This window comes from Streptomyces sp. NPDC091289 (genome assembly GCF_044757365.1).
In the GTDB taxonomy this organism is placed as follows: Bacteria; Actinomycetota; Actinomycetes; order Streptomycetales; family Streptomycetaceae; genus Streptomyces.
Genome location: NZ_JBIVUT010000007.1, coordinates 277728 through 325439, shown reverse-complemented (window position 1 = coordinate 325439; position 47712 = coordinate 277728). Strand labels below are relative to the sequence as shown.

At 70.9% G+C, this 47712-nt stretch carries 46 protein-coding genes and 1 riboswitch (1 of these 47 cut by a window edge); of the genes, 15 read left to right on the top strand and 31 right to left on the bottom strand.

The genetic code is table 11. The annotated features are described in order from the left end of the window. Positions 1-96: 96 nt before the first annotated feature. On the bottom strand, positions 97-729 hold the full coding sequence (locus tag ACIQPT_RS12110) for a sulfite oxidase-like oxidoreductase (RefSeq protein WP_401155147.1): 633 nt from the start codon (positions 727-729) through the stop codon (positions 97-99). Positions 730-888: 159 nt separating this feature from the next. Here ACIQPT_RS12110 and bfr point away from each other — a divergent pair, with 159 nt between their 5' ends. Then, complete coding sequence (gene bfr / locus ACIQPT_RS12105) at positions 889-1368, top strand: bacterioferritin (RefSeq protein WP_007451289.1); 480 nt, start codon at positions 889-891, stop codon at positions 1366-1368. A gap of 4 nt (positions 1369-1372) precedes the next feature. Here the strand turns inward: bfr and ACIQPT_RS12100 are convergent, their stop codons facing one another. Together ACIQPT_RS12100 and ACIQPT_RS12095 are read right to left on the bottom strand one after the other, a co-directional pair. Further along, positions 1373-1615: a bacterioferritin-associated ferredoxin gene (locus tag ACIQPT_RS12100; RefSeq protein ID WP_401155145.1), complete on the bottom strand. Its 243-nt coding sequence runs from the start codon at positions 1613-1615 to the stop codon at positions 1373-1375. Between the two features lie 174 nt (positions 1616-1789). Continuing rightward, entirely contained in the window at positions 1790-3136 is a 1347-nt protein-coding gene (locus ACIQPT_RS12095) for a class II 3-deoxy-7-phosphoheptulonate synthase (RefSeq protein ID WP_401155172.1), read from the bottom strand. Positions 3137-3238: 102 nt separating this feature from the next. Here ACIQPT_RS12095 and ACIQPT_RS12090 point away from each other — a divergent pair, with 102 nt between their 5' ends. Next, a complete protein-coding gene (locus tag ACIQPT_RS12090; protein ID WP_355606540.1) occupies positions 3239-3307 on the top strand; it encodes a trp operon leader peptide in 69 nt (22 codons plus the stop codon). A 137-nt stretch (positions 3308-3444) separates the two neighbouring features. Next, a complete protein-coding gene (locus ACIQPT_RS12085; protein ID WP_401155143.1) occupies positions 3445-5343 on the top strand; it encodes an anthranilate synthase family protein in 1899 nt (632 codons plus the stop codon). 12 nt (positions 5344-5355) lie between these two features. On the opposite strand, the gene ACIQPT_RS12080 is transcribed toward ACIQPT_RS12085, so the two are convergent. From ACIQPT_RS12080 to ACIQPT_RS12065, 4 genes are read right to left on the bottom strand one after another with little or no spacing between them, the layout of a single operon-like run. Next, positions 5356-6354, bottom strand: coding sequence for a 2-hydroxyacid dehydrogenase (locus ACIQPT_RS12080; protein ID WP_401155142.1), 999 nt, complete (start codon positions 6352-6354; stop codon positions 5356-5358). Positions 6355-6390: 36 nt separating this feature from the next. Beyond that, positions 6391-7092, bottom strand: a complete 702-nt coding sequence (locus tag ACIQPT_RS12075) for a response regulator (RefSeq protein WP_401155140.1) — start codon at positions 7090-7092, stop codon at positions 6391-6393. Next, positions 7089-8339 carry a MacS family sensor histidine kinase gene (gene macS, locus ACIQPT_RS12070; RefSeq protein ID WP_401155138.1) on the bottom strand — a complete coding sequence of 417 codons (1251 nt, stop codon included), beginning with the start codon at positions 8337-8339 and terminating at the stop codon, positions 7089-7091. Before macS ends, ACIQPT_RS12075 begins: the two co-directional genes overlap by 4 nt. A gap of 31 nt (positions 8340-8370) precedes the next feature. Then, on the bottom strand, positions 8371-9162 hold the full coding sequence (locus ACIQPT_RS12065) for a lysophospholipid acyltransferase family protein (protein WP_401155137.1): 792 nt from the start codon (positions 9160-9162) through the stop codon (positions 8371-8373). A 174-nt stretch (positions 9163-9336) separates the two neighbouring features. On the opposite strand from ACIQPT_RS12065, the gene ACIQPT_RS12060 reads away from it, so the two are divergent. Next, the gene (locus ACIQPT_RS12060) at positions 9337-10116 is read left to right on the top strand and encodes an alpha/beta hydrolase (protein ID WP_401155135.1); all 780 of its coding nucleotides are present in this window, start codon (positions 9337-9339) and stop codon (positions 10114-10116) included. Next, positions 10109-10819, top strand: coding sequence for a hypothetical protein (locus ACIQPT_RS12055; RefSeq protein WP_401155133.1), 711 nt, complete (start codon positions 10109-10111; stop codon positions 10817-10819). Before ACIQPT_RS12060 ends, ACIQPT_RS12055 begins: the two co-directional genes overlap by 8 nt. A 1-nt stretch (position 10820) precedes the next feature. Here the strand turns inward: ACIQPT_RS12055 and ACIQPT_RS12050 are convergent, their stop codons facing one another. The 6 genes from ACIQPT_RS12050 to ACIQPT_RS12025 form a co-directional block, all read right to left on the bottom strand. Then, a complete protein-coding gene (locus ACIQPT_RS12050) occupies positions 10821-11576 on the bottom strand; it encodes an endonuclease/exonuclease/phosphatase family protein (RefSeq protein ID WP_401155131.1) in 756 nt (251 codons plus the stop codon). An 81-nt stretch (positions 11577-11657) separates the two neighbouring features. Next, a complete protein-coding gene (locus ACIQPT_RS12045; RefSeq protein ID WP_103531839.1) occupies positions 11658-12599 on the bottom strand; it encodes an ROK family glucokinase in 942 nt (313 codons plus the stop codon). A 75-nt stretch (positions 12600-12674) separates the two neighbouring features. Then, the gene (locus ACIQPT_RS12040) at positions 12675-13154 is read right to left on the bottom strand and encodes a DUF5304 domain-containing protein (RefSeq protein ID WP_401155129.1); all 480 of its coding nucleotides are present in this window, start codon (positions 13152-13154) and stop codon (positions 12675-12677) included. An 83-nt stretch (positions 13155-13237) separates the two neighbouring features. Beyond that, complete coding sequence (locus ACIQPT_RS12035) at positions 13238-14425, bottom strand: ArsA-related P-loop ATPase (protein WP_401155127.1); 1188 nt, start codon at positions 14423-14425, stop codon at positions 13238-13240. Between the two features lie 5 nt (positions 14426-14430). Continuing rightward, positions 14431-14880, bottom strand: coding sequence for an SRPBCC family protein (locus tag ACIQPT_RS12030; protein WP_401155126.1), 450 nt, complete (start codon positions 14878-14880; stop codon positions 14431-14433). A gap of 109 nt (positions 14881-14989) precedes the next feature. Next, positions 14990-15796 (bottom strand): metallophosphoesterase, encoded by an 807-nt coding sequence (locus tag ACIQPT_RS12025; RefSeq protein ID WP_401155125.1) that lies wholly within the window; start codon positions 15794-15796, stop codon positions 14990-14992. 279 nt (positions 15797-16075) lie between these two features. On the opposite strand from ACIQPT_RS12025, the gene ACIQPT_RS12020 reads away from it, so the two are divergent. After that, positions 16076-17872: an AMP-dependent synthetase/ligase gene (locus ACIQPT_RS12020; protein ID WP_401155123.1), complete on the top strand. Its 1797-nt coding sequence runs from the start codon at positions 16076-16078 to the stop codon at positions 17870-17872. Between the two features lie 62 nt (positions 17873-17934). On the opposite strand, the gene ACIQPT_RS12015 is transcribed toward ACIQPT_RS12020, so the two are convergent. Further along, on the bottom strand, positions 17935-19077 hold the full coding sequence (locus tag ACIQPT_RS12015; protein ID WP_401155121.1) for a glycosyltransferase family 4 protein: 1143 nt from the start codon (positions 19075-19077) through the stop codon (positions 17935-17937). Positions 19078-19185: 108 nt separating this feature from the next. Here ACIQPT_RS12015 and ACIQPT_RS12010 point away from each other — a divergent pair, with 108 nt between their 5' ends. Continuing rightward, a complete protein-coding gene (locus ACIQPT_RS12010; RefSeq protein ID WP_401155119.1) occupies positions 19186-20433 on the top strand; it encodes a glycosyltransferase 87 family protein in 1248 nt (415 codons plus the stop codon). On the opposite strand, the gene ACIQPT_RS12005 is transcribed toward ACIQPT_RS12010, so the two are convergent. The 5 genes from ACIQPT_RS12005 to ACIQPT_RS11985 all read right to left on the bottom strand — a co-directional run bounded on the left by ACIQPT_RS12005 (position 20409) and on the right by ACIQPT_RS11985 (position 25947). Continuing rightward, positions 20409-21665, bottom strand: a complete 1257-nt coding sequence (locus ACIQPT_RS12005; protein ID WP_401155118.1) for a hypothetical protein — start codon at positions 21663-21665, stop codon at positions 20409-20411. The two genes, ACIQPT_RS12010 and ACIQPT_RS12005, sit on opposite strands and share 25 nt — an antisense overlap. Positions 21666-21681: 16 nt before the next feature. After that, a complete protein-coding gene (locus ACIQPT_RS12000) occupies positions 21682-22710 on the bottom strand; it encodes an NlpC/P60 family protein (protein ID WP_401155117.1) in 1029 nt (342 codons plus the stop codon). Positions 22711-22986: 276 nt separating this feature from the next. Then, positions 22987-24012 (bottom strand): NlpC/P60 family protein, encoded by a 1026-nt coding sequence (locus ACIQPT_RS11995; protein WP_401155116.1) that lies wholly within the window; start codon positions 24010-24012, stop codon positions 22987-22989. Positions 24013-24304: 292 nt separating this feature from the next. Then, positions 24305-25666 (bottom strand): NYN domain-containing protein, encoded by a 1362-nt coding sequence (locus ACIQPT_RS11990; protein WP_401155114.1) that lies wholly within the window; start codon positions 25664-25666, stop codon positions 24305-24307. A gap of 38 nt (positions 25667-25704) precedes the next feature. After that, a complete protein-coding gene (locus ACIQPT_RS11985) occupies positions 25705-25947 on the bottom strand; it encodes a hypothetical protein (protein WP_015608051.1) in 243 nt (80 codons plus the stop codon). 193 nt (positions 25948-26140) lie between these two features. On the opposite strand from ACIQPT_RS11985, the gene ACIQPT_RS11980 reads away from it, so the two are divergent. Then, a complete protein-coding gene (locus tag ACIQPT_RS11980; protein ID WP_401155112.1) occupies positions 26141-26896 on the top strand; it encodes a rhomboid family intramembrane serine protease in 756 nt (251 codons plus the stop codon). Next, positions 26893-27174 (top strand): Lrp/AsnC family transcriptional regulator, encoded by a 282-nt coding sequence (locus ACIQPT_RS11975; RefSeq protein ID WP_007451244.1) that lies wholly within the window; start codon positions 26893-26895, stop codon positions 27172-27174. The genes ACIQPT_RS11980 and ACIQPT_RS11975 overlap by 4 nt, the downstream gene beginning before the upstream one ends. 83 nt (positions 27175-27257) lie before the next feature. On the opposite strand, the gene ACIQPT_RS11970 is transcribed toward ACIQPT_RS11975, so the two are convergent. The 6 genes from ACIQPT_RS11970 to ACIQPT_RS11945 all read right to left on the bottom strand — a co-directional run bounded on the left by ACIQPT_RS11970 (position 27258) and on the right by ACIQPT_RS11945 (position 34407). Then, positions 27258-28637: an aminotransferase class V-fold PLP-dependent enzyme gene (locus ACIQPT_RS11970; protein ID WP_401155109.1), complete on the bottom strand. Its 1380-nt coding sequence runs from the start codon at positions 28635-28637 to the stop codon at positions 27258-27260. A 176-nt stretch (positions 28638-28813) separates the two neighbouring features. Beyond that, positions 28814-28931: riboswitch (SAM riboswitch) on the bottom strand. A gap of 106 nt (positions 28932-29037) precedes the next feature. Next, the gene (gene trpD, locus ACIQPT_RS11965; RefSeq protein ID WP_401155107.1) at positions 29038-30102 is read right to left on the bottom strand and encodes an anthranilate phosphoribosyltransferase; all 1065 of its coding nucleotides are present in this window, start codon (positions 30100-30102) and stop codon (positions 29038-29040) included. A 123-nt stretch (positions 30103-30225) separates the two neighbouring features. After that, a complete protein-coding gene (locus ACIQPT_RS11960; RefSeq protein WP_401155105.1) occupies positions 30226-31875 on the bottom strand; it encodes a cytochrome bc complex cytochrome b subunit in 1650 nt (549 codons plus the stop codon). Next, entirely contained in the window at positions 31872-32924 is a 1053-nt protein-coding gene (locus ACIQPT_RS11955; protein WP_401155103.1) for a Rieske 2Fe-2S domain-containing protein, read from the bottom strand. Before ACIQPT_RS11955 ends, ACIQPT_RS11960 begins: the two co-directional genes overlap by 4 nt. Beyond that, positions 32921-33730 (bottom strand): c-type cytochrome, encoded by an 810-nt coding sequence (locus ACIQPT_RS11950; protein ID WP_401155102.1) that lies wholly within the window; start codon positions 33728-33730, stop codon positions 32921-32923. Before ACIQPT_RS11950 ends, ACIQPT_RS11955 begins: the two co-directional genes overlap by 4 nt. A 56-nt stretch (positions 33731-33786) precedes the next feature. Beyond that, on the bottom strand, positions 33787-34407 hold the full coding sequence (locus ACIQPT_RS11945) for a heme-copper oxidase subunit III (protein ID WP_015608058.1): 621 nt from the start codon (positions 34405-34407) through the stop codon (positions 33787-33789). A 199-nt stretch (positions 34408-34606) separates the two neighbouring features. Here ACIQPT_RS11945 and ACIQPT_RS11940 point away from each other — a divergent pair, with 199 nt between their 5' ends. After that, entirely contained in the window at positions 34607-35008 is a 402-nt protein-coding gene (locus tag ACIQPT_RS11940; RefSeq protein WP_401155100.1) for a hypothetical protein, read from the top strand. Between the two features lie 60 nt (positions 35009-35068). Here the strand turns inward: ACIQPT_RS11940 and ACIQPT_RS11935 are convergent, their stop codons facing one another. The 4 genes from ACIQPT_RS11935 to coxB all read right to left on the bottom strand — a co-directional run bounded on the left by ACIQPT_RS11935 (position 35069) and on the right by coxB (position 39560). Beyond that, entirely contained in the window at positions 35069-36322 is a 1254-nt protein-coding gene (locus ACIQPT_RS11935; RefSeq protein ID WP_401155098.1) for an Ig-like domain-containing protein, read from the bottom strand. Between the two features lie 141 nt (positions 36323-36463). Beyond that, positions 36464-36862: a cytochrome c oxidase subunit 4 gene (locus ACIQPT_RS11930; protein WP_030086552.1), complete on the bottom strand. Its 399-nt coding sequence runs from the start codon at positions 36860-36862 to the stop codon at positions 36464-36466. Then, positions 36859-38595 carry a cytochrome c oxidase subunit I gene (gene ctaD, locus ACIQPT_RS11925; RefSeq protein ID WP_401155096.1) on the bottom strand — a complete coding sequence of 579 codons (1737 nt, stop codon included), beginning with the start codon at positions 38593-38595 and terminating at the stop codon, positions 36859-36861. Before ctaD ends, ACIQPT_RS11930 begins: the two co-directional genes overlap by 4 nt. Next, on the bottom strand, positions 38592-39560 hold the full coding sequence (gene coxB, locus ACIQPT_RS11920; RefSeq protein WP_401155094.1) for a cytochrome c oxidase subunit II: 969 nt from the start codon (positions 39558-39560) through the stop codon (positions 38592-38594). The genes ctaD and coxB overlap by 4 nt, the downstream gene beginning before the upstream one ends. A gap of 273 nt (positions 39561-39833) precedes the next feature. On the opposite strand from coxB, the gene ACIQPT_RS11915 reads away from it, so the two are divergent. Beyond that, the gene (locus tag ACIQPT_RS11915; protein ID WP_401155092.1) at positions 39834-41216 is read left to right on the top strand and encodes a cysteine desulfurase/sulfurtransferase TusA family protein; all 1383 of its coding nucleotides are present in this window, start codon (positions 39834-39836) and stop codon (positions 41214-41216) included. On the opposite strand, the gene ACIQPT_RS11910 is transcribed toward ACIQPT_RS11915, so the two are convergent. Further along, a complete protein-coding gene (locus ACIQPT_RS11910; RefSeq protein ID WP_401155090.1) occupies positions 41217-42191 on the bottom strand; it encodes a carbohydrate kinase family protein in 975 nt (324 codons plus the stop codon). A gap of 156 nt (positions 42192-42347) precedes the next feature. On the opposite strand from ACIQPT_RS11910, the gene ACIQPT_RS11905 reads away from it, so the two are divergent. Together ACIQPT_RS11905 and ACIQPT_RS11900 are read left to right on the top strand one after the other, a co-directional pair. Then, positions 42348-42545 carry a hypothetical protein gene (locus ACIQPT_RS11905; protein WP_401155088.1) on the top strand — a complete coding sequence of 66 codons (198 nt, stop codon included), beginning with the start codon at positions 42348-42350 and terminating at the stop codon, positions 42543-42545. A gap of 197 nt (positions 42546-42742) precedes the next feature. Beyond that, positions 42743-44197 carry a hypothetical protein gene (locus tag ACIQPT_RS11900; RefSeq protein ID WP_401155087.1) on the top strand — a complete coding sequence of 485 codons (1455 nt, stop codon included), beginning with the start codon at positions 42743-42745 and terminating at the stop codon, positions 44195-44197. A gap of 68 nt (positions 44198-44265) precedes the next feature. Here ACIQPT_RS11900 and ACIQPT_RS11895 read toward each other — a convergent pair whose 3' ends face one another. Beyond that, complete coding sequence (locus ACIQPT_RS11895; RefSeq protein ID WP_371623013.1) at positions 44266-44622, bottom strand: HesB/IscA family protein; 357 nt, start codon at positions 44620-44622, stop codon at positions 44266-44268. A 251-nt stretch (positions 44623-44873) separates the two neighbouring features. Here ACIQPT_RS11895 and nadA point away from each other — a divergent pair, with 251 nt between their 5' ends. Both nadA and ACIQPT_RS11885 read left to right on the top strand, forming a co-directional pair. Beyond that, entirely contained in the window at positions 44874-46052 is a 1179-nt protein-coding gene (gene nadA / locus ACIQPT_RS11890) for a quinolinate synthase NadA (protein WP_401155085.1), read from the top strand. A gap of 191 nt (positions 46053-46243) precedes the next feature. Further along, positions 46244-47712 carry the 5' portion of a tetratricopeptide repeat protein gene (locus ACIQPT_RS11885; RefSeq protein WP_401155084.1) on the top strand. The gene runs 721 nt beyond the window's last position, so only the first 1469 of its 2190 coding nucleotides appear in the window; its start codon is at positions 46244-46246; its stop codon lies beyond the right edge, outside the window.

Below are 47712 nucleotides of genomic sequence, written 5' to 3'. Positions count from 1 at the left end.
ACCCGCTATGACAAAACCCGCGAGTCCTACCAGGCAGCCATCACCATCGCCTCAATCCTGCTCTGGATCTGACTTTTGAAGACGATCTCTAGGGCTTCAGAGCTCGGGGCCGTCCCCGGGCTCTTCCTGGTAGGAGTAGCGCTGCTCGCTCCAGGGGTCGCCGATATTGTGGTAACCCCGCTCCTCCCAGAATCCGCGCCGGTCCGCCGTCATGTATTCGATGCCCCGGACCCACTTCGGGCCCTTCCAGGCGTACAGATGCGGGACGACGAGACGCAGCGGGAAGCCGTGCTCGGCGGTGAGGAGTTCGCCGTCCTTGTGGGTGGCGAAGAGGGTGCGCTCGGAGGCGAAGTCGTCGAGGCGCAGGTTCGAGGAGAAGCCGTACTCGGCCCAGACCATCACATGGGTGACATCAGGCGCGGGCGGTGCCAGTTCGAGGACCGTACGGGCGGGGATCCCGCCCCATTCGGCGCCGATCATGCTGAACTTCGTCACGCAGTGCAGATCGGCGACGACCGAGGAGAACGGCAGCGCCGAGAATTCCTGGTGGTTCCAGCAGTGCTTGTCGCCGTCGGCGGTGGCCCCGAAGACCCGGAACTCCCAGCGGTCGGGCTTGAACTTGGGAACGGGCCCGTAGTGGGTGACCGGCCATCCGCGCTGCAGTCGCTGTCCCGGCGGAAGCTCGGACTGCTCTGTTTCGCGATTCTCCCGGCTTTCCGGCTGACCCATGTCTCCATGGTGACAGACAGGCAGGGGTGGTCATGACCAGGGAGGACCCCCATCCGGGCAACTCGTACTAAGCGTGCACTTACTGGACGGGCCGCTGAGCACGGTGCGAGGATCTGGCCAACTTGCCAGATCGATCACCGGTTGGAAGGAGCCTTTGCCATGCAGGGCGACCCCGAGGTCCTTGAGTTTCTCAATGAGCAGCTGACCGCCGAATTGACTGCTATCAACCAGTACTTCCTGCACGCGAAGATGCAGGACAACTTCGGGTGGACCAAGCTCGCCAAGTACACCCGGGCCGAGTCCTTCGACGAGATGAAGCACGCCGAGATCCTCACCGACCGGATCCTGTTCCTCGACGGGCTGCCGAACTATCAGCGACTTTTCCATGTCCGGGTGGGCCAGACGGTCACCGAGATGTTCCAGGCGGACCGCCAGGTCGAGGTCGAGGCGATCGACCGCCTCAAGCGCGGTATCGAGGTGATGCGCGGCAAGGGAGACATCACGTCCGCGAACATTTTCGAGTCGATCCTGGAGGACGAGGAGCACCACATCGACTATCTCGACACCCAGCTGGAGCTGGTCGAGAAGCTCGGTGAGCCGCTCTACATCGCCCAGCTGATCGAGCAGCCGGAGAGCTGACCGCTCAGGCCGCGTCGGAGAGGACCGGGCGGGTGACGGAGGCGGCCACGGGCTCCTGCCGCTGCTCCAGGAGCTCTCGGCGCGGGCAGTCGCCGCGTCCCAGCAGGGCCTGGATGCGGCGCACACAGCCGCCGCAGTCCGTCCCGGCCTTGCAGGCCGAGGCGATCTGGCGAGGGGTGCAGGCACCGGCGTCCGCATGCTTCTTGACCTGCGCCTCGGTGACGCCGAAGCAGGAGCAGACGTACATGCGGTTCACCTCCTGCGGGTCGGTCGCTGGCGCCGTCCCGGTCTTCGTCGGTGAGGCTAACCTAACCTTACCCGCCCCTCGGGTGGCGTAAAAGTCCTGGGACGGACTGTGGGGCACGGATCACATCGATCCGTGCCCCACAGGTGTGTCCAGAGGTGTGTCCGGCGAAGACTTCTACTGGTCGCGGTACATCTCGGCGACGAGGAAGGCCAGGTCGAGGGACTGGCTGCGGTTGAGCCGGGGGTCGCAGGCCGTCTCGTAGCGCTGGTGCAGGTCGTCCACGAAGATCTCGTGGCCGCCGCCCACGCACTCGGTGACGTCGTCGCCGGTCAGCTCCACGTGGATGCCGCCCGGGTGGGTGCCGAGGCCCTTGTGCACCTCGAAGAAGCCCTTGACCTCGTCCAGGACGTCGTCGAAGCGGCGCGTCTTGTGGCCGGAGGCGGCCTCGAAGGTGTTGCCGTGCATCGGGTCGGTCACCCAGGCGACGGTCGCGCCCGAGGCGGTGACCTTCTCGACCAGCTCGGGGAGCTTGTCGCGGACCTTGTCGGCGCCCATCCGGACGACGAAGGTCAGCCGGCCCGGCTCGCGCTCGGGGTCGAGGCGGTCGATGTAGCCGAGCGCCTCGTCGACGGTGGTCGTCGGGCCGAGCTTGATGCCGATCGGGTTGCGGATCTTCGAGGCGAACTCGATGTGCGCGCCGTCCATCTGCCGGGTGCGCTCACCGATCCAGACCATGTGGCCGGAGGTGTCGTACAGCTCGCCGGTGCGCGAGTCCGTACGGGTCAGCGCCGACTCGTAGTCCAGCAGGAGGGCCTCGTGCGAGGCGTAGAACTCGACCGCCTTGAACTCGGCCGGGTCGGTGCCGCACGCCTTCATGAAGTTCAGCGCGTTGTCGATCTCGCGGGCCAGGGCCTCGTAGCGCTGGCCCGCGGGGGACGACTTCACGAAGTCCTGGTTCCAGGCGTGGACCTGGCGCAGGTCGGCGTAACCGCCGGTGGTGAAGGCGCGCACCAGGTTCAGCGTGGAGGAGGACGCGTGGTACATCTGCTTCAGCCGCGCGGGGTCCGGGATCCGGGCCTCCTCGGTGAAGGCGAAGCCGTTCACCGAGTCGCCGCGGTAGGTCGGCAGGGTCACGCCGTCCCGGGTCTCGGTCGACTTGGAGCGCGGCTTGGAGTACTGGCCCGCGATCCGGCCGACCTTCACCACGGGCACGGAGGCCGCGTAGGTCAGGACGGCGCTCATCTGGAGCAGCGTCTTCAGCTTGGCCCGGATGTGCTCGGCGGACACGGCGTCGAAGGCCTCGGCACAGTCGCCGCCCTGCAGCAGGAACGCCTCGCCCTTGGCGACGGCTCCCATGCGGGCGCGCAGCTGGTCGCACTCGCCGGCGAAGACGAGCGGCGGATACGACGCGAGGTCCGCGAGTACATCGCGCAGGGCCTCGGAGTCGGGGTACTCGGGCTGCTGCGCCGCGGGAAGGTCTCGCCAGGTGTTGCCACCGGCGGCGGAGGTATTGGCGTTCACGGTCACGTGCACAACATTACGGGGTCGCGGGGGACGTCCATTCGAGCGCTCAATAGTTGAGACACTCGCTCCGATGCCCGGATCGTCCGCTAGGGTCGCAGCATGTCGACGCAGAAGATCCGGATCTCGATCCAGAACTGGTGGTGGACCGCTCATCCGGCGGCCCGCTGATTCATCGCGCTGACACTTCGCGAAGGCCGCCCGAGGGGCGGCCTTTTCTGCGTTGCGGAGCCGTTCCTCCCCCTGTGAACCCCGTGCGGGTCCCGTGTGGACCCCCGTACGGATCGTCCGGAAGGAACCCGCTCCCCATGTCCCAGACCTCGTCCCGATCCGCCTCCGCCCTCGTCCGCCGGCTGCTGGCCGACGACGCCCCGCCCTTCGCCCTGCTGCGCCGGCGCACGCCCGGCCGTGACCACGATCACGTCGAACTGCTGATCGGCGGGGTGCGGGAGGCGGACCGGCTGGCAGATCTGCCGGTCGGCGCGTCGCCGGCGCTCGCCCTGGTGCCGTTCCGGCAGATCGCCGAGCGCGGCTTCGACGTGCGCGACGACGGCACCCCGCTGAGCGTGCTGGTCGCCGACGAGACGCATGAGCTGGAGCTCGCGGAGCTGCTGGCGGCACTGCCCGCCCATGACGTGAGCGTGGTGGACCACGGCTTCGACGTGCCGGACGCGGAGTACGCGGACATCGTGCGGCGGGTGATCCGGGACGAGATCGGGCAGGGCGAGGGCGCGAACTTCGTGATCCGGCGGACGTTCCGGGGCGAGATCCCCGGGTTCGGGCGGGCGGACGCGCTGGCGCTGTTCCGGCGGCTGCTGGCGGGCGAGCGGGGCGCGTACTGGACGTTCGTCGTGCACACCGGGGACAGGACGCTGGTGGGGGCGAGCCCGGAGGTGCATGTGCGGATGTCCGGCGGGACGGTCGTGATGAACCCGATCAGCGGGACGTACCGCTACCCGGACGGAGGGCCCACCGCCGAAAGCCTGCTGGCGTTCCTCGGGGACCGCAAGGAGAGCGAGGAGCTGTCCATGGTGGTCGACGAGGAGCTGAAGATGATGTGCACGGTGGGCGACATGGGCGGGGTGGTGGTCGGGCCCCGGCTCAAGGAGATGGCGCACCTCGCGCACACCGAGTACGAACTGCGCGGGAAGTCCTCGCTGGATGTGCGCGACGTGCTGCGCGAGACGATGTTCGCGGCGACCGTCACGGGCTCGCCGGTGCAGAACGCGTGCCGGGTCATCGAGCGGTACGAGTCCGGGGGGCGCGGCTACTACGCGGGGGCGCTGGCCCTGCTGGGCCGGGACGCGAACGGGGCGCAGACACTGGACTCGCCGATCCTGATCCGTACCGCCGACATCGCTCCGGACGGCTCGCTGAGGGTGCCCGTCGGGGCCACGCTCGTACGCCATTCGGACCCGGAGAGCGAGGTCGCCGAGACGCACGCCAAGGCCGCCGGGGTGCTGGCCGCGCTGGGGGTGCGGCCGGGCCGGCCCGGGGCGGAGGCGGACCGCCCGCGGCTGGCCTCCGACCCCCGGGTGCGCGCGGCGCTGGACGACCGGCGCGGCTCCCTCGCCCCGTTCTGGCTGCGGATGCAGGAGCGCGTCCAGGACCTGACGGGCCACGCGCTGGTGGTGGACGGCGAGGACACGTTCACCGCGATGCTGGCCCATCTGCTGCGGGCGTCCGGTCTGGACGTCTCGGTGCGCCGCTACGACGAGCCGGGGCTGCGCGAGGCGGTCCGGGCGCACGAGGGGCCCGTGGTGCTGGGCCCCGGCCCGGGGAACCCGGGTGACCTGGGCGACCCGAAGATGCGGCTGCTGCGCGAGCTCACCGCCGAGCTGGTGCGGGACCACCGGCACGGGCTGCTGGGCGTCTGCCTCGGGCATGAGCTGATCGCGGCGGAGCTGGGTCTGGAGATCGTGCGCAAGGCGGTGCCGTACCAGGGGGCGCAGACCCGGATCGAGCTGTTCGGGCGGCCGGAGACGGTGGGCTTCTACAACAGCTTCACCGCCCGGTGCGACTCTCCGGCCGCCGCCGAGCTGGCCGCGCACGGCATCGAGGTGAGCCGTGACGAGGAGAGCGGTGAGCTGCACGCGCTGCGCGGGCCGGGCTTCGCCTCGGTGCAGTTCCACCCGGAGTCGGTGCTGACCGTGCGGGGCTCGGCGATCGTGACGGAGCTGCTGGCGGGGCTGCCCGTGCCGGGCTGAGGCAGGACGGCCTCAGGTGTTCCTGGGTACGAGGACGTTCTCGCTGTGGCGGCGGGCCAGGTAGTCGGTGACGTTCGTGACGGTCGCGTCGATGATCTGGCCCACCGCGTCCTCGGTGTAGTACGCCTGGTGGGAGGTGACGACGACGTTGGGGAAGGTCACCAGCCGGGCGAGGGTGTCGTCGTCGATGCCCTCCAGGGACTTGTCGAGGAAGAACAGCCCGGCCTCCGCCTCGTACACGTCGAGTCCGACGCCGAGGAAGCGGCCCGCGCGCAGTTCGGTGACCAGGGCGGCGGTGTCGATGAGGCCGCCCCGGCTGGAGTTGACGAGGATCGCGTCGTCCTTCATCGCCTTGAGGGCGGCCTCGTCGATGATGTGCTGGGTGGAAGGCAGCAGCGGTACGTGCAGGCTGATCAGGTCGGCCTCGGCGAACAGCCGCTCCTTGTCGACGTACTCCATGCCCAGCTCGACGCAGGCCGGGTTCTGCGCCACGTCCCAGCCGAGCAGTTTCATCCCGAAGCCGTGGGCGATCCGGGTGAACGCCTCGCCGATCTTCCCGGTGCCGAGCACCCCGACGGTCCGGCCGCGCATGTCCCGGCCGAGCAGCCCGTCGAGGCGGAAGTCGAAGTCGCGGGTGCGGCTCGCGGCGCGGATGATGCGCCGGTTGACGGCCATGGCGAGCGTCCAGGCGAATTCGGCGACCGAGTACGGGGAGTAGTACGAGACCCGGGCGACGCGCAGGGCGAGCCGCTCGGCGACCTCCAGGTCGATGTTGTTGAAGCCGGTGGAGCGCTGGGCGATCATCTGCGTGCCGCCCGCGGCGAGCGTCTGGAGCACCGGGGCGCTCAGGTCGGCGTTGACGCTGGTGGAGACGATCTCGTAGCCGGCCGCGATGGGGGCGGTGTCCCGGTTCAGGAACACGTCCAGACAGCGGACCTCGTGCAGCCCCTCGAAGGCCTTCTCGATCAGGGGCTTCTCGTCGGACTGCACACCGAAGGCCAGGATCTCCATAGCGCGAATATACGGCTCCGCCCCCGGGGCCGCCGGTCAGACGTCGTCGAGGCCGCGCTCGATGGCGTACCGCACGAGCTCCACGCGGTTGTGCAGCTGGAGCTTGCCGAGGGTGTTCTGCACATGGTTCTGCACGGTGCGGTGCGAGATGACCAGGCGTTCGGCGATCTGCTTGTACGAGAGGCCCTTGGCGACCAGCCGGAGCACCTCGGTCTCCCGGTCGGTGAGCTGCGGGGCCTTGGGCTCGTTCGACGCCACGGGTACGGGGTCGGAGGCGAGCCTGCGGTACTCGCCGAGGACCAGACCGGCCAGGCCCGGGGTGAAGACCGGGTCGCCGGCCGCGGTGGAGCGGACGGCGTCGGTCAGCTCCTGGGTGGAGGCGGACTTCAGCAGATAGCCGGTGGCCCCGGACTTCACCGCCTCCAGGACGTCGGCGTGCTCGCCGCTCGCGGAGAGGACCAGGACCCGCAGGCCCGGGTGGGTCCCGACGAGCTCCTTGCAGACCTGGACGCCGGGCATGCCGGGGAGGTTCAGGTCGAGGACCAGGACGTCCGGGCTCACGGCCTTGGCGCGGCGGACCGCCTGCGGGCCGTCCCCGGCGGTCGCGACGACGTCGAAGCCGGACTCGGCCAGGTCGCGGGCGACCGCGTCGCGCCACATGGGGTGGTCGTCGACGACCATGACCCTGATGGGCCGGTCGCCGGCCCCCTGCTCGTCCTGTGGTGTGTTCGTGCTCATCGGGCCGATCCTGCCTTCCCCCGGGAAACCTTCGGTGCTTTCGGAACCTTCAATTCGACCTCGCAGCCCTGTCCGGGCACCGAGATCAGCTCTGCCGTGCCGCCCAGGTCGCGCAGCCGGCCGCGGATGGACAGCGCGACCCCGAGCCGCCCCTCCCCCTCCGCCTGGGCGAGCCGCCCCTCCGGGATGCCGGGGCCGTCGTCCCGGACGGTGACGATCACCTCGTCCGGCTCGTCCTCGACCAGGATCCACGCCTGGGCGTCCGGGCCGGCGTGCACCCGTACGTTGTCCAGGGCGGCGCTGACGGCGGCGGCCAGCTCCCGGGCCGACTCGGCGGGGAGCAGCACCGGGGCGCCCGGTTCGGCGAGGCTCGTCCGGGATCCGGCGTGCGGGGCGAGCAGGGCGCGCAGGTCGCAGACGGCCCCGTCGCCGGGGCTCTCCTCGTCGATCTCGACCGTGCGGACCACGGCCCCTTCGGCGGCGTCCTCGGAGACCCGGGTCGGTGGGACCAGGCCGCTGGAGACCAGGGTGCGCAGGGCGACCTCCTGCTCCCCGGCCATCCGGCCCAGCTCGGCCGCCTCGCCGCCGATCGCGGTGCCCCGGCGCTGCACCATGGCGAGGACCTGGAGCACGCTGTCGTGGATGTCGCGGGCGAGCCGTTCGCGTTCGCGGGTGGTGGCCTCGATCTCCAGGGCGCGGGCGAGGGTGCGCTCACTGGCGCGGGCGACCTCGACGACGTACCCGATGGCGATGGAGGCGACCCAGACCAGCAGGACGTTGTGGTAGGTGTCCCGGCTGGGCTCGCCGCGCTGGATGATGTTGGCGGCGGCGACGAAGGTGGAGGCGAAGGCCGCCCACCGCCAGCCGCCCTTGATCGCGAAGGCGAGGACCGCGCCGGCCGTCCAGATCGACGGCAGCGTCGGGCCGTCGAAGGACTGGGAGTCGAAGTCGGCGAGCGGGGTGAGCAGAATGCCGGTCAGCGCGACGACCAGGTCCGCGACGAGGAAGCGTTTGGTGCAGCTCGCCGCCGAGCGGACCTTGGGCAGGGTGGCGAGCGTCCAGACGAAGAGGAACGCCAGATAGGCGACGGCGACCCAGGGGCGCTCGAACCTCTGCTGGCCGAAGTTGTCCTTCCCGAAGATCGCGAGAAGCACCGCGTAGATCATCGTCAGGACGCGGTAGCCCGTCAGCGCACGCCACAGCGGCAGCTCGACCGACATCCGTACGACCCGCTCACGCTTGGCCATGGCCACACCCCCCGGACGGTGAACGACGCGGTTACGCGCCGGACCGTTCCGTTCCGTTCTCGTTGCTCGCGGCGGCCTGCTTCTGGGCCCGCTTGGCTTCCTCGGCCTTGGCCTTCGCCTCCTCCGCCCGGGCCTTCGCCTCGTCGGCGATCTGGCGCTTGGCGGCGGTGGCGTAGACGTCGACGTACTCCTGGCCGGAGAGCTTCATGATCTCGTACATGACCTCGTCGGTCACCGAGCGCAGGATGAAGCGGTCGCCGTCCATGCCCTGGTAGCGGCTGAAGTCCAGCGGCTTGCCGATCCGGATGCCGGGGCGCATCAGCTTGGGCATCACCTGGCCGGGCGGCTGGATCTTCTCGGTGTCGATCATGGCGACCGGGATCACCGGGGCGCCGGTGGCCAGCGCGACCCGGGCCAGACCGCCGGGCTTGCCCCGGTAGAGGCGGCCGTCGGGCGAGCGGGTGCCCTCGGGGTAGATGCCGAAGAGGCCGCCGCTCTCGACGACCTGGATGCCCGCCTTGATCGCCGCCTCGCCCGCGCCGCGGGCCCCGGAGCGGTCGACGGGGAGCTGGCCGACGCCCTTGAAGAAGGCGGCGGTGAGCTTGCCCTTCACTCCGGGTGCGGTGAAGTACTCGGCCTTGGCGATGAACGTGACCTTGCGGTCCAGCACGGCCGGGAGGAAGAACGAGTCGGAGAACGACAGGTGGTTGCTCGCGAGGATCGCCGGACCGCGCTCGGGGATGTTCTCCAGGCCCTCCACCCACGGCCGGAAGGCGAGCTTCAGGGACCCGCCGATGGAGAACTTCATTGCGCCGTAGATCAACTCTGGTGCCTCCTGTGTGCTGTCGGTCAGACCTTAGCCTGGGCCGCTGCCGGGCCCGTGACGGCCCTGGTCGGTGTCGGTCCGGTCGCGTACGGTGAAGTCATCCGTCAAGCACTCCCCCAGGTGCCCGCACGCCCCGCCCGCCCCCGCCCGCCCCACGAACAGGAGACCCTGGTGCCGGTCCTCCCTGGAGCCGAGCCGTTCCGCCACGAGGGCGGAGAGGTCGGCGTCCTCCTCTGTCATGGCTTCACCGGATCCCCGCAGTCGCTGCGCCCCTGGGCGGATTATCTCGCCGAGCGCGGGCTGACGGTCTCGCTGCCGCTGCTGCCCGGCCACGGCACCCGCTGGGAGGACATGGCGGTCACCGGCTGGCAGGACTGGTACGCGGAGGTCGACCGGGAGCTGCGGGTCCTCGCGGAGAAGTGCGAGCAGGTCTTCGTCTTCGGGCTGTCCATGGGCGGCGCGCTGAGCCTGCGGCTCGCGGCCAAGCACGGGGACGCGATCAGCGGTCTGGTGCTGGTCAACCCGGCCAACAAGGTGCACGGCCTCTCCGCGTACGCGCTGCCGGTGGCCCGTCATCTGGTGCGGACGACCAAGGGCCTGGCCGACGACATCGCGCTCCCGGGTTCGCACGAGGTGGGCTACGACAAGGTGCCGCTGCACGCGGCGCACTCGGTGCGGAAGTTCTTCCGGCTGGTCGACGGGGAGCTGCCCCAGGTGACCCAGCCGGTGGTCCTGCTGCACAGCCCGCAGGACCATGTCGTGCCGCCCGCGGACAGCGCGCGGATCCTGAGCCGGATCTCCTCCACGGACGTCTCGGAGATCTTGTTGGAACAGAGCTACCACGTGGCGACGTTGGACCATGATGCGGAGCGGATCTTCGATGAGAGCTACCGGTTCATCGGCCGTCTCGCACCGAGCGTCGGGATGAAGGGGAGCACGTCCGGTGGCTGAGCACGACGCGGAACGTACAGGCAGCGACGAGGAGCGCGAACCGCGCCCCACGGAGGCCGCGGCTGTCCCGGAGGGGACGAAGCCGGAGGGCACGAAGCAGGCGGGGGCCGAGGGAGCGGAGCAGGAGCGGGCGATCGACGAGGACGCGGCGTGGGCCGCGATCGTCGCGGGGTACGGGGAGGAGCCGCCGGACCCGCCGGGCGCCAAGCCGTTCAAGTCCATCGAGGATCTGGCCCTGCTGGAGGACGACCAGCGCAATGTGCTGGGGCCGAAGGACGGCACCGCCGGGGACCCGGCGGACAAGGGGGCCGGCAAGACGCCCCCGAAGCCGCCGGAGAAGAAGCCGCTGGGCAGCTCCGTCGTCTTCGCGCCCGGTGTCGCAGGGCCGCGGGACTACGAGCTGCCCGCGTCCAAGGACGACGGCATCGATGTGCCGGACGACGGGGACGAGGGCCACTTCGTGCCCCCGGAGCCGCCGCCGCTGCCGGAGGCCGACGTCACGGCGAAGTTCGCCTGGCTGGCGGTGATCGGCGGGCCGGTCCTGATGCTCGTCGCGGTGCTGCTGCGGTGGGAGATGACGTGGTGGCTCACCACGCTCTGCATCGGCGGCTTCCTCGGCGGTTTCGCCACCCTGGTGGCCCGGATGCCGCACGACGACGATGACGACACCTACGGCGACCCGGGGCGCGGCGCGGTCGTGTAGGTCAGCTCGTGACGGGGACCCTGAGGGCGGCCAGGACCGGCAGATGGTCCGTGGCCGCCCTCAGGTCGTCCCCGCCCACCCCGTCCAGCCCGGCCGGGACGCCGCAGCCGAGCACCTCGATGCCGGGGGTCGCGAAGACCGCGTCGATGCGCTTACGGGGCTCGTCGGGCGGGAAGGTGAGCTCGCCGCCCCACGGGGCGACGGCCCGGCAGTCCTGGAGCTTCCCGGCCAGGTGCCGGAACGCCTTCCCGGTCGGTACGTCGTTGAGGTCGCCGCCCGCCACCGCGTGCTCCACGCCCATCGCGGTCAGCCGTTCCAGCAGCAGGCCGGCCTGGGCGAGGCGTTCGTCGCGCTGGAGGCTCAGATGGCAGCTCAGCACCCCGAGCCGGGTCCCGGCGATCCGCACCACGGCGGTGGCGAAGCCCCTGCGGTGCAGGCCGGGCGTGAGTGGCAGCAGGACGTCCTCGGTGCGCTCGACGGCCACCCGCAGCGAGCACAGCAGCAGCGGCCCGGCGGCGGTGGCCCCGCCGCTCAGCACCACCAGACCGCTGCTCTTCGCGAGCCCGGCCGCGGCCTTGCGCCAGCGGAAGAAGCGCGGGGCCTCCTGGACGAGGACCAGATCGGGTGCGCAGGCGCGGATGACCCGGGCCAGCGCGGCGGTGTCGTCGTGCATCGACCGGACGTTGTAGCTCAGCACTCTGATGACGGCTGAACCGTCCGGCTCGGTACGGGAGTCGGGCAGTGGCGTCAGGACCATGCGGGCCACGATACGACGGACGCCCGCCGGGGCCCCGGAGGGCGGCGACGGGCGTCCGGTGCGTCGTACGAGCCGGGGCGGCTAGCCCTGGCGGGCCAGGTCGGCAGCGCCCACGAGCCCTGCCTTGCCGCCGAGTTGGGCGGCCAGCACCTGGGCGTGCGGGCGCCACTCGCCGCCGATCAGCCAGCGCCGGAACGACTTGCGGATCGGGTCGAGGACGAGCTCGCCCTCGTCCGATACGCCGCCGCCGACGATGAACGCGGACGGGTCGAACAGCGAGGCGAGGTCGGCCAGTCCGGCGCCGGCCCAGCGGGCCAGCTCGCGGAACGAGTCGATGGCCACCGCGTCGCCCTGGCGGGCGGCCTCGCTGATGTGCTTGCCCTCGATGCCGTCCACCGTGCCGTCGCCGAGGCCGAGGAGGACGGCGGCGTTCTCGGGGGTGGCGTTGGCCCGCTGCTTCGCGTACCGGACGAGGGCGCGGCCGGAGGCGTACTGCTCCCAGCAGCCCTGGCTGCCGCAGCCGCAGAGCAGACCGTCCGGGACGACCCGGATGTGGCCGAACTCGGCGGCCACGCCGAAGCGTCCGCGGCGCAGCTTGTTGCCGATGATGATGCCGCCGCCGAGGCCGGTGCCGAGCGTGATGCAGATGACGTCGTCGTGACCCTGGCCGGCCCCGAAGCGATATTCGCCCCAGGCCGCGGCGTTGGCGTCGTTCTCGACGACGACGGGCAGGCCGACGCGCTGCTCGACCTTGTCCTTGAGCGGCTCGTGGCGCCAGTTGATGTTCGGTGCGAACAGCACGGTGGCGCGCTTGTCGTCGACGTAGCCGGCGGCGCCGATGCCGACGGCCTCCACCTCGTGGCCCTCGCTCGCCCCGGCCACCGCCGCGCAGATGGCGTCGACGATGCCTTCGGCCGTCGGCGGGGTCGCCACCTTGAACGTCGAGAGGATCCGGCCCTCTTCGTCGACCACTCCAGCCGCGATCTTCGTGCCGCCGATATCGACGCCGATGGTGAGTCCCATGAATCCCTCAGTTTCGGTCGAGCCCCGCTAGGGGCAACCGTACCCGAGGCCGCGCCCGGTACCGGCCGGAGCCGGTCAGTCCAGGTCGATGCGTTCGGTGCCGGAGGGGCCTTCGTCGCGGGGGTCGGACGGGTCCTCGGCGGCCTGCTTCGAGGGGGCCGCGGGACCGGTGGCGCCCGACGCGCCCTCGGTGGTGCGGGTCCAGCGGCTCTCCTGGCCCTCGACCGCGGAGCGGTAGGCGGCCAGCAGTTCGTTGCCCGCGGCGGCGAGGTGGTCGAAGAGCTCCGGGTTGCGTTCGATGACCGGTTCGACGGCGGACTTCGCCTGCCGGATGGCCTGCTGGACCGCGCCCTGGGCGGCGACGCCCAGCAGCGGGGTCGGGAGCGAGGACACCTTGTCGGCGACCGCGTCGACCAGCTTGCGCAGTTCCTCGGCGGCGGATCCGGGCTGGGGGCCGTACTGGGCCCGGCGGCGGGCCTTCTCGGCCGCGAGGTCCTCGGCGCAGGCGTCGGCCCACGCGTCGCCGTCGACGGGACGATCGGTGGCTTCACTCATGGCGGACTCCTGCGACGCGGGGCGGCCGACGGTCGGCCTGCGGTACACGTACTACCGACGTTACCCGAATGGCCGCACGCCGTTCAGGAGGTGCGCGGCCACAGGGCCGGATCCGGCGTGAACCTCACCCGCAGCACCCCGTCGGCCAGGGCCGCGCCGGAGACGGTGCAGCGGCGCAGCGCGGAGGCCACGCGCACGATCCGGTGAAAGGGGCCGACGGTCAGGAGCAGTTCGTCGCCCCGGCGGACCAGGCGCAGGTCTTCCTTGGCGGCCCCGGGCAGCGGCAGGCACCAGGCGAGGACCGTCGCCGCGTCCTCGGTGTCCGGCTCCTCCTCGATCCACCAGGGGTCCTCGGCGCGGCCGGGCGTCCGGGCGTCGGGGGCGGGGATCTCCAGCGCGGCCAGGTCGTCCGGGCCCTGCGGGTCGCGGCCCAGGTGGGCGGCCTCGTGCACGGGAAGGTCCGGGGCCAGGTCCTGGTGCCAGTGGTCCAGGCACTTCTCCTGCTGGGCGGCGAGCGCGGCGAACCAGGGGTCGGAAGAGTGGCGGGGCAGCACACGGGAGGCGACGAGCAGGTCGGCGCTCAGTCCGTGCAGGGCGAGGCCGGTGCGGGCGGCGCGCAAGGCGTCCTCGGCGGCGGGTCCCGGCTCCGCGACCAGCCGGAGCGTGGTGGAGCCGTCCTCGATCAGGGCCTGGACGGCGGCCAGCTCGGTGTCCTTGCGGGCGGCGGCCTCGTACAGCCACTGCGCGGGCATCGGGACCCCGGCGAGCTGGGCGAGGACCGGGCGCAGGGCGCGGGCGGCCTGGCGTTCGGCGGGGAGCAGCCGGCGCAGATAGCGGCGCAGCTGGTCCGGGAGGGCGAGCAGGGCCAGGGCCTGGTCGAGCGGCGGGAGGTCGACGACGAGGGTGTCGTAGCCGGACCAGTCGCCCTCGGCGGCCCGGCGCAGCGTGTGCAGCAGGGCGAGCTGCGGGGAGCCGGGGAGTTCGGTGAGCTCCTCGCCGTCGAGCCGGCCCGCGCCGAGCAGGTCCAGGACGCCGGAGGCGCGCTTCTGGAGCTCGGTGAGTTCGGCGCGGAAGTGCGCGCCGGAGTCGATGCGGGCGTGGTCGAGCAGGCCGGTGACCCGGGTGGGTTCCGTGGCGGCCGGGAAGCCGGGTATGGCCTCGGCGGAGATCAGGAGGGTGCGGCGGCCGTCCGCCGCGGCGGCCAGGGCGGTGGCCGCGGCGACGGTGGTGCGGCCCGCGCCGCCGAGGCCGGTGACCAGGACCGTACGCACGGCTCTCAGGTCCCCGGGGCGGACTCGACGCGCTTCTTCAGACCGGCGAGGGCGCGGTCGATGATGACCTTCTCGGCCTTGCGCTTGATCATGCCGAGCAGCGGGATCTTGACGTCGACGGCGAGCTTGTAGGTGACCTCGGTGCGCTCGCCGCCGCCGAGCGGGGCCAGTGCGTAGGTGCCGTCCAGGGAGCGCAGCATCTGGGACTTGACGAGGCTCCAGCTGACTTCGTTCTCGCCGTTCCAGGTGTAGGCGAGGACGTGGTCGTCCTTGATCGCTCCGGCGTCCAGGACGAGGCGGACCTGCTCGGCGCGGCCCTGGTCGTCGGTGGAGAGGACCTCGGCCTCCTTGACCTCGCCGGTCCACTCCGGGTAGCGGGCGAAGTCGGCGATCACGCCCATGACGTCGGCCGGCGCCGCCTCGATCGTGATGCTCGAGCTGGTGTGTTCAGCCATCGCCGTGGCCCTCCAGTGCGGTGTTACCGGTCGCGTTCGGCAGGAGCCTGCCGCTGTGCAGGCTATCGCGTGCCCGGGGCGCTCCGGTCCACGGCCCGGCCGCCCGTGGTCACCAGGTCAGCGCCCAGGGTGTTCCGGTCGAGGCGAAGTGGCCGACGTTGACGCACTCGGTGGTCCCGATCCGCATCCGGCGGACCAACGGCTGGTGAACATGGCCGAAAAGCGCGTACCGGGGGCGGGTGGTGCGGATCGCCTCCAGCAGGGCGGTGCTGCCGCGTTCGAAGCGGCGGGCGACGGTGTCGTACGTCAGCTCGGGGACCTCGGGCGGGATGTGCGAGCAGAGGACGTCGACCGGGCCGAGCGCCTCGACCTTGGCGGCGTACTCCTCGTCGCTGATCTCGTACGGGGTGTTCATCGGGGTCTTGAGGCCGCCGCCGACGAAGCCGAAGACCCGGCCGCCGATCTCGACGCGTTCGCCGTCCAGGACAGTGGTGCCGGGGCGGGCGTACTCCGGCCAGAGGTCGGGGACGTCGACGTTGCCGTAGGTGGCGTACGTCGGAGTGGGGAAGGCGGCGAAGAGTTCGGCGTACTGCTTGCGCACGGCGCCGAGGATCTCGGTGTTGCGGTCGCGGCCCGCCCACAGCTCACGGCCGAAGGCGCGGGCCTCGTCGTAGCGGCGGGCGGTGCGCAGGGCGACGATGCGGTCGGCGTTCTCCGTGCCGAACAGGTCGGGGAAGATGCCGCGCGAGTGGTCGGCGTAGTCGAGGAAGAGCACCAGGTCACCGAGGCAGATCAGGGCGTCGGCGCCGTCCCCGGCGCGGGCCAGGGCCTCGGTGTTGCCGTGCACGTCGCTGACCACGTGAATCCGGGTCGATCCCCCGGCCGGATCCCGGCTGTCCGGTTCGCTGCCTCGCATGGGAGCAGCCTAGAGTGCCCGTTCCGTCGCTGGGTAGACCGTCCGGACCTGCGGTTACTTCCACGTCGCGACGGCGGTGGACTACTGTGCGCGAAAGGCTCATTTATATGTGTGATGCATAAGACATCTGGCCGGAACCCCCTATCCGGAACCGAGTACTGATGGGTAACGTCCGGGCAGTCCAGTCGTGCTCACCCCACTGAGCACCCGCCATTCTTGGACCGCAGCCGGTGCGTCACACAGAGCCGTGGCACCGGAGCCCGATGAGGAGCAGCAGTCTTGCGCGAGTTCAGCCTTCCGGCCCTGTACGAGGTCCCGACGGACGGCAACCTGACGGATCTCATCCGCCGCAATGCCGCTCAGCATCCCGACGTCGCGGTGATGAGCCGCAAGGTGGCCGGCGTCTGGACGGACGTCAGCGCCACCCAGTTCCTGGCCGAGGTGAGAACCGCCGCCAAAGGGCTGATCGCCTCGGGCGTGCAGCCCGGCGACCGGGTCGCCCTGATGTCCCGCACCCGTTTCGAGTGGGTGCTGCTGGACTTCGCGATCTGGAGCGCCGGCGCGGTGACCGTGCCGGTGTACGAGACCAGCTCCGCCGAGCAGGTGCAGTGGATCCTCGGTGACTCCGGGGCGGTGGCGGTGCTCGTGGAGAGCGACGCGCACGCCGCGTCCGTGGCCTCCGTACGGGACGCGCTGCCGGATCTGGCGCATGTCTGGCAGATCGACGCGGGCGCCGTGGAAGCGCTGGGCAAGGCGGGTGCCGAGGTCTCCGACGAGACCATGGACCTGCGGATGATCAGCGCCAAGGCGGACGACCCGGCGACGATCGTCTACACCTCGGGCACCACCGGCCGCCCCAAGGGCTGTGTGCTCACCCACCGCAGCTTCTTCGCGGAGTGCGGCAACGTGGTGGAGCGGCTGAAGCCCCTCTTCCGTACGGGCGAGTGCTCGGTGCTGCTGTTCCTGCCCGCCGCGCACGTCTTCGGCCGGCTGGTCGAGGTGGCCTCGGTGATGGCCCCGATCAAGCTGGGCTGCGTCCCCGACATCAAGAACCTCACCGATGAGCTGGCCGCGTTCCGGCCGACGCTGATCCTGGGCGTGCCCCGGGTCTTCGAGAAGGTCTACAACGCGGCCCGCGCCAAGGCGCAGGCGGACGGCAAGGGCAAGATCTTCGACCGGGCCGCCGACACGGCGATCGCCTACAGCCGGGCGCTGAGCACACCTCAGGGTCCTTCGCTCGGCCTGAAGCTCAAGCACAAGCTGTTCGACAAGCTGGTCTTCGGCAAGCTGCGCGCGGTGCTCGGCGGCAAGGGCGAGTTCGCGATCTCCGGCGGTGCTCCGCTGGGTGAGCGGCTCGGCCACTTCTACCGGGGCATCGGCTTCACCGTCCTGGAGGGCTACGGCCTGACCGAGACCTGTGCGGCGACGGCGTTCAACCCGTGGGACCGGCAGAAGATCGGCACGGTCGGCCAGCCGCTGCCCGGATCCGTGGTGCGGATCGCGGACGACGGTGAGGTGCTGCTGCACGGCGAGCACCTGTTCACCGGCTACTGGAAGAACGAGTCCGCCTCGGTCGAGGCGCTGGCCGACGGCTGGTTCCACACCGGGGACATCGGCACGCTCGACGAGGACGGCTACCTCGCGATCACCGGCCGCAAGAAGGAGATCATCGTGACGGCGGGCGGCAAGAACGTCGCCCCGGCCGTCATCGAGGACCGCATCCGCGCGCACGCCCTGGTCGCCGAGTGCATGGTGGTCGGCGACGGCCGCCCGTTCGTCGGCGCGCTGGTCACCCTGGACGAGGAGTTCCTGGGCCGCTGGGCCGAGGAGCACGGCAAGCCGGCCGGCTCGACGGCCCTGTCGCTGCGCGAGGACGCGGAGTTGCTGGCCGAGGTGCAGCGCGCGGTGGACGACGGCAACGCGGCGGTCTCCAAGGCCGAGTCGGTGCGCAAGTTCCGCATCCTGCCCGCCCAGTTCACCGAGGAGGCGGGCCACATCACGCCGTCGCTGAAGCTGAAGCGGAACGTGGTGGCGAAGGACTTCGCGGACGAGGTGGAGTCGATCTACCGCGCCTGAGCGGTGTGACGCGTACGAAGGGGCCCGCGCCGGGTGATCAGGCGCGGGCCCCTTCTCCGTACTCACAGCAGGGTCTTGAGCTTCTCCGCCAGCAGGTCCCAGCGCCACTTCTCCTCGACCCAGGCCCGGCCCCGCTCCCCCATCCGCCGCCGCAGCTCCGGGTCGCCGAGCAGCGTCACGATCCGGTCCGCCGACTCCTCGGCGCTGCCGCCGCGCACGACCCACCCGGTCTCGCCGTCGAGCACCGCGTCCGGGGCGCCGCCCGAGTCGCCGGCCACCACGGGCAGTCCGGTCGCGGACGCCTCCAGGTAGACGATCCCGAGGCCCTCCACGTCGAGGCCGCCACGGCGGGTCCGGCAGGGCATCGCGAAGACGTCCCCGGCCCCGTAGTGCGCGGGCAGCTCGGCCCAGGGCACCGGTCCGGTGAAGCGCACCGCGTCCTGCACCCCGGTCTCCGCCGCGAGCCGCTTCAGGTCCTTGGCGTACGGGCCGCCGCCGACGATCAGCAGCACCGCGTCCGGGATCTGCGCCAGGATCGCGGGCATGGCCAGGATCAGCGTGTCCTGGCCCTTGCGCGGCACCAGGCGCGATACGCAGACGACCACCGGGCGGTCGGAGAGCCCGAGGCGGGCCCGGACCTTGTCGCCGCCGGACGCCGGGTGGAAGGTCTTCTCGTCGACGCCGGGCGGCAGTTGGACCATGCGCCCGGCGGCGTCCGGGGTGAGGGCCGCGGCGATCCGGGAGCGGGTGTACTCACCGAGATAGGTGATCGTGTCCGTGCCATCGCCGATCCGGCGCAGCAGCTGCCGGGAGGCGGGCAGTTGCGCCCAGCCGGCCTCGTGCCCGTGCGTGGTGGCCACGAGGCGGCGGGCGCCCGCGCGGCGCAGCGCCGGGGCCATCAGACCGAGCGGGGCGGCCGCGCCGAACCAGACGGAGGTGCAGCCGTGTTCGCGCAGCAGGGTGGTGGCCCGGCGGGTGACGCGCGGGGTGGGCAGCAGCATCGTCGTCCGGTCGCGGACCACGGTGAACGGCTGCTCGGCGTCGAAGGCGGCGGTGGCCGCCGCGCCCTCCTCGCCGCGCTTCCAGGTGGAGGCGTAGACGACGACCCGGTCGGGATCCAGGCGCAGCGCCATGTTGTGCAGGAACGCCTGGATGCCACCGGGGCGGGGCGGGAAGTCGTTGGTCACGATCAAGGTCTTGTCCATCGCCGCCGACAGTACCCAACGGCCGCGCTTCACCGCTCCCGCGCTCTCCCGACGGCATCATGAACCGCCGGGGGCCCGGCCGGGTACGAGCGACGAAGGCGGACGGCGATGACGGGACGAGCACCCACCGGCGCGGGACCCTGGCCGTACGCGGTGTGGGCGCTGACCCGGGCCTGGCTGCTGGCCTGTGTGTTCCAGGTGGTCACGGTGCCGGGCCCGGACGTCACGGTGGATGTGTCGGTGATCTACCGGGGCTGGTACGAGACCCTGCTGACCGGCACGTATCCGCTGGACGACGTCACCTGGCAGTACCCGCCCGGGGCGGCCCTGGCGATCCTCTCCCCGGCCCTGCTGCCGTTCCTGGAGTACGCGACGGCCTTCTTCGTCCTCGTCCTGCTCTGCGACGCGCTGGTGCTGGGGCTGCTGCTGTACGTGGGCCGGCGGCCGGGGATGCGGGCGGCGGGTGCGTGGGTGTGGGTCGTGGGGGTGCCGCTGCTGGGGCCGACGGTCTACGCCCGGTACGACCTGATGGTGACGGCCGTCGCGGTGGCGGCGCTGCTGGCCGGGGTGCGCCGCCCGCGCGCGCTGGGGGCGCTGGCCGCGTTCGGGGCGCTGCTGAAGGGGTGGCCGGCGCTGCTGCTGGTGGGGGTGCGGAAGGGGCGTTGGACGCGGGCGGCCTGGGGGGCGGCGGCGCTGACGGCGGCGGGGCTCGCGGCGTCGTTCGCGCTGTGGATGCCGGGGGCGTTCGCGTTCCTGGCCTTCCAGCGGGACCGGGGCACCGAGGTCGAGTCGCTGGGGGCGCTGGTCTTCCATGGGGCGCGGCAGTTCGGCTGGGAGGGGCGGGTGGAGCTGCGCTACGGCTCGCTGGAGTTCGTCGGCCCGCACGTGGAGCTGGTGTCGACGCTGGCGCTGGGGCTCGGGGTGGCGGCGCTGGGCTGGCTGGTGCTGTGGCGGCTGCGGGCGGGGTCGTTCGCGGCGCACACCCCGGCCGAGGCGGCGTTCACGGCGGTGCTGCTGTTCACGGTCACCAGCCGGGTGATCAGCCCGCAGTACGTGGTGTGGCTGGTCGGGCTCGCGGCGGTGTGCCTGGCGTTCCGGGCGGCCGCGATGACGCTCCCGGCGGTCCTGGTGCTGGTGGCGGCGGGAGTGACGCTGCTGGAGTTCCCGATCGGCTTCGGCCATGTGGTGGCGAGCGACGCGTGGGGCGTGACGCTCCTTCTCGTACGGAACGGGCTGCTGGTGGCGGCCTCGCTGATCGGTGCGCGGCGGCTGTGGCGGTCGACGGTGCCGGGGAGGCCGCGTGCGGACGCCGCCCGGCTCGCGGTCGAGGGTCAGCCGAGCCGGGTGGCGAGGTAGTCGCGCCAGTCGGCGGTGAACTGCTCGGGGGTGGTGTCGAGCACCGCGTTCAGCGCCTGCTCCACCGCCCCGTCACGCCCGTCGTGGGCGCCGACGGCCTCGTAGAAGGCGATCAGCTTCTCCTTGCCCCAGCGCTCCGCGATCAGCTCGCAGGCCAGCCAGCCGCCCTCGTAGGCCCCGGCGAGCTTCGCGGGGTCGCCGTCGAAGCCGAAGTCCGGGTCGGCGGGGAGCTCGGCGGGGGTTTCGCCGCTCCGGACGGCTGCTGCCAGTTCGGGGGCGATCGTGTCGGCGGTGCGGTCCTCGCCCCGGTAGGCGGTCCAGTCGGCGAAGCCCTCGGAGAGCCAGACGGGGGTGGCGGTGGAGGTGCTGGTCCGGGTGGCGACATGGGTCGTCTCATGGGTCAGGACGATCCGCTGGCCGAAACTGCCCAGGGTGGCGTACGCCTGCGGGTTGACGATCACCCGGTCGGCGATGGCCGGGCGCTTGCCGGTGCCGCCGACCTCGCCGGTGGTGACGGCGGCGATGCCCCGGTAGCTGGCCTCCGGCGAGCCCAGCAGCCCCGCCATGTCCTCGACGGAGTCCGGGACGAGGACCACGACCCGGCGGGTCCAGGGGCGCGGCCAGGCGTCCGAGACGGCCGGGACGGCGAGGTCCACGGTGTCGGCGATCTGGCGCAGCTCGCTCTCGGGCCGGCCGACGCCCAGGACGATGCTGTGCGCGCCCTCGACGACCTCCACGTCCCCCTGCTGCCACAGCTGCCCCGAGGCGCCCTTGGCGGGCCGGTCGGCGGTGATGTACCAGCGCTCGCCGTCCCGCATCAGCTCCAGGACCCGGCGGGTGGCGACCGGGGCGGTGTCGTACCCGTCGATCCGGTAGCGCAGCTCCACATCCGCGGTGGCCCAGCGACCGTCCTGCTTGGTGATGCCCTTGACGTCGTACGTCCAGGACTTCAGGGGCACGTCGGCGAGCCGGTCCAGTTCGGTGCGCTGGGCGGCGCGCAGCTTCGCGGCGTCCGGGGCAAGGGCGTCGACGTAGCCCGCCGGGTCGTGGGCGAGGACGGCCGCCGCGCGGCTCTTCAGGGTGGCCTCGAGGTCGCCGGTGGTGAGGAAGGTGTCCGGGCCGGCGGGGGCCGTGCAGGCGGACGCGGTAAGCAGCGCGGCGAGCAGCGGGCCCGCCGCACGCCGCCGTACCCGGGGGCCTCCCCCGCGCGCGTCACGTTCTCGTACGGCCACCCTGCCGATCGTACGGTCAGATCCGGGTGACCGAGGAGACCGGCATCATGCCGACCGGATCGTAGCGGACCGGGGCGCCCGGGTAGGGGGCGTGGATGACCTGGCCGTTGCCGACGTACATGCCGATGTGGCTGGCGTCCGCGCGGTAGGCGACCAGGTCACCGGGGAGGGCCTGGGAGAGCGGCACCATGCGGCCCGCGTGGCGCTGGGCCTGGGAGGTGCGGGGCAGGCTCACCCCGGCCTGGGCGTAGGCCCACTGCATCAGGCCGGAACAGTCGAATCCGGAGGGCCCGTTGGCGCCCCAGACGTAGGGTCTGCCGAGCGCCTGGTGGGCGGCGGCCACGGCGGACATCGCGCGGCCCGAGCCGGGGGCGACGCCGGAGAGGTCGGGCAGCCCGTCGCGGCCGGTGCGCGAGGCCCGGTCGAAGGAGGCGCGTTCCTCGGGCGGCAGCGAGTCCAGCAGCCGGCGGGCCTCGCGGAGCTTGCCCTCGACGGCGCGCTTGTGGCGGGTGACGGCGGCCCGGTTGCGCTCCAGTTCGGTCAGGGCGCGGGTGGCCTCGGCGCGGGTCTGGGCGATCCTGCGCTGGGCGTGCCGCAGTTTGTCCAGGGTCATCGCCTGGCGGGCGCCTGCCCGGTCGAGGACGGCGGCCTGCTCCAGGTAGCTGTCCGGGTCGGCGGAGAGCAGCAGCGCGAGCGCCGGGTCGATGGAGCCGGTGCGGTACTGGGCGCCCGCCATCGCGCCGAGCGCGTTGCGCATCCGGTTGACGCGTTCCTGGCCCCGGGCCGTGGCGTCCTGGGCGCGGTCCGCCTCACCGCGCAGCCGGGCCACGCGCTCCCCGGCCTCGTTGAACCGCTCGGTGGCCTGCTCGGCCTCCCCGTAGAGGCGGTCGACGGCGGCCTTGGCGGTCTCCCGGGTGTCCTTCGGGTCGGCGCTCGCCGGGGCCCCGGTCAGGGTGGCCGCCGCGGTGGCGGCGGCCGCCGAGATGACCGTGACCCGGACTCCTCTGTTGAAGCCGGACTGTGTGGAACGGCGATGGGACACCACAGGTAGCCGCACTCCCTTCCGCTGACGCGGTAGTGCGCAGCCCCTGCCGCCCGGGGCGGGCGGACGGAGACCGGGAGCTGCACAGCAGCCAGACAGTAATCGGACGACTACGCACCGGCCAAAGACCCCGCCGGTGGCGGACGGGGGCGGAAGGGGGCTCCAACGCCGCCGCCCCGCCGGTGACCTTGGTCTCCGGCGGGGCGGGGGCGTCAGCGTGGTGCGCGGCGATTCCCTCGTTCGGGCGTGCCGTGGCGGGCCGTCGCGTGCGCGGTGGCGTCAGATACGGACGCCGAACTGGAAGGTGCCCATGTAGTCCATCGACTCGTAGCGGACGACGGTGCCCGGCTTCGGGGCGTGCAGGATCTGGTTGTTGCCGGCGTAGAAGCCGACGTGCGACAGGCCGTTGAAGAAGACCAGGTCGCCCGGCTTGAGCTGGCTGCGGCCGATCCGCTGGCCGTCGTTCTGCTGGGTGTACGTGGTCCGGGTGATGGAGACCCCGGCCTGCGCGAAGGCCCACTGGGTCAGCCCGGAGCAGTCGTAGGAGTTGGGGCCCGAGCCGCCGGAGACGTACGGCTTGCCGATCTGCGTGGCAGCGGCGCTGAGGGCGGCGGCGCCACGGCCGGACGCGGGGGCCTCGTTGCCGAGTTCGACCCGGTCGGTGGAGGCGCGGCTGGCGCGGTTCTCCTCCTCCTGGATCTTGGCCCGCTCGGCCTGGGTCAGCGTGTTGAGCAGCTGCTGGGCGTCGGCCAGCTTGCCCTGGTACTTCTTCTTGTTCTCGCCGAGCGCCTTGCGGACGTCGGCGAGGTCGCCGAGCTTGTCCTGGGCTTCCTTGCGCTGCTGGGCGAGAGTGCGCTGCTTGGACTGGATCTTCTGCAGCGACTCCGTCTGCTTGACCGTCAGCTGGTCGAGCGCGGAGGCCTGGTCGAGGAAGCTGTCCGGGTCCGAGGCGAGGAAGAGGGCCACCGAGGGGTCGATGCCGCCGGAGCGGTACTGCGCGGTGGCGATCGAACCGAGTTCGCCGCGCAGCGTGTTGAGCTCGGCCTGGCCGCGGGCGACCTTGTCCTGGAGCGCGTCGACTTCCTTCTTCAGGTTGTCCTGCTGCTCCTTGGCCCCGTTGTACTTCTCCGTGGCCGCCTCGGCCTCGTGGTAGAGCTTGTCGACCTTCGCCTTGACCTCGCTCTTGGTCGGCTTGGGGTCGGCGTGGGCGGCCTGGGAGGTCAGGGCCACGGCCGCGGCGGCGGTCGCGGTGAGCACGGTCACGCGGGTGCGGCTCGGCTGCTTGGGACGACGGTGGGACGCCACGAAGGCGAGCTCCTTCTTCCTCAGAGCCGCCTACCGGGCTGTGGGGGAATGATTCCCCGGCTCCGTGCACATGACGGACTCGGCGGTTCCTTCGCCGTCACCCCGAATGGGTGATCAACCGTGCGAAGGTTCGAGGCCTGACCCTAGTGACCATCTTGTGATCAGTTCAAATCCTCACAGGATTTTTCTCGTCACACCAGGCACTTCTTTACTCTCACCCCACCGCGTGTAGCGGCGACTTGACGGTACGTTCCCAGAAATCCGGCATGTCACACATGCCGCGCATATCCCGCTAGACGCGCGAAAGGCGCTTGAGGAGCATGACGGACGCGACCGGCCTCGCCCCGGCCTTCGCCACACCGTCCGCCACCTCACGGTCGGTGGAGACGACGACCACGGGCCGCCCCGGCGGTTCCGCGCGGGCCAGTTGACGGATCACCTCGTCCGCCGTGACGCCGGGCTTGCTGAACAGCACCCGTACGCCTCGCGGCGGGGCGAGCAGCACCGGGGCGGCCAGTTCGGCCCCGTCGAAGACACAGGTCATCTCCGCGCCGGTCTGCGCCGCGAGCACCGAGAGACCGCCCAGCAGCCGCAACCGCTGCTTCTCCAGCGGCATCTGCGGATAGCCGGTCTTGGTGACGTTGTAGCCGTCCACGATGAGGTGGGCCTGCGGCAGCGCCAGCAGCTGGTCGAGCAGCGCCGGGTCGGTCTCCGAAAGGGCGCGCGCGGCAATGTCCTTGGGCGACATCCGGCCCGGCTCCACCGCGTCCACGGTGTCGGCGGGATGCGTCGTCGCCGGAGGCAGCGCCAGCTCCCGCCGCAGCCCGGAGGCCGCGTCCAGCACGGTGTCCAGGAGCAGCCGCAGGCGCATGTCCTCCACGGAGCGGCCCTCGCGGGCGGCCCGGCGGCTCGCCTCCAGGGCCGACTCCGCCTCCCCCAGGCGCCCCTTGAGCCGGCGCGACTCGCTCTCCACGGCGGAGAGCTGGGCGGCCGACTCGGCGCGGGCGGTGTCGGCCTCGGCGGCGCTGCGGCGCAGGGCGGCCTCACCGCGCTTCACCTCGCTGAGCGCGCTGCGCAGCTTGCGGTGCAGCGACTCGGCCTCCTTGCGGGCCGCCTCCAGCTCGGTGCGCAGCCGCTCGGTCTCGGCGCGGGTGTGGGCGCGGGCCCGCTCCAGCTCCTCGCGCAGTTGCTCCAGTTCGCGCCGGGTCTCCTCGTCGGCCCGTTCCGCGTCGGCGCGCTGGACCTCCTCGCCGGCCGCCTCGACCAGCTTGACCCAGCCGACCGGGCGCAGCACATAGGCGGCCGCGGCCACATCGAGGGGGTCGGCGGCGGCGGGCGGCGAACCCGCCTCCAGGGCGCCGGTCAGCTCGGGCTGGGACTGGGCCAGCCGCTCACCGATCCGCTGCCGGAAGAGGGCGTCGCTCTCCAGCGCGGCGGCCATCGCGTTCCCCGCGAACTTGGCCCGCCGGGTCGGGGTGAACCGGGCGTACTGCCGCAGCTGGGCGGGCAGTTCGGCGACGGTCAGTCCGCCGAAGGCGTCCGAGACCAGCGCGACGACCCGCCGTCGCACACCCTCGGGCAGCGGACGGCCGAGCGCCTCTGCACCGCCGTCGGCCTCATCGGCCGGTCCGGCGCCGCTGGTCGGCTGATCCACCGTCCGTCACCCCATAGATGTGTGATGGGTGCGCTCCCTCAGGAGGCGGCACCCGGCCTGTCCACCAGTTCGATCTGGTCCACCGCATTGCACCAACGACAGCGGACCGACTCGATGGTCTCACTGACGACCTCCCGCTCCTCGACACTGGACTCACCGGCCAGGTCGAGGTGCACGTACTCCACGACCTTGGAGGAGCGGGTCACGTCGAAGCGCGTGAGATTGCCGCACAGCGTGCAGCGCCAGCGGGTCCCGTCGGTCGGCAGGGGAACCGTCGTCATCGTTGCGTCCTCTTTCGTCGTCTCCAGGAGCCCGCGCCGGGCGTACCGCCGCGACTCCACCTGTCTACGTCAAGGATCTCGCGGTGCGCCGTCGAACTGCGGAAGTCCTGGCGTAACCCTACGGCCTCGCGTATAGGCATCGGCACGGCGAGGCGCTCCATCCCGTTCTCGGCCGGTACGTCATGCTCTGTACATGATCGAGTGGCGGCAGGCCGACTGGCGGACCACGGCCGGGAGGATCCGGGACGCGGCGGCGTCGAGCGGCGCCCCGGTCACGTACGGACTGATCGGCGTCTGCGGTGTGGTCTTCCTGATCAGTCCGCTCTCCGGGTTCGGCGGCGCGGCCTACCGGAGCGAGGACGCGCTGCTCGCCGCGCAGGCGGGGTACTTCGAGCGGTGGGGGGTGATCCCCGCGGAGCTGTGGGAGGGCTCCGCGCATGCGCTGATCACGCCGTTCACCGCGCTGTTCGTGCACGGCAGCTTGCTGCACCTGCTGGGGAACCTGCTGTTCCTGTACGTGTTCGGCGCGATGGCCGAGGAGCGCATGGGCCGGGTGCGGTTCGCCCTGTTCTACGTCGGCTGCGGCTATCTGGCCCTGGTCTGTTACGCGGCGGCGCACGCGGACTCCGAGCAGACGCTGGTGGGCGCGTCCGGCGCGATCTCCGCGGTGCTCGGCGCGTTCCTGTTTCTCTTCCCGAAGGCCCGGGTGACCAGCCTGTTCCCGTTCCTCTTCTTCCTGCCGCTGCGCTTCCCCGCGTGGATCGTGCTGGTCTTCTGGTTCGCCCTCCAGTGGGCGGCGGCGCAGGGGGCGGGCAGCGGTCCGGGGGTGGCGTATCTGGCTCATGTGGCGGGGTTCGCGGCCGGGTTCCTCTACGCCTGGGTGCGCTATGGGCGAAGGACTAGAGTGAAGGTTCCAGCCACGGCCACCGAGGGAGACAGCCAGCCGTGATCACCGCGATCGTGCTCATCAAGACCAGCGTGGACCGGATTCCGGAGATCGCCGAGGCCATCGCCGCGCTGGACAGTGTCAGCGAGGTCTTCTCCGTCACCGGCACCTACGACCTGATCGCCATGGTCCGGGTCGCCAAGCACGACGACCTCGCCGATGTCATCCCCGGCCGGATCAGCAAGATCCCGGGCGTCGAGGGCACCGACACCCATGTGGCGTTCCGTACGTACTCCCAGCACGACCTGGAAGCGGCCTTCGCCATCGGCCTCGACGCGTAGGCGCCACCGGCGACACACCTCGGCCGGGGACGGGCAGCGCGCCTGTCCCCGGCCGAGGTGTTTCCGTACGGTCGTGCTCGTCCTCAGACCTGCGCGGCCTCGCCGCGGTCCGGGACGCAACGGCCGTCCTCGGTGCGGTACTTCCACTGGGCGCCCTCGCGGACCAGCTCGGCGACCGCGCGCAGGAAGCGGTCGATGTGCTCGTCGGGCGTACCGGCCCCGAAGCTGACGCGGATCGCGTTGAGGGACCGCTCGCCCGGCTCGGCCTCCGGCGCGCCGCACTCGCCCGGGTCCTGCGGGTCGCTGCCGAGCAGGGTGCGCACCAGCGGGTGGGCGCAGAAGAGTCCGTCGCGCACGCCGATGCCGTATTCGGCGGAGAGCGCGGCGGCGAAGTGCGAGCTGTTCCAGCCACGCACCACGAAGGAGATGACGCCGACCCGGGGCGCGTCGTCGCCGAACAGCGAGAGCACCTGCACCTCGGGCACCTCGGCGAGGCCCTCGCGGACCCGGCCCACCAGCTCCTGCTCCCGGGCGACCAGGGAGTCGAAGCCCGCCTCGGTCAGGGCCTTGCAGGCGGAGGCGATGGAGTAGACGCCGATGACGTTGGGTGAACCGGCCTCGTGGCGGGCGGCCGTGGTGTGCCAGTCGACGTCCACACCGCCGTCGGCGCGCCGGGCGACCTTGCGGGACGCGCCGCCGCCGGCGAGGTACGGCTCGGCCGCCTGGAGCCAGTCGGCGCGGCCGGCCAGGACTCCCGAGCCGAAGGGCGCGTACAGCTTGTGGCCGGAGAACGCGACCCAGTCGACGTCCAGTTCGGCGATGTCCACCGGGTGGTGCGGGGCGAGCTGGGCGGCGTCCAGGACGATGCGGGCGCCGTGCGCGTGGGCGGCGGCGGCCAGTTCCCTCACCGGCCACAGCTCGCCGGTCACGTTGGAGGCGCCGGTGACGCAGACGAGGGCGGGGCCGTACGGGTCGCGGTCGGCGAGCGCCCGCTCCAGGGTCTCGACGGCCTGGGCCGGGGTGCGGGGCGCGTTGAGGTAGGTGACCTGGGCGTCGCGCCAGGGCAGCAGGGACGCGTGGTGCTCGGTCTCGTACACGAAGACCTGGCAGTCGGCGGGGATCGCGGCGGCCAGCAGGTTGAGGGAGTCGGTCGTGGAGCGGGTGAAGACCACCTGGTCCTCGGCGCGGCAGCCGAGGAACTCCGCGACCGTGCGGCGGCTGTTCTCGAAGAGGTCGGTGGAGAGCTGCGAGAGGTATCCGGCGCCGCGGTGGACGCTGCCGTAGTACGGGGCGTACGCGGCGACGTCGTCCCAGACCCGCTGGAGGGCCGGGGCGCTGGCGGCGTAGTCGAGCGCGGCGTAGGTGACCTCACCGCCGGTGACGAGCGGAACGGTGACGTCCTGGCCCAGAACGGGCAGCGGGGCACAAACCGACGGGTCGAGGGCAGCGGTGGAGACAGACATGGCGAACTCCCGTAACAGGCAGGCGAAATCAACGCGCCCGCGGATACGCGGCGGCGCGGAGAAGGAAGGAAAAAGGTGCGCTGAAGGAGGGCGGTCAGCCCTAACGCATTCGCTTGCTCACAGAAGGCTCCCTAGGGACCAGGACCCCGGGGGCTGGCATCCACTGGATGCCGAGGGGCCCGCGCTTGCCGCAGACCTCGCTGCCTACGGCCTGGTCTTCACCCGGGGCACCCCGCCACGGACGGAGGGTTGCCGGACAGCGGGCCGGGGCCGTAGTCGCTGTCACTCATGACCTGCGCAGCATCTTGCCATACGTATGCACACGCGCAAGGGCGCAGTCCGGCATCCGGACTGCGCCCTGCGTCACACCGTGTGCGCCGGAGGTATCTCTCCGCCGTGCTCAGGCGTTGCTGGCGGAGATCCAGCGCTCCAGCGCGCGCTTGGCGGCCCCGGAGTCGATGGCCTCGGCCGCGACGAGGATCTTCGCCGCGAGCTGCTCGGTCAGCGTGCCGGGGCCCGGGTCCAGGGCGACCAGGGCCGCCGCCGAGTTGAGCAGCACCGCCTCGCGCACCGCGCCGCCCTCGCCGTCCAGCAGGCGGCGGGCCACATCGGCGTTGTACGAGGCGTCGGCGCCGCGCAGCGCCTCGACCGGGACGATGGGCAGCCCGACGTCGCGCGGGTCGAAGGGCTCCTCGCGGACCGCGCCGTCGCGGACCACCCAGACCCGGGAGGTGGCGGTGGTGGTCAGCTCGTCGAGCCCGTCGTCGCCGCGGAAGACCAGCGCGGAGTTGCCCCGGTCGGCGAGGACGCCCGCGACGATGGGCGCCATCCGGGCGTCGGCGACGCCGACCGCCTGGGCGCGGACCTGGGCCGGGTTGGTGAGGGGTCCCAGGATGTTGAACGTGGTCTGCGCGCCGAGTTCCTTGCGGGCCTTGGCGGCGTACCGCAGGGCGGGGTGGAACTTCACGGCGAAGCAGAAGGTGATGCCCGCCGCTTCGGCGACCTCGACCACCCGCTGCGGGGTCAGCTCCAGGTTGACGCCGAGCTTCTCCAGTACGTCGGAGGAGCCGCTGGCGGAGGAGGCGGCCCGGTTGCCGTGCTTGACGACCTTGGCGCCGGTGCCGGCGATGACGATCGCGGACATGGTCGAGATGTTGACCGTCCTGGCGAGGTCGCCGCCGGTGCCGACGATGTCGACGGTGCGGCCCGGCACCTGGATGGTGTTGGCGTGGGCGTACATCGCGCGGACCAGTCCGGTGACCTCGTCGACGGTCTCGCCCTTGGCCCGCAGCGCGACGGCGAACCCGGCGATCTGCGCGTCGGTGGCCTCGCCGCTCATGATGCGGTCCATCGCCCAGGCGGTCTCCTCGGAGCTGAGGTTCTCGCCGCGCAGCAGGGGGTTCAGGATGCCGGGCCAGGAACGGTCCGCCACGCTGTCGCCGCCGTTCGGGGTCACAACGTTCATGGTCCGCTCCAGGGTCCACAGCCGGTCAGGAATGATGGCTCCACCCTATCCAGCCGGGGGGACCGCGAAGAGCCCCGTCCATCGAATGGACGGGGCTCTCACGGTGGCGATCAGGTAAGGCGATCAGTGGTGGCCGTGGCCCTCGCTGATCTCCTTGTACTCCTCGGGGGTGGCCTTGGGGATCTGGTTCCCCTCGGCGAAGTACCCCTTGCTGAGCTTGGCGCGCAGCTTCTGCACCGGGGAGATCTTGCGCTTGACGCCGTTCTCGTCGACCGCGGGGCCGAGGTCGAGCGGCTGGTACTGCTCGTGCGCCGTGAGCGTGTGCAGCTGCGCGGGGCTGAGCGGCTCGTGGATCTCGACGAACTCACCGTGCGGCAGGCGCTTGATGATGCCGGTCTCGCGACCGTGCAGCACCTTCTCCCGGTCGCGGCGCTGGAGGCCGAGGCAGATCCGCTTGGTGACGATGAACGCGATGACCGGTCCGACGAAGAAGAAGATCCGGACGAACCAGGTGATCGAGTTGATCGACAGGTGGAAGTGCGTGGCCCACAGGTCGTTTCCACCGCCGACGAGGCCGATGAAGTACGCCGTGATCCAGGCGACGCCGAAGCCCGTACGGGTCGGGACGTTGCGCGGACGGTCCAGGATGTGGTGCTCGCGCTTGTCGCCGGTGACCCAGGACTCGATGAACGGGTACACCGCGATCGCGGTGAGGACCACACCGAAGCCGACCAGCGGGATGAACACACCCAGAGCGAGCGTGTGGCCCCACAGGTTGATCTCCCAGCCCGGCATCACCCGGACCAGACCCTCGGCGAAGCCCATGTACCAGTCGGGCTGGGCGCCGGTGGAGACCTGGTCGACGCGGTACGGACCGATGCCCCAGATCGGGTTGATCGTGGCGATGGCCGAGATGGCCGCGATGATGCCGAAGACGAGGAAGAAGAACCCTCCGGCCTTCGCCATGTACACGGGCAGCAGCGGCATGCCGACGACGTTCTTGTTGGTCCGGCCGGGACCCGCGAACTGCGTGTGCTTGTGGTAGAAGACCAGGATCAGGTGCGCCACCAGCAGGCCGAGCATGATGCCCGGCAGCAGCAGGATGTGGATCGAGTAGAACCGGGCCACGAAGTCGTGGCCGGGGAACTCGCCGCCGAACAGGAACATCGAGATGTACGTACCGACGATCGGCACGGACAGGATCGCGCCCTGGGTGAAGCGGACACCCGTACCGGAGAGCAGGTCGTCCGGGAGGGAGTAGCCGGTGAACCCGGTGAACATGCCGAGCACGAACAGCAGGAAGCCGAAGAGCCAGTTGATCTCGCGCGGCTTGCGGAAGGCGCCCGTGAAGAAGACGCGCATCATGTGCACGAACATGGCGGCCAGGAAGATCAGCGCGGCCCAGTGGTGGATCTGCCGCACGAGCAGACCACCGCGGACCTCGAAGCTGATCTTCAGGGTCGAGGCGTAGGCCTCGGACATCCTGATGCCCTGCATGGGCTCGTACGGACCGTGGTAAACGATCTCGCCCATGCTCGGCTGGAAGAACAGCGTCAGATACACACCCGTGAGGATGATGATGATGAAGCTGTAGAGCGCGACCTCACCGAGCATGAAGGACCAGTGGTCCGGGAAGATCTTGCGCATGTTGGCCTTGGCCAGGCCGTAGATGCCCAGTCGGCCGTCCGCCCAGTCGGCCACCCGCTCGCCGGCCGGAGCCTTGCGTCCGCCCGCCGGTTCGGCGGCCGAGGGGGTCTTTGTCGCAGTACTCATCCGCGCTCCCAGAAGGCAGCACCGACGGGCTCGTCGAAGTCGCCGAGCGCCTCGAGGTTGCCCTCGCTGTTGACACCGATCCGCAGCTGCGGAAGGGGGTGGCCGGCCGGACCGAAGATGACGCGAGCGCCGTCGGAGAGGTCGAAGGTGGACTGGTGGCACGGGCAGAGAACGTGGTGCGTCTGCTGCTCGTACAGGCTGATCGGGCAGCCGACGTGGGTGCAGATCTTGGAGAACGCGACGATGCCCTCGTGGGCCCAGTCCCGCTGGCGCTTGTCCTTGATGTCGTCCGGCTCGATGCGGACGATCATCAGGGCCGCCTTGCCCATCTGCGTCTGGAAGTCGTGCGACTCCGGGTCGAGACCCTCGGGCATGGCGAAGGCCAGCGACCCGACCGTGATGTGCTCGGGGCGCAGCGGCTTCATCGTGTTCATGTTGATGAGCTGCTTGCCCTCCGCCCACAGGGTGGTCCGGAGCTTCTTCTCCGGCAGCGGACCGAGGTCGCGCAGCAGGACCACTCCGGAGAGCGGCACCAGGGCCAGCGCGCCGAACATGGTGTTGCGGATCAGCTTGCGCCGGCCGATCGCGGACTCCTCCGCGCCGGCCTTGAAGTCGGCCAGGACCTGAGCCTTGACCTCGGGCTCGGCCTCGATCGGGTGCCGGTCGGCGGCGACCTCGACGTCGGACATCAGGGTGCGCGCCCAGTGGACGGCTCCCGCGCCGATGAAGAAGAGCGCTGCGCCCAGGGTGAGACCCAGGGAGAAGTTGAGCGCGCTCACATGGCCGAAGGGCCAGATGTAGACGATCTTGTCCACCGGGAAGATGACGTAGGAGGCGATGAAGCCCACCGTCGCCAGCATCGAGAGGGTGAACATGAACGCGACAGCGCGCTCCGAGCGGTTCGCGGCGCGTTCGTCGAGGTCCTGGATGCGCGGCTGGTGGGCCGGCAGCCCCGGGTCGGCGAACGGGTCGTCCGCACGCTCCACCGCGCCGTGCGCGGTCTCCTGCACCACGGGCAGGCTGTCTTCTGGAATCTGTTGGCTACTCATGACTTCTTGGCCTTAGCGGTGTGGGCCGCGACCCAAACGGCGACAGCGACGAGCGCGCCGAGTCCGAAGATCCAGGCGAACAGACCTTCGCTGACCGGACCGAGGGCGCCGAGGGCCAGGCCGCCGGGGGTCTCCGTCTCGTCACCGTTCACGGTCTCGATGTACGCGATGATGTCCTTCTTCTCCTGCTCCGGCATCGTCGTGTCGGGGAAGGAGGGCATGCTCTGCGGGCCGGTCTGCATGGCCTCGTAGATGTGCTTCGGGCTCACGCCTTCGAGGTCGGGGGCGTACTTGCCCTCCGTCAGGGCGCCGCCCTTACCGGTGAAGTTGTGGCACTGGGCGCAGTTGGTGCGGAACAGTTCGCCACCGTTGGCGACGTCCGCGCCCGCCGGGTCGACCTGCTTGTCGGTCGGCGTGATGGGACCGGCGCCGAGCGACGCGACGTACGCCGCGAGCTGGTCGATCTCCGCCTGGGTGTAGATGACCTTCTTCTTCGGTACCTGGGCGCCCGGCTGCTGCGCGGGCATACGGCCCGTACCGACCTGGAAGTCGACGGCGGCGGAGCCCACGCCCACGAGGGACGGCCCGTCGGTGGTGCCCTGACCGCCGGTTCCGTGGCAGCTGGCGCAGCCTACGGCGTAGAGCTTCTTGCCCTCTTCGATGGCGAGGGACTGGGCGGTTTCATCGGCCTGCGCCTTGCCCGCAGGCGCAAACGCGGCGTACAGCCCCCCGGTGGCCGCCAGCGCGAGGAGTAGTACGACGACCGCCGCCAGCGGATGGCGTCGTCGTGCGGAGAGCTTTTTCACGGATTACCCCGGTGTCAGGATCTTCTGCGTCGATGGTGGGCGGGTGCGAGTCCCGGTTACTTGATCATGTAGATCGTTGCGAACAGGCCGATCCATACGACATCGACGAAGTGCCAGTAGTAGGACACGACGATGGCGGCGGTGGCCTGATCGTGGGTGAACCTCTTGGCCGCGTACGTTCTGCCGAGGACCAGCAGGAAGGCGATGAGACCGCCTGTCACGTGCAGACCATGGAAGCCGGTGGTCAGGTAGAACACCGAGCCGTACGGGTCGGACGAGAGGGAGAGCCCCGCGTCCTTGACCAGCTCGGTGTACTCCAGGACCTGGCCGCCGATGAAGATCGAACCCATCACGAACGTGATGATGAACCAGGTGCGGAGCTTCTTCACATCGCCCCGCTCGGCGGCGAAGACGCCGAGCTGGCAGGTGAGTGAGGAGAGCACCAGGATCGTGGTGTTCGTCGCCGAGAACGGGAAGTTCAGATGGCCGGCCATCTCCTTCCAGTAATCGGGTCCCATCACCGATCGCAGGGTGAAGTACATCGCGAAGAGGGCCGCGAAGAACATCAGCTCGGAACTCAACCAGATGATGGTTCCGACGCTGGTGAGGTTCGGCCGATTGACCGACGGGTGCGCGTGCCCGGTTTCTACTGTCGTTGCTGTCGCCACGACCGACATTATGTCGGTCGCTTATCCCGCCCTCACCCCGGGGGGTGCCGTTCGGTGTGTCCGTACCGTCTGCAGGGGTCGCACCCTGCGCCGAACGGCCCATCGAATCGTCGTCATTACCGGTGCTGACGGCCGGTCGGGCGGAGTACGATCCGCGCATCGGTTCATGCCCCGAGAGCCCCGACGACGTCGATGTCACGGAGGAACAATGCAGGCGACCGCCACGGTCCTGGTCTACAGCGACGACGCCAACATCCGCGAGCAGGTGAGGCTGGCAGCCGGTCGCAGGCCTGCCGCGGACGTTCCACCGGTGGAGTTCCTGGAGTGCGCGACGCTTCCGGCCGTTCTGAAGGCGCTGGACGGCGGCGGCGTGGACGTCTGTGTGCTGGACGGGGAGACGGCCCCCATCGGCGGCATGGGCGTCTGCCGCCAGATCAAGGACGAGATCTTCAACTGCCCGCCGGTGCTCCTGCTGATCGGCCGCCCGCAGGACGCGTGGCTGGCCACCTGGAGCCGTGCGGAGGCCGCTGTGACGCTTCCGGTCGACCCGGTGGAGTTCGCCGACGCGCTGGCGGCGCTGCTGCGCCGCCGGCTCGCCGTGGAGGCCTGAGCGGCCCCTGTGGCCCGCTGAGGGACGTTCCGCGCCGCGGGGCACTCCCCCGGGCCCGGGTCAGACGTGGGGGCGCAGCCGGGCGGCCTGGAGGGTCTGCGGGCTGTCCGGCGCCCCTTCGTTCAGGGCGCTGCCCTTCTGCCATTTCTCCCAGGACAGGTTCCAGTCGCCGAACCCGTTGCCGAACGGGTCCATGTCCTCACCGGCGCTGCCGACGACCCTGACGATGTCGCCCTCGCGCACGGTGTCGAAGAACCATTCGGCGTTGCCGGTGCTCATGCCGGTGCAGCCGTGGCTGACGTTGGCGTTGCCCTGGGAGCCGGTGGACCAGGGTGCGGCGTGGACGTACTCGCCGCTCCAGGTCACCCGGGTGGCCCAGTAGACCGGCAGGTCGTACGACTCCGAGGAGCCGGCGGCGATGCCGATGCTCTCCCCGCGCATCCGTACGAACTGCTCCTTGGCGAGCACCACCTTGACCCCGTTGCGGGTGGAGAAGCCGGGCTTGCCGGTGGTGACCGGAATGGTATTGATCACTTCTCCGTTGCGGAGCACCGTCATGGAGTGGTCCGAGGCGTCGGTGACGGCCTCGATCCGGTCGCCCGTGGCGAGCTTGAGGGGCTTGGCCTCGGCTCCGTAGAGGGCGTTGGTCACCTTGATGCCCGCCAGGTTGGAGCGCACCTCGATGGTGGCGTTCGCGGGCCAGTACTCCTTCGGGCGGTAGTGCAGCTTCTTGTCGTCGACCCAGTACCAGGAGCCGGTGACCGCCGGGGTGGAGCGGACCTTCAGGGCGCGCTCGACGGTGGCCCGGGCCGCTTTGTCGGTGATCGGAGCGCTGAGTTCCGCCGTGATGGGCTGTCCGACGCCGTAGGTGCCCGCCTCCGGGCCGAAGGCGACCTTCAGCAGCTTCTTGGGCGAGGAGGTGTCGAAGGAGAGCGTACGGACGCCCGGGGCGCCGTCGCCGTTCTCCGTGGCGACCCTGACGGTGTATCCGGTGCCGGCCGCGAGCGGGGCGGTGGAGCGCCAGCGCCTGCCGTCGGCGGAGAGCTCTCCCGCGAGGTGGCGGCCGCCGGTGTCCACGGCGGTGACGTCGGTGATGCGCCCGTCGTCACCCTTGACGGTGACTTCCAGGGGCTTGTCGGGGTCGGCCTTCTGCTTCTTGGAGGGGCCGTTGAAGGAGACCTGGTCGCCCGCGTCGTACGGCTTCGTCGAGAGCGGGTGGCCGTCGGGCGAGCCACATGCGGTCGCACCCGCGGCGAGGGTCACGACCAGCAGAGTGCAGCTCACTACGGTGCGGATGCGCGGCGTGTGGTTCATGCGGTCCACGCTAGGAAGGTTCGTCCGTTCCAGCGCGTTCAGTGACTGCAAACGAGCGAAGGGCCCGCGTCGCTGTCGGCGATGCGGGCCCTTCGTGGTGTAGCGCGTGTCACCGCCCGAGCGGTGTCACGGAGTGCGGTGTCACTGGGTGCGGTTCTCGCCCCGGTAGTACTCGAAGACCCAGCCGAAGAGGCCGATCAGGAGCAGGGGGGCGGAGAAGTACAGGAGCCACCAGCCGAAGACGACGCCCATGAAGGCGAAGGCGCCACCGACCGCCAGCGAGAGCGGCTGCCAGCTGTGCGGGGAGAAGAACCCCAGCTCGCCCGCCTCGTCGGCGACGTCCGCTTCCTTGTTGTCCTGGGCCATCGCGTCGACCCGGTTGGCCGTGAAGGCCAGGTAGAAGCCGATCATGATGGAGAGCCCGAAGGCCAGGAAGAGCGCCGTGGTGCCGACCGGCTCCTTCGACCACAGGCCGTACACGGCGGCCATGGCGAGGATGAAGACGCTCAGCCAGATGAACATCTGTCCCTGGATCTTCACTTGCCTGCCTCCTTGCCGCCGGCGAGGGCCTTGTCCGACTCGGAGAGGTGATCGAGCTGTTCGAGCGCCGTGATCTCCGGGTGGTGCAGGTCGAACGCCGGGGATTCGGAACGGATCCGCGGCAGGGTGAGGAAGTTGTGCCGCGGCGGCGGGCAGGAGGTCGCCCACTCCAGCGAGCGGCCGTAACCCCACGGGTCGTCGACCTCGATCTTCTTGCCGTACTTCGCGGTCTTCCAGACGTTGTAGAAGAACGGGAGCATCGACAGGCCGAGCAGGAACGAGGAGATCGTCGAGATCGTGTTCAGCGCGGTGAAGCCGTCGGCGTTGAGATAGTCCGCGTAACGACGCGGCATGCCCTCGGCGCCGAGCCAGTGCTGCACCAGGAACGTGCCGTGGAAGCCCACGAACAGCGTCCAGAACGTGATCTTGCCGAGCCGCTCGTCCAGCATCTTGCCGGTGAACTTCGGCCACCAGAAGTGGAATCCGGAGAACATCGCGAAGACCACGGTGCCGAAGATGACGTAGTGGAAGTGCGCGACGACGAAGTACGAGTCCGAGACGTGGAAGTCCATCGGGGGCGAGGCGAGGATGACGCCGGTCAGACCACCGAAGGTGAAGGTGATCAGGAAGCCGACGGCCCAGAGCATCGGTGTCTCGAAGGACAACGATCCCTTCCACATCGTGCCGATCCAGTTGAAGAACTTCACACCCGTTGGCACCGCGATGAGGAACGTCATGAACGAGAAGAACGGCAACAGCACACCGCCCGTGACGTACATGTGGTGCGCCCACACCGTCACGGAAAGGCCGGCGATGGCGATCGTCGCGGAGATCAGACCGATGTAGCCGAACATCGGCTTGCGGCTGAATACCGGGATGACCTCGGAAATGATTCCGAAGAATGGTAGCGCGATGATGTACACCTCTGGATGGCCGAAGAACCAGAAGAGGTGTTGCCAGAGCAATGCGCCGCCATTGGCCGCGTCGAAGATATGCGCCCCGAATTTTCGGTCGGCCTCCAGCGCGAAGAGCGCGGCGGCCAGGACCGGGAAGGCCAGCAGGACCAGAACACCGGTCAGCAGGACGTTCCAGGTGAAGATCGGCATGCGGAACATCGTCATGCCGGGTGCGCGCATGCAGATGATCGTGGTGATGAAGTTGACCGAGCCGAGGATCGTGCCGAAGCCGGAGAAGGCCAGACCCATGATCCACATGTCGGCGCCGACACCCGGCGAACGGACCGCGTCCGAGAGCGGGGAGTAGGCGAACCAGCCGAAGTCGGCCGCACCCTGCGGGGTGAGGAAGCCGGCCACCGCGATGAGCGAGCCGAAGAGGTACAGCCAGTACGCGAACATGTTCAGCCGCGGGAACGCCACGTCGGGCGCGCCGATCTGCAGCGGCATGATCCAGTTCGCGAATCCGGCGAACAGCGGCGTCGCGAACATCAGCAGCATGATCGTGCCGTGCATCGTGAACGCCTGGTTGAACTGCTCGTTCGACATGATCTGCGTGCCGGGACGGGCCAGCTCGGCGCGCATGAAGAGCGCCATGAGTCCGCCGATGCAGAAGAACGCGAACGACGTGACCAGGTAGAGCGTACCGATCGTCTTGTGGTCGGTGGTGGTCAGCCACTTCACGACGATGTTTCCCGGCTGCTTGCGCCGCACGGGCAGCTCGTCCTCGTACGAGTCGTCTGCCGGAGCGGCACCCTGAGGTTCGTTGAGGATGCTCACAGTTGGTTCTTCTCCGCATTCCTGGCCGGGTCGGTCTGCGCGATGCCTGCCGGCACGTAGCCCGTCTGACCCTTCTCAGCCAGCTCCTTGAGGTGCTGCTGGTAACGCTCCGGGGAGACGACCTTGACGTTGAAGAGCATCCGGGAGTGGTCGGCGCCACAGAGCTCGGCGCACTTGCCCATGAAGGTGCCCTCCCGGTTGGGAGTGACCTCGAACGCGTTGGTGTGGCCCGGGATGACGTCCTGCTTCATGAGGAACGGCACCACCCAGAAGGAGTGGATGACGTCACGCGAAGTGAGGACGAAGCGGACCTTCTCGCCCTTCGGCAGCCACAGGGTCGGACCCGGGTTGCCGTTCTGCGGATTGCGGGTCCCGGGGATGCCCACGTCGTAGACGCCGCCGGCGCCCTCGGGGAAGTCCTTGCGGAACCGGTCGGGGATGGCGTCGAGTTCCTTGGGGAGCTCGGGGCCCGCCGCGGGCTGGCCGTCCACCTTCTCGATGTAGTTGAAGCCCCAGCTCCACTGGAAGCCGACCACATTGATGGTGTGGGCGGGCTTCTCGGAGAGCTCGAGGAGCTTCGACTCATCTCGCGCGGTGAAGTAGAAGAGCACCGAGACGATGATGAGGGGAACCACTGTGTACAACGCCTCGATGGGCATGTTGTACCTGGTCTGCGGAGGTACCTCCACCTTGGTCCGGCTACGCCGGTGGAAGAAGACGCTCCAGAGGATCAGCCCCCAGACAAGGACACCCGTGATGAGCGCTGCCGCCCACGAGCCTTGCCAGAGGGAGAGGATCCGAGGGGCCTCTTCCGTTACCGGTGTGGGCATTCCGAGGCGGGGGAAATCCTCCCAGTTGTATGAACAACCGGAGGCCGTCGCCAGGACCAGGCCCGCAGTCAGCACCTGCGGCAGCTTCCGCCGCATCGGGCGCCGCGACGAGCGGTCGGAGCCGTTGGGACTCACGTAGCGCCTTCCCGAGAGTCTCGCCCGCACGGTCGGCGCGCCCGTATGTCTCTGGTCGGTCGCCGGCCCTGACGCGGGCAGGGGTTTGGATGTTTATGCGGACCAAACCCTACTGGACGCTATTTGGGGTCGCGCGGGGAGGGTGCCCAACGCGCCGCCCGACACCCCCTTGGGGTGGAATCCGGGCCTCCGGCCCCCATCTGACGGCCACTCGCCCGTCCGGGAACGGCGGCCCCCGGCGAGGTGGGGGCGGTTGCGGGCTAGCGTGGCCGGGTGCCCTACTTCGATGCCGCCTCCGCCGCCCCCCTGCACCCCGTCGCACGCCAGGCGCTGCTTGCCGCGCTCGACGAGGGCTGGGCCGATCCCGCCCGGCTGTACCGGGAGGGACGGCGGGCCCGGCTGCTGCTGGACGCGGCCCGGGAGGCTGCCGCGGAGGCCGTCGGATGCCGCCCGGACGAGCTGGTCTTCACCTCTTCGGGGACGACGGCGGTGCACGCGGGAATTGCCGGGGCTCTTTCGGGGCGTCGGCGTGTCGGCCGCCATCTGGCCCTCTCGGCGGTCGAACACTCGTCGGTGCTCCATTCGGCGGCGGCCCACGAGGCGGCGGGCGGCTCGTCCACCGAGGTCCCGGTGGAGCGGTCGGGGGTGGTGGACCCGGCGGTGTACGGCGCGGCGCTGCGGGCGGACACCGCGCTGGCCTGTCTCCAGTCGGCCAACCACGAGGTGGGCACCGAGCAGCCGGTGGCCGAGGTCGCCGCGCTCTGTACGGAGGCCGGGGTGCCGCTGCTGGTGGACGCGGCCCAGTCGCTCGGCTGGGGCCCGGTCCCGGGTGGCTGGTCGCTGCTGACGGCGAGCGCGCACAAGTGGGGCGGTCCGGCCGGGGTGGGGCTGCTCGCGGTCCGCAAGGGGGTGCGCTTCGCGCCCCAAGGACCGGCCGGGGAGCGGGAGTCGGGGCGGGCGGCGGGGTTCGAGAACCTGCCGGCGATCGTGGCGGCGGCGGCCTCGCTGCGCGCGGTACGGAGTGAGGCGGCGGCGGAGTCGGTGCGGCTGCGGGCCCTGGTGGACCGGATCCGGTCGGTCGTGGCGGAGCGGGTGCCCGATGTCGAGGTGGTGGGCGATCCGGAGCGGCGGCTGCCGCATCTGGTCACCTTCTCCTGTCTCTATGTCGACGGGGAGACCCTGCTGCATGAGCTGGACCGGAGGGAATTCTCCGTGTCGTCCGGTTCGTCCTGCACGAGCAGCACGCTGGTTCCGAGCCATGTGCTCAAGGCGATGGGGGTGCTCTCGGAGGGGAACGTCCGGGTGTCGCTGCCGCCGGGGGCGGCCTCGGCGGACGTGGACCGCTTCCTGGAGATCCTCCCGGGCCTGGTCGCCGACGTACGGGAGAGGCTCGGGGCCCCGGTGTCCGCGCCCCCCTCCCCCTCCCCCGCCGCGTCCCTGGTGGTCGACGCGCTGGGCCGGCGCTGCCCGATCCCGGTGATCGAGCTCGCAAAGGTGATCGGAGAGGTAGCGGTGGGCGCCACGGTGACGGTGCTCGCCGACGACGAGGCGGCGCGCCTGGACATCCCGGCCTGGTGCGAGATGCGGGGCCAGGAGTACGTGGGCGAGGAGCCGGCGGACCGCGGCTCGGCCTATGTGGTCCGCCGGCTCAGCTGATCAGGCCAGGTGCTGACGGACCTCGGCGGCGGCCTCGTGGCCGTACGCCTTGGTGAAGCGGTCCATGAAGTGGGTGCGGCGCAGGGTGTACTCCTGGGTGCCGACCGTCTCGATGACCAGGGTGGCGAGCATGCAGCCGACCTGGGCGGCGCGCTCCAGGTTGACGCCCCAGGCGAGGCCGGAGAGGAAGCCGGCCCGGAAGGCGTCGCCGACGCCGGTGGGGTCGGCCTTGGTCTCCTCCTCGGGGCAGCCGACCTCGATGACCGGCTCGCCGGCCCGCTCGATCCGGACACCGCGGGCGCCGAGGGTGGTGACACGGTGGCCGACCTTGGCGAGGATCTCCTCGTCGCTCCAGCCGGTCTTGGACTCGATGAGCCCCTTCTCGTACTCGTTGGAGAAGAGGTAGGTGGCGCCGTCGAGGAGGATGCGGATCTCTTCGCCGTCCATCCGCGCGATCTGCTGCGAGAAGTCGGCGGCGAACGGGATGTTCCGGGAGCGGCACTCCTCCGTGTGGCGGAGCATCGCCTCGGGGTCGTCGGCGCCGATGGAGACGAGGTCGAGGCCGCCGACGCGGTCGGAGACGTTCTTCAGCTCGATGAGGCGGGCCTCGCTCATCGCGCCCGTGTAGAAGGAGCCGATCTGGTTGTGGTCGGAGTCGGTGGTGCAGACGAAGCGGGCGGTGTGCAGTACCTCGGAGATACGGACCGAACCGGTCTCGACGCCGTGGCGGTCGAGCCACGCGCGGTACTCGTCGAAGTCGGCCCCGGCGGCGCCCACGAGGATCGGCTCGGTGCCGAGCAGGCCCATCCCGAAGCAGATGTTGGCGGCGACACCGCCCCGGCGCACATCGAGGTTGTCGACCAGGAAGGACAGGGAGACCGTGTGCAGCTGATCCGCGACCAGCTGGTCGGCGAAGCGGCCGGGGAAGGTCATGAGGTGGTCAGTGGCGATCGAGCCGGTGACTGCAATACGCACGGGGAGGCTACTCCTGCGGAAGGCGAAGGGCCGTGAGTGCGCCCTCCGGGACGACGTGACAGTTCACGCTACCGGGTGAGCCGACAGCCAGGAAAAGGGAAAACTACCCGATAGTAGGGCTTTCTACCTGAGCTCGACCGTGGTTACGGTGCGGATATGTCGAAGCACACCGCATTGCCCGAGTCGGAATTGAGCCTGGCCGCACTGCGCGGTGACTGCGCGCGGATGGCGCCACACTGGACGGCGCCCGCGAAGAACGCCCCGGTCCCGGTGAAGCCGTCCCTGATCAACGGGGTGACGGTGCCGCCCTCGTCGGCGCGGCTGATCGATGCGATGTCCGAGTACGGCGACTGAGGACCGGCCGGTCCGGGCCGGACGGCATCACCTTTCGGCCCTTTCCCCGCAGGTTCCGGCAGGATCCGTACGGTGCCCGCGTCCGGGTCGCCCCCGGCCTCGGGAACCGCACGCTCCTCTGCTCCGTCCCACCGGTGTCCCCGTCCGGGGACACGCGGTAGGCACCGCGACGGCAACGCAGTCGAAGGAGCGATCCGGTGAGCACCGAGCGACCCGACAACGACGTGACCGGCCCCCGGCGGCGGCGTCCGCCGCTCGCGGTGGCCTCGGTGGCCGCGGCCGTGCTGCTGGCCGGGGGCGGCGGGGCGTACTGGGCCTCGACCGCTTCGGGCGACGGCGGCGCGGCGGACAGCGGTGCGGCGGCGAAGGACTCCGCCCCGCTGCTGGCCCTGGACGCCGCGGCGGACGGCCCGGCCGGCACCTCCCCGGACGGCGCCTCCTCGTCCTCGGACACCCCTCCCCCGGGCATCGCACCCGGCGAACCGGACCCGGGCGGCCCGCCCGTGACCTACCGGGCCGCGGGCGAGCTCCCGGACGGGCCGGACAAGGCGGCGGTCCACCACGCGAAGGGCACGGTGGCCCCGGCCGATGTCGCCCGGCTGGCGAAGGCGCTGGGCATCCCGGGCTCGCCGCGCACCGAGGGCACGTCCTGGGTGGTCGGCGACGACGACGGCCCCGGTGCGCTCCTGAAGGTGACGAAGCAGGCCCCGGGCACCTGGACCTTCGCCCGCACCACCCCCACCAAGCCGTGCGACCCGGGGAAGATGTGTGCGAACGGGCCCGCGGAGCCGGGCGACCCGGTGAGCGAGAAGGCGGCGAAGGCGGCCGCGGTCCCGGTGCTCAAGGCGGCCGGGCAGGACGACGCGGCCCTGAACGCGGGCCAGCTGATGGGCGACGTCCGCGTGGTGAACGCCGACCCGAAGATCGACGGGCTCCCGACGTACGGCTGGTCGACCGGTGTCCAGGTGGGCCCGGACGGCAAGGTGACCGGCGGCAGCGGACATCTGAAGGCGCTGGAGAAGGGCGCCACCTACCCGACGGTCGGCGCGGACGAGGCGCTGAAGCAGCTGAACGCGGCGAGCCGGGGCAAGGGCGACGCCGAGCGGGACATCGGCGGCTGCGCCACTCCCGTACCGCTGGAGGGTGAGCAGAAGTCCCCGTCGGACCCGCAGTGCGTGCCGCCGAACGGCAAGCGGGCCCCGGTGACGCAGACGGTCGAGGACGCGGTGTTCGGTCTCGCGCTGAACTACGTGGACGGCCGGCAGACGCTGGTGCCGTCCTGGCTGTTCACGGTCCAGCAGGCGCCGGGCGGCCCTGAGCACGTCGTCACGCAGGTCGCCGTGGACCCGAAGTTCATCGAGAAGCCGGATGCCCCGACGACGCCCGCCGGGGACCGGAAGGTGACCTCGTACGGTGCGGACGGGCGGACCCTTGAGGTGACCTTCTGGGGCGGCGTGTGCAGCACGTACACGGCGAGCGCGGAGGAGAGCGCGGGCCAGGTGCGGATCTCGGTCACGGAGAAGCCGCAGGAGGGCAAGAAGGCCTGCATCATGATCGCCAAGGAGCTGACCCGGACGGTGACGCTGGAGAAGCCGCTGGGCGACCGCACGGTGATCGACGCGGCGTCGGGCGGTGCGGTGCCGCGCGGCTGACGCGGACGTACGGAGGCGGCCCCGGGAAGGAATCCCGGGGCCGCCTTCGTGTGCCGTGCTCGCAGCGTTTAGCTGAACGAGTCGCCGCAGGCGCAGGAGCCGGTGGCGTTCGGGTTGTCGATCGTGAAGCCCTGCTTCTCGATGGTGTCGACGAAGTCGATGGAGGCGCCGCCCAGGTACGGGGCGCTCATCCGGTCGGTGACGACCTTGACGCCGTCGAAGTCCTTGACGACGTCACCGTCGAGCGAACGCTCGTCGAAGAAGAGCTGGTAGCGCAGGCCCGAGCAACCGCCGGGCTGAACGGCGACGCGCAGCGCCAGGTCCTCGCGGCCTTCCTGCTCCAGCAGGCCCTTGACCTTGCCGGCGGCGGCGTCGGACAGGAGGATGCCGTCGCTCACGGTGGTGGTCTCGTCCGATACGGACATCTGCTTCTCTCCCGGGTTGTACGGAGTGCTTGCCGACGGTTCAACCGCCAGACCCGCGGATTCATTCCGGGCCAAGCGCTTGTCTGTTCCTTTTCATGCTCGCACACCCGGCCGCCCGGGGGATGCGTCACATCGACGCTATCGGCATCGTCAAAGTGACACGAAGCAGCTATCATAGATAGCGTCAAATAGACGAAAAGGCGCGTTCGCAGAAGCGCACAGCAGAACGCAGAGAAGAAAGGGTGCGTGACGTGACCACGGCCCAGCCCCTGGACGTACAGCCGACGCCGCTCGCACTGCTGCTGCTCGGCCGCGAGGCCGACCCGAGGAGCGAGCGCGGCGTCGAATGCCCCGGCGACCTCCCCTCCCCGTCCGACCCGGACCTGGTGGAGCGCGCCCGCGCCGCGAAGGAGAAGCTCGGGGACAAGGTGTTCGTCCTCGGCCACCACTACCAGCGCGACGAGGTCATCCAGTTCGCGGACGTCACCGGCGACTCGTTCAAGCTGGCCCGCGACGCGGCCGCGCGCCCGGAGGCCGAGTACATCGTCTTCTGCGGCGTCCACTTCATGGCCGAGTCCGCTGACATCCTGACCACGGACGCCCAGGCGGTCGTCCTGCCCGACCTGGCGGCCGGCTGCTCGATGGCCGACATGGCCACCGCCGAGCAGGTCGCCGAGTGCTGGGACGTGCTGACGGAGGCCGGGGTCGCCGATCAGGTGGTGCCCGTCTCGTACATGAACTCCTCCGCCGACATCAAGGCCTTCACCGGCAAGCACGGCGGCACGATCTGTACGTCCTCGAACGCGAAGCGGGCCCTGGAGTGGGCCTTCGAGCAGGGCGAGAAGATCCTCTTCCTGCCCGACCAGCACCTGGGCCGCAACACGGCCGTGCGGGACATGGGCCTGACCCTGGAGGACTGCGTCCTCTACAACCCGCACAAGCCGAACGGCGGCCTCACCGCCGAGCAGCTGCGCGACGCGAAGATGATCCTGTGGCGCGGGCACTGCTCGGTCCACGGCCGCTTCTCGGTCGAGTCGGTCGAGGACGTCCGGGCCCGGATGCCCGGGGTCAACGTGCTGGTGCACCCCGAGTGCAAGCACGAGGTCGTCGCCGCCGCGGACTACGTGGGCTCGACGGAGTACATCATCAAGGCCCTGGAGGCGGCCCCGCGCGGCTCGAAGTGGGCCATCGGCACGGAGCTGAACCTGGTCCGCCGACTGGCGAACCGTTTCGCCGCGGAGGACAAGGAGATCGTCTTCCTCGACAAGACGGTCTGCTTCTGCTCGACGATGAACCGCATCGACCTGCCGCACCTGGTCTGGACCCTGGAGTCGCTGGCCGACGGCAAGCTCGTCAACCGGATCGAGGTCGACCCGGAGACGGAGAAGTACGCCAAGCTCGCCCTGGAGCGGATGCTGGCGCTGCCGTAACGGACGCCGTGCCCCGCCGGAAGCCCCGGTATGCCGCAGGTCGGCGTACCGGGGTTTTCGCGTGCCTGTTCCCGTATACGGCAGTCGGCGACCTCGCCCCGTAACTACGCTGCTACTCACCGCAGCGAATCTTCGCGTGGGCGGGGCCGATGAGGCCGACCGGAATGAACGGCGAGAACAGTGGGGCGGGTATGAGCTACGAGGACCCTGGGACGGGCGTGGGCGACGAGGCGCGTGGGGCGGGCGCAGAGCGGGAGGGGAACGTCGCCGATGCGTTGGCGCGTGCCGAGGAGGAGGTACGCAGCCGGCGCGGCGCCGCCGAGCGGGACCCCGCCACCGGCCTGCCCGCGCTGGCCCACGCCCTGCACCTGCTGTCGAACCGGCGCTCCGCCGGCGGGGACCGCACCGGCGCGCTGGCGACCGCGAAGGAGGCCGCGCGGATCTACGCCGAGCTCGGTATGAAGCGCCCCGGGGACTACCAGGCGGAGCTGGCCCTGACGATGGGCGCCCTGGGCGACCGCGTCGCCGACACCGGGGACCCGGCGGCCGCCGTGCCGTTCGCGAAGCAGTCCGTACGGCTCCAGCGCGAACTGGTCGAGGAGGAGGAGCCGGGCGCGTCCGTCCCGGCGCTCGCGGAGTACCTCCTCACCTACGCCACGCGGCTGGTGGGCGCCGGGGAGGCCCTGGCGGCCGTGCCGCAGGCGGAGGAGGCCGTCGGGCTCCTCCGGGGCCTCGCCGAGGAGGAGCCGGGCGTCTTCCTCCCCCGGCTCGCCGGGGCGCTCCACGCCCTCGGCCACCACCGCGCGACCGTGAGCGACATCTCCGGGGCGATCGACGCGGCCCAGGAGGCGCGCAGCCGCTTCCGCGCACTCGCCGCGGAGCGGCCGGACGTCTTCCGCCCGGAGCTGGCCGCGGCCATGGACGGCCTGGCCGGTCACCTCAACCAGGCCGGTGACATCGGGGCGGGCCGCCGGGTGGCGGAGGAAGCCGTCGCCCTGTACCGCGCGTTGACGGCCGAGCGCCCCGAGGACTTCCGCCCGGGCCTCGCCGCCGCGCTGCGCACCCTCGCCCGGAGCCTGGCCGGCACCGGCGGCCCGGAGGAGGCCTCGGCCCCGGTGCGGGAGTCCGTCGATCTCCTGCGCGAACAGGGGGACGCCGTCCTGGCCGATCTGGCCGACTCCCTCCAGTTGCTCGGCACGTATGTGGAGCTCACCGGGGACGCCGAGGGGGCGGTGGAGGCGTTCTGGGAAGCGGTGGCCCTCCGCCGTTCCCTGGCGCTGGAGACTCCTGGCGCTCCCGACGCCGCCCTGGTCTCCGCCCTCGACGACCTGGCCCGGGCGCTCGCCCGTACCGGCGAACACGCGGCGGCGATCGAGGAGTTCGACGAGAGCGTCAAGCAGTTCGCCGGGGCCGGCCCGGCGACCGCCCGGCGGCTGGGCGTGGAGCGGAGCGCCTTCCTGCTGCGCTGCCCCGACCCCTGGCCCGCGACCGGGGTGACCGAGCTGGTGACCTGGCTCGACGAGGACGCGGAGCGGACCGGCGGCGCGGACACCGTGACCGTACGGGCCCGGCAGGCGCTGCGCGCGTACGGTGACACCGCGGCGGTGCGCACGGCGTGGGAGGACGAGACCTTCACGCCGGTGCCGGACTGGCTCGCCCT

What these genes read in the sequence shown, in the direction of transcription:
- ACIQPT_RS12110 (WP_401155147.1), bottom strand. Translation starts at nt 729, where the DNA reads ATGGGTCAGCCGGAAAGCCGGGAGAATCGCGAAACAGAGCAGTCCGAG.
- ACIQPT_RS11980 (WP_401155112.1), top strand. Translation starts at nt 26,141, where the DNA reads ATGATCGAGTGGCGGCAGGCCGACTGGCGGACCACGGCCGGGAGGATC.
- ACIQPT_RS11940 (WP_401155100.1), top strand. Translation starts at nt 34,607, where the DNA reads ATGCAGGCGACCGCCACGGTCCTGGTCTACAGCGACGACGCCAACATC.
- ACIQPT_RS11970 (WP_401155109.1), bottom strand. Translation starts at nt 28,637, where the DNA reads ATGTCTGTCTCCACCGCTGCCCTCGACCCGTCGGTTTGTGCCCCGCTG.
- ACIQPT_RS12025 (WP_401155125.1), bottom strand. Translation starts at nt 15,796, where the DNA reads ATGCGAGGCAGCGAACCGGACAGCCGGGATCCGGCCGGGGGATCGACC.
- ACIQPT_RS11960 (WP_401155105.1), bottom strand. Translation starts at nt 31,875, where the DNA reads ATGAGTACTGCGACAAAGACCCCCTCGGCCGCCGAACCGGCGGGCGGA.
- ACIQPT_RS12050 (WP_401155131.1), bottom strand. Translation starts at nt 11,576, where the DNA reads ATGGTCCTGACGCCACTGCCCGACTCCCGTACCGAGCCGGACGGTTCA.
- macS (WP_401155138.1), bottom strand. Translation starts at nt 8,339, where the DNA reads ATGGCCAAGCGTGAGCGGGTCGTACGGATGTCGGTCGAGCTGCCGCTG.
- ACIQPT_RS12075 (WP_401155140.1), bottom strand. Translation starts at nt 7,092, where the DNA reads ATGAGCACGAACACACCACAGGACGAGCAGGGGGCCGGCGACCGGCCC.
- ACIQPT_RS12100 (WP_401155145.1), bottom strand. Translation starts at nt 1,615, where the DNA reads ATGTACGTCTGCTCCTGCTTCGGCGTCACCGAGGCGCAGGTCAAGAAG.
- ACIQPT_RS11985 (WP_015608051.1), bottom strand. Translation starts at nt 25,947, where the DNA reads ATGACGACGGTTCCCCTGCCGACCGACGGGACCCGCTGGCGCTGCACG.
- ACIQPT_RS11905 (WP_401155088.1), top strand. Translation starts at nt 42,348, where the DNA reads ATGTCGAAGCACACCGCATTGCCCGAGTCGGAATTGAGCCTGGCCGCA.
- ACIQPT_RS11935 (WP_401155098.1), bottom strand. Translation starts at nt 36,322, where the DNA reads ATGAACCACACGCCGCGCATCCGCACCGTAGTGAGCTGCACTCTGCTG.
- ACIQPT_RS11955 (WP_401155103.1), bottom strand. Translation starts at nt 32,924, where the DNA reads ATGAGTAGCCAACAGATTCCAGAAGACAGCCTGCCCGTGGTGCAGGAG.
- ACIQPT_RS12015 (WP_401155121.1), bottom strand. Translation starts at nt 19,077, where the DNA reads ATGGACAAGACCTTGATCGTGACCAACGACTTCCCGCCCCGCCCCGGT.
- ACIQPT_RS12010 (WP_401155119.1), top strand. Translation starts at nt 19,186, where the DNA reads ATGACGGGACGAGCACCCACCGGCGCGGGACCCTGGCCGTACGCGGTG.
- ACIQPT_RS12040 (WP_401155129.1), bottom strand. Translation starts at nt 13,154, where the DNA reads ATGAGTGAAGCCACCGATCGTCCCGTCGACGGCGACGCGTGGGCCGAC.
- ACIQPT_RS11945 (WP_015608058.1), bottom strand. Translation starts at nt 34,407, where the DNA reads ATGTCGGTCGTGGCGACAGCAACGACAGTAGAAACCGGGCACGCGCAC.
- ACIQPT_RS11895 (WP_371623013.1), bottom strand. Translation starts at nt 44,622, where the DNA reads ATGTCCGTATCGGACGAGACCACCACCGTGAGCGACGGCATCCTCCTG.
- ACIQPT_RS12085 (WP_401155143.1), top strand. Translation starts at nt 3,445, where the DNA reads ATGTCCCAGACCTCGTCCCGATCCGCCTCCGCCCTCGTCCGCCGGCTG.
- ACIQPT_RS12080 (WP_401155142.1), bottom strand. Translation starts at nt 6,354, where the DNA reads ATGGAGATCCTGGCCTTCGGTGTGCAGTCCGACGAGAAGCCCCTGATC.
- bfr (WP_007451289.1), top strand. Translation starts at nt 889, where the DNA reads ATGCAGGGCGACCCCGAGGTCCTTGAGTTTCTCAATGAGCAGCTGACC.
- ACIQPT_RS12045 (WP_103531839.1), bottom strand. Translation starts at nt 12,599, where the DNA reads ATGGGACTCACCATCGGCGTCGATATCGGCGGCACGAAGATCGCGGCT.
- trpD (WP_401155107.1), bottom strand. Translation starts at nt 30,102, where the DNA reads ATGAACGTTGTGACCCCGAACGGCGGCGACAGCGTGGCGGACCGTTCC.
- ACIQPT_RS12030 (WP_401155126.1), bottom strand. Translation starts at nt 14,880, where the DNA reads ATGGCTGAACACACCAGCTCGAGCATCACGATCGAGGCGGCGCCGGCC.